The 45,709-nt window shown below is 68.6% G+C and carries 43 protein-coding genes; 16 read left to right on the top strand and 27 right to left on the bottom strand.

Annotation, left to right across the window (positions count from 1 at the left end; translation table 11 throughout):
- From ABZZ22_RS19825 to ABZZ22_RS19810, 4 genes are all read right to left on the bottom strand, one after another.
- Nucleotides 1-869, bottom strand: an 869-nt coding sequence (locus ABZZ22_RS19825) for an HNH endonuclease (RefSeq protein ID WP_354934657.1), incomplete at its 3' end; no start/stop codon positions are given.
- Nucleotides 870-1,420: 551 nt separating this feature from the next.
- A complete protein-coding gene (locus tag ABZZ22_RS19820; RefSeq protein WP_354934654.1) occupies nt 1,421-2,578 on the bottom strand; it encodes a hypothetical protein in 1,158 nt (385 codons plus the stop codon).
- Complete coding sequence (locus tag ABZZ22_RS19815; RefSeq protein WP_354934651.1) at nt 2,575-3,738, bottom strand: phosphotransferase family protein; 1,164 nt, start codon at nt 3,736-3,738, stop codon at nt 2,575-2,577. The genes ABZZ22_RS19820 and ABZZ22_RS19815 overlap by 4 nt, the downstream gene beginning before the upstream one ends.
- 85 nt (nt 3,739-3,823) lie before the next feature.
- Complete coding sequence (locus ABZZ22_RS19810; RefSeq protein WP_354934648.1) at nt 3,824-5,479, bottom strand: enoyl-CoA hydratase-related protein; 1,656 nt, start codon at nt 5,477-5,479, stop codon at nt 3,824-3,826.
- Between the two features lie 234 nt (nt 5,480-5,713).
- On the opposite strand from ABZZ22_RS19810, the gene ABZZ22_RS19805 reads away from it, so the two are divergent.
- Complete coding sequence (locus tag ABZZ22_RS19805; RefSeq protein WP_354934645.1) at nt 5,714-6,448, top strand: GTP pyrophosphokinase family protein; 735 nt, start codon at nt 5,714-5,716, stop codon at nt 6,446-6,448.
- Between the two features lie 48 nt (nt 6,449-6,496).
- On the opposite strand, the gene ABZZ22_RS19800 is transcribed toward ABZZ22_RS19805, so the two are convergent.
- From ABZZ22_RS19800 to ABZZ22_RS19770, 7 genes are all read right to left on the bottom strand, one after another.
- A complete protein-coding gene (locus tag ABZZ22_RS19800) occupies nt 6,497-8,809 on the bottom strand; it encodes a PQQ-dependent sugar dehydrogenase (protein ID WP_354934642.1) in 2,313 nt (770 codons plus the stop codon).
- A gap of 24 nt (nt 8,810-8,833) precedes the next feature.
- Nucleotides 8,834-9,544: a hypothetical protein gene (locus ABZZ22_RS19795; RefSeq protein WP_354934639.1), complete on the bottom strand. Its 711-nt coding sequence runs from the start codon at nt 9,542-9,544 to the stop codon at nt 8,834-8,836.
- Between the two features lie 15 nt (nt 9,545-9,559).
- Nucleotides 9,560-10,318 (bottom strand): ABC transporter ATP-binding protein, encoded by a 759-nt coding sequence (locus ABZZ22_RS19790; protein WP_354934636.1) that lies wholly within the window; start codon nt 10,316-10,318, stop codon nt 9,560-9,562.
- Nucleotides 10,311-11,042: an ABC transporter ATP-binding protein gene (locus ABZZ22_RS19785; protein WP_354934633.1), complete on the bottom strand. Its 732-nt coding sequence runs from the start codon at nt 11,040-11,042 to the stop codon at nt 10,311-10,313. Before ABZZ22_RS19785 ends, ABZZ22_RS19790 begins: the two co-directional genes overlap by 8 nt.
- Complete coding sequence (locus tag ABZZ22_RS19780; protein WP_354934630.1) at nt 11,039-12,058, bottom strand: branched-chain amino acid ABC transporter permease; 1,020 nt, start codon at nt 12,056-12,058, stop codon at nt 11,039-11,041. The genes ABZZ22_RS19785 and ABZZ22_RS19780 overlap by 4 nt, the downstream gene beginning before the upstream one ends.
- Nucleotides 12,059-12,128: 70 nt before the next feature.
- Nucleotides 12,129-13,013: a branched-chain amino acid ABC transporter permease gene (locus ABZZ22_RS19775; RefSeq protein ID WP_354934627.1), complete on the bottom strand. Its 885-nt coding sequence runs from the start codon at nt 13,011-13,013 to the stop codon at nt 12,129-12,131.
- 88 nt (nt 13,014-13,101) lie between these two features.
- Entirely contained in the window at nt 13,102-14,343 is a 1,242-nt protein-coding gene (locus ABZZ22_RS19770; protein ID WP_354934624.1) for an amino acid ABC transporter substrate-binding protein, read from the bottom strand.
- A gap of 104 nt (nt 14,344-14,447) precedes the next feature.
- Between ABZZ22_RS19770 and ABZZ22_RS19765 the strand changes: the two genes are divergently transcribed.
- Both ABZZ22_RS19765 and arfB read left to right on the top strand, forming a co-directional pair.
- Nucleotides 14,448-15,479 (top strand): LacI family DNA-binding transcriptional regulator, encoded by a 1,032-nt coding sequence (locus tag ABZZ22_RS19765; RefSeq protein WP_354934621.1) that lies wholly within the window; start codon nt 14,448-14,450, stop codon nt 15,477-15,479.
- A 38-nt stretch (nt 15,480-15,517) separates the two neighbouring features.
- A complete protein-coding gene (gene arfB, locus ABZZ22_RS19760) occupies nt 15,518-15,928 on the top strand; it encodes an alternative ribosome rescue aminoacyl-tRNA hydrolase ArfB (protein ID WP_354934618.1) in 411 nt (136 codons plus the stop codon).
- Nucleotides 15,929-16,067: 139 nt separating this feature from the next.
- Here arfB and ABZZ22_RS19755 read toward each other — a convergent pair whose 3' ends face one another.
- Together ABZZ22_RS19755 and ABZZ22_RS19750 are read right to left on the bottom strand one after the other, a co-directional pair.
- The gene (locus tag ABZZ22_RS19755; protein WP_354934615.1) at nt 16,068-16,589 is read right to left on the bottom strand and encodes a GNAT family N-acetyltransferase; all 522 of its coding nucleotides are present in this window, start codon (nt 16,587-16,589) and stop codon (nt 16,068-16,070) included.
- A gap of 91 nt (nt 16,590-16,680) precedes the next feature.
- Entirely contained in the window at nt 16,681-17,853 is a 1,173-nt protein-coding gene (locus ABZZ22_RS19750; RefSeq protein WP_354934612.1) for an acyl-CoA dehydrogenase family protein, read from the bottom strand.
- Nucleotides 17,854-17,936: 83 nt separating this feature from the next.
- Here ABZZ22_RS19750 and ABZZ22_RS19745 point away from each other — a divergent pair, with 83 nt between their 5' ends.
- Complete coding sequence (locus ABZZ22_RS19745) at nt 17,937-18,383, top strand: CoA-binding protein (protein ID WP_354934609.1); 447 nt, start codon at nt 17,937-17,939, stop codon at nt 18,381-18,383.
- 66 nt (nt 18,384-18,449) lie between these two features.
- Here ABZZ22_RS19745 and purE read toward each other — a convergent pair whose 3' ends face one another.
- Entirely contained in the window at nt 18,450-18,947 is a 498-nt protein-coding gene (purE, locus tag ABZZ22_RS19740; protein ID WP_354934606.1) for a 5-(carboxyamino)imidazole ribonucleotide mutase, read from the bottom strand.
- Nucleotides 18,948-19,080: 133 nt separating this feature from the next.
- Here purE and ABZZ22_RS19735 point away from each other — a divergent pair, with 133 nt between their 5' ends.
- Nucleotides 19,081-21,813: an SNF2-related protein gene (locus tag ABZZ22_RS19735; RefSeq protein WP_354934603.1), complete on the top strand. Its 2,733-nt coding sequence runs from the start codon at nt 19,081-19,083 to the stop codon at nt 21,811-21,813.
- Nucleotides 21,814-22,033: 220 nt separating this feature from the next.
- Here ABZZ22_RS19735 and ABZZ22_RS19730 read toward each other — a convergent pair whose 3' ends face one another.
- The 4 genes from ABZZ22_RS19730 to ABZZ22_RS19715 all read right to left on the bottom strand — a co-directional run bounded on the left by ABZZ22_RS19730 (nt 22,034) and on the right by ABZZ22_RS19715 (nt 25,654).
- On the bottom strand, nt 22,034-23,191 hold the full coding sequence (locus tag ABZZ22_RS19730) for a 5-(carboxyamino)imidazole ribonucleotide synthase (RefSeq protein WP_354934600.1): 1,158 nt from the start codon (nt 23,189-23,191) through the stop codon (nt 22,034-22,036).
- 94 nt (nt 23,192-23,285) lie between these two features.
- Nucleotides 23,286-23,585 (bottom strand): winged helix-turn-helix domain-containing protein, encoded by a 300-nt coding sequence (locus ABZZ22_RS19725; RefSeq protein ID WP_354934597.1) that lies wholly within the window; start codon nt 23,583-23,585, stop codon nt 23,286-23,288.
- Between the two features lie 249 nt (nt 23,586-23,834).
- Complete coding sequence (locus ABZZ22_RS19720; RefSeq protein WP_354934594.1) at nt 23,835-24,785, bottom strand: adenylate/guanylate cyclase domain-containing protein; 951 nt, start codon at nt 24,783-24,785, stop codon at nt 23,835-23,837.
- A gap of 68 nt (nt 24,786-24,853) precedes the next feature.
- Nucleotides 24,854-25,654 carry a biotin--[acetyl-CoA-carboxylase] ligase gene (locus tag ABZZ22_RS19715; protein WP_354934591.1) on the bottom strand — a complete coding sequence of 267 codons (801 nt, stop codon included), beginning with the start codon at nt 25,652-25,654 and terminating at the stop codon, nt 24,854-24,856.
- A 61-nt stretch (nt 25,655-25,715) separates the two neighbouring features.
- Here ABZZ22_RS19715 and ABZZ22_RS19710 point away from each other — a divergent pair, with 61 nt between their 5' ends.
- The 3 genes from ABZZ22_RS19710 to ABZZ22_RS19700 all read left to right on the top strand — a co-directional run bounded on the left by ABZZ22_RS19710 (nt 25,716) and on the right by ABZZ22_RS19700 (nt 29,109).
- The gene (locus ABZZ22_RS19710; protein ID WP_354934588.1) at nt 25,716-27,341 is read left to right on the top strand and encodes an acyl-CoA carboxylase subunit beta; all 1,626 of its coding nucleotides are present in this window, start codon (nt 25,716-25,718) and stop codon (nt 27,339-27,341) included.
- Between the two features lie 162 nt (nt 27,342-27,503).
- Nucleotides 27,504-27,719 (top strand): acyl-CoA carboxylase subunit epsilon, encoded by a 216-nt coding sequence (locus ABZZ22_RS19705; RefSeq protein ID WP_354934585.1) that lies wholly within the window; start codon nt 27,504-27,506, stop codon nt 27,717-27,719.
- Between the two features lie 43 nt (nt 27,720-27,762).
- On the top strand, nt 27,763-29,109 hold the full coding sequence (locus ABZZ22_RS19700) for a glycosyltransferase 87 family protein (protein WP_354934582.1): 1,347 nt from the start codon (nt 27,763-27,765) through the stop codon (nt 29,107-29,109).
- Here the strand turns inward: ABZZ22_RS19700 and ABZZ22_RS19695 are convergent.
- Together ABZZ22_RS19695 and ABZZ22_RS19690 are read right to left on the bottom strand one after the other, a co-directional pair.
- On the bottom strand, nt 29,076-30,368 hold the full coding sequence (locus tag ABZZ22_RS19695) for a hypothetical protein (RefSeq protein ID WP_354934579.1): 1,293 nt from the start codon (nt 30,366-30,368) through the stop codon (nt 29,076-29,078). The two genes, ABZZ22_RS19700 and ABZZ22_RS19695, sit on opposite strands and share 34 nt — an antisense overlap.
- Nucleotides 30,361-30,915 (bottom strand): SigE family RNA polymerase sigma factor, encoded by a 555-nt coding sequence (locus ABZZ22_RS19690; RefSeq protein ID WP_354934576.1) that lies wholly within the window; start codon nt 30,913-30,915, stop codon nt 30,361-30,363. Before ABZZ22_RS19690 ends, ABZZ22_RS19695 begins: the two co-directional genes overlap by 8 nt.
- Before the next feature lie 111 nt (nt 30,916-31,026).
- On the opposite strand from ABZZ22_RS19690, the gene ABZZ22_RS19685 reads away from it, so the two are divergent.
- A complete protein-coding gene (locus tag ABZZ22_RS19685; RefSeq protein ID WP_354934573.1) occupies nt 31,027-32,706 on the top strand; it encodes a DUF885 domain-containing protein in 1,680 nt (559 codons plus the stop codon).
- A 413-nt stretch (nt 32,707-33,119) separates the two neighbouring features.
- On the opposite strand, the gene yjfF is transcribed toward ABZZ22_RS19685, so the two are convergent.
- The 4 genes from yjfF to ABZZ22_RS19665 form a co-directional block, all read right to left on the bottom strand.
- Nucleotides 33,120-34,124 carry a galactofuranose ABC transporter, permease protein YjfF gene (gene yjfF, locus ABZZ22_RS19680; protein WP_354934570.1) on the bottom strand — a complete coding sequence of 335 codons (1,005 nt, stop codon included), beginning with the start codon at nt 34,122-34,124 and terminating at the stop codon, nt 33,120-33,122.
- Complete coding sequence (locus ABZZ22_RS19675; RefSeq protein WP_354934567.1) at nt 34,121-35,188, bottom strand: ABC transporter permease; 1,068 nt, start codon at nt 35,186-35,188, stop codon at nt 34,121-34,123. Before ABZZ22_RS19675 ends, yjfF begins: the two co-directional genes overlap by 4 nt.
- Entirely contained in the window at nt 35,181-36,761 is a 1,581-nt protein-coding gene (locus ABZZ22_RS19670) for a sugar ABC transporter ATP-binding protein (protein WP_354934564.1), read from the bottom strand. The genes ABZZ22_RS19675 and ABZZ22_RS19670 overlap by 8 nt, the downstream gene beginning before the upstream one ends.
- Nucleotides 36,762-36,900: 139 nt before the next feature.
- Nucleotides 36,901-37,881 (bottom strand): ABC transporter substrate-binding protein, encoded by a 981-nt coding sequence (locus tag ABZZ22_RS19665; protein ID WP_354934561.1) that lies wholly within the window; start codon nt 37,879-37,881, stop codon nt 36,901-36,903.
- Nucleotides 37,882-38,034: 153 nt separating this feature from the next.
- Between ABZZ22_RS19665 and ABZZ22_RS19660 the strand changes: the two genes are divergently transcribed.
- The 3 genes from ABZZ22_RS19660 (at nt 38,035) to ABZZ22_RS19650 (ending at nt 40,438) form a co-directional block, all read left to right on the top strand.
- Nucleotides 38,035-39,126, top strand: coding sequence for a crosslink repair DNA glycosylase YcaQ family protein (locus tag ABZZ22_RS19660; protein ID WP_354934558.1), 1,092 nt, complete (start codon nt 38,035-38,037; stop codon nt 39,124-39,126).
- Nucleotides 39,127-39,247: 121 nt separating this feature from the next.
- Nucleotides 39,248-39,691: a VOC family protein gene (locus ABZZ22_RS19655; protein ID WP_354934555.1), complete on the top strand. Its 444-nt coding sequence runs from the start codon at nt 39,248-39,250 to the stop codon at nt 39,689-39,691.
- An 81-nt stretch (nt 39,692-39,772) separates the two neighbouring features.
- Complete coding sequence (locus tag ABZZ22_RS19650; RefSeq protein WP_354934552.1) at nt 39,773-40,438, top strand: GPP34 family phosphoprotein; 666 nt, start codon at nt 39,773-39,775, stop codon at nt 40,436-40,438.
- Between the two features lie 74 nt (nt 40,439-40,512).
- Here the strand turns inward: ABZZ22_RS19650 and ABZZ22_RS19645 are convergent, their stop codons facing one another.
- Complete coding sequence (locus ABZZ22_RS19645) at nt 40,513-41,649, bottom strand: epoxide hydrolase family protein (RefSeq protein ID WP_354934549.1); 1,137 nt, start codon at nt 41,647-41,649, stop codon at nt 40,513-40,515.
- A gap of 113 nt (nt 41,650-41,762) precedes the next feature.
- On the opposite strand from ABZZ22_RS19645, the gene ABZZ22_RS19640 reads away from it, so the two are divergent.
- Together ABZZ22_RS19640 and ABZZ22_RS19635 are read left to right on the top strand one after the other, a co-directional pair.
- Nucleotides 41,763-42,734, top strand: a complete 972-nt coding sequence (locus ABZZ22_RS19640) for a WYL domain-containing protein (protein WP_354934546.1) — start codon at nt 41,763-41,765, stop codon at nt 42,732-42,734.
- 17 nt (nt 42,735-42,751) lie between these two features.
- Nucleotides 42,752-43,450 (top strand): GPP34 family phosphoprotein, encoded by a 699-nt coding sequence (locus tag ABZZ22_RS19635; RefSeq protein WP_354934543.1) that lies wholly within the window; start codon nt 42,752-42,754, stop codon nt 43,448-43,450.
- A gap of 13 nt (nt 43,451-43,463) precedes the next feature.
- Here the strand turns inward: ABZZ22_RS19635 and ABZZ22_RS19630 are convergent, their stop codons facing one another.
- Together ABZZ22_RS19630 and ABZZ22_RS19625 are read right to left on the bottom strand one after the other, a co-directional pair.
- The gene (locus ABZZ22_RS19630) at nt 43,464-44,207 is read right to left on the bottom strand and encodes a DUF3626 domain-containing protein (RefSeq protein WP_354934540.1); all 744 of its coding nucleotides are present in this window, start codon (nt 44,205-44,207) and stop codon (nt 43,464-43,466) included.
- Complete coding sequence (locus ABZZ22_RS19625) at nt 44,204-44,866, bottom strand: CTP synthase (RefSeq protein WP_354934537.1); 663 nt, start codon at nt 44,864-44,866, stop codon at nt 44,204-44,206. The genes ABZZ22_RS19630 and ABZZ22_RS19625 overlap by 4 nt, the downstream gene beginning before the upstream one ends.
- 85 nt (nt 44,867-44,951) lie before the next feature.
- Here ABZZ22_RS19625 and ABZZ22_RS19620 point away from each other — a divergent pair, with 85 nt between their 5' ends.
- Nucleotides 44,952-45,212, top strand: a complete 261-nt coding sequence (locus ABZZ22_RS19620; RefSeq protein ID WP_292650504.1) for a type II toxin-antitoxin system prevent-host-death family antitoxin — start codon at nt 44,952-44,954, stop codon at nt 45,210-45,212.
- A complete protein-coding gene (locus ABZZ22_RS19615) occupies nt 45,212-45,589 on the top strand; it encodes a type II toxin-antitoxin system VapC family toxin (protein ID WP_354934534.1) in 378 nt (125 codons plus the stop codon). The genes ABZZ22_RS19620 and ABZZ22_RS19615 overlap by 1 nt, the downstream gene beginning before the upstream one ends.
- The last annotated feature ends 120 nt before the right edge of the window (nt 45,590-45,709 follow it).

The following is a 45,709-nucleotide window of genomic DNA, read 5'->3' as shown; positions in this document are numbered from 1 at the left end:
TTGCGGAGCTCCTCGAGGCTGATCACCACGTTCACGACCGTGGCGTCGCCGCCGTGGCGGGGCAGCGCGGTCGGGTCGATGGTCTCGATCAGGCGCGCGAATCCCTGGCCCATCATCCGTTCCCACGGCGGCAGCGGGGCACCCTTCTCGACGAGCTGCTGTTTGCGGGGCTGGGCCCAGGCTTCGACCTGCTTCTTGAACCGCATCCCGATCGAGACCGGCAGGACCCCGTCGAACCCGACGGTTCCATCGCCGTTGTCCCACACCCGGAGTGCGGTCTTCTGCTGGGCACGTTCTTCCTCGGCGAGGAGGGCTTTGGCTTCGGCTTCCTCGAACCGGCCGGGGTCGACCTCGATCAGGATCCGCTTGCCGATGATCCGCAGTTCTTTGGTCGTCATCTGGGTGGCGTAGTCGACCAGCAGCTTCTCGGCCAGGACCAGACACTCGCCTGTGGCCACCGGGTCGGCATCGACCTTGTCGAGGGCCTTGGTGATCACCCGGGCCTTGGCCTCGGAGATGACACCGGCAGCGAGGCCGGCAGAGACCAGCTCGTACTTCGTCACAGCAGTGGCGAACTTGATCTGCGTCCGCGCGGCACCCTTGTCGACCAGCAACTCGGCGCGCATCCACGCGGACGCGTCCTTGTCGCCGGACTCGGCGGCGATGTCACCGGAGACAGCCAGCACCCGCAGCGTCAACGCGGCCTGCTGGGCTTGGAGCTTCTCCACCTTCGCGAGGAACTCCTTCTTCTGGCTGGTGCGCCAATAGGTCGGATCCATCGCAAGGAGCTGCTCAAGGGAGGTTTCGATGGCAGCAAGAGCCGACGAGACGAGGTCTCCAGGGGTGGTGCCCCAGTGGTCGATGCTCATTGCTGTCACCTCCCTTCGAAGGCGTGTCATAGTGTTTCCGATTCTACCCCGACCAAGCCGTCTTGAACACCTATCTGTGCAGGTCAAACGTACTTTTCGCGGTGAGTGAACGACGGCGAACCTGTGGATGGTAAGTGGCCCGAAGGGCCACCCTCCCACCCCACAAACATCACCGTTCCGAAGCATGAATCCGCTGCGCCGCACCCGGGCCGCCGCCCCGATAGCCAGCCAAATGTTTTCTCGAGATGGTCCGGTGTCCAGGACCGCGAAGCGGCCGGCGTAGCCGGCGGCCGCAGGCCGTCATCTCGACAAGCTCGATACATCGCCTTGACGCCGGGGCATGTCGAGAACACCCTCGAAGCCGGGTCGGCGGCCCCGATCAGCCCTCGAGCGGAACCTTCCGGCAGGGAGGTCTCGACAAGCTCGACCACCGGAAGACCGTGTTGGTCTCGACACGCCTCCGCCTAGCGGCTCCGGCGGCTCGACCAGCGGGGACGAGGCTCTCGACCAGCGGAGCGAGGTCTCGACAGATCGACCACCGAGCCACCCAATCAGACCCGGTCGAACCAGTCGGCAAACCCCGAAGGATCATGCCGCCCAAGAACACCGTGCTCAAAGAGCCCCCACCCAACAGCACCCCCAGGATCCCCAACCCCAGGCCCGCGCGCGACCGCGCGCCCGACATGGTCGATCACCCCGAACGGCACCCGCCCGACAACCTCAGGAGCGTTCATGTCGTAGGTCAGCCGCTCAGAGAACCCAGCGCCCTTCCAGACACCGTGAGACCAGTCGGAGTCGCCCCCGTAGCCCCCACCGACATGGATCGGCACACCGAGGAGCGAGGAGACCTCGAGCACCAGCGGCTCCCCCGACGGCGTGGTGCAGGTGATCGTCGCCCCCTCCGGAAGGCGCGTCCCGTCCCGATAGTGGACCCGGACGTGCGGCCAGCCGAGCTGCTCGACCCGACCGTCGGCGAACGTACGTGTGCAGTCGTTGAGGGTGCGGTAGCCGTCCGGGGTCTCCTGGATGATCAGGACGACGGCGAAGTCGTCGAACCGGAGTGGCACGTAGAGCCACCACATCCCCTCGAAACCCGGGTTGGCAGGCTTCCCTGGCGGCAACCCCTCCCCGGAGGGCCGGATTCCCCACGACCGGTCCCTGGTGCCGACCCACCGGCCAGGGGCGACCTCGATCCGATCCCCGTCGACCTCGATCACCCCCTCCCAGGTCCCGACCTGCGCGAACCGTTGGGCGTCGAGGACGGTGGCAGCCCCTTGGCGCATCACGTGCGGCTGCTCCTGGACCACGCCGAACGAACCTTCCCAGCGCAGATCGAGGGCGACCCCGTGGGTCTCCTCCATCACCACCCGGAGCTTCCGCAGCGGCTCCGAGACCTCGATCCGGTACGCCCCGACCCGCTGCTCCATCCGGTCACCGCCCCGCGGGTCGGCCCCGTCGCCGAGATGCACGGCGGTCTGCTCGTCGCCACGTCGGAGCAGGACGTACGCGTCCTTGGTCCCGAGGTTGGGATAGAACCCCATTCCAGTGATGAGGAAGATCTCGCCGGTCCGGTCGTGGGCATTGAGGTAGCAGCGGTCGTAGAAGTTGCGGTCGCTGCTCCCCGCCCATGCCACCGGCCGCGGAAGCTGATGGATCGGATACTCGTCGAGCGGGCCGACACCGACGTACTCCGAATGAGCCCCGCTCACGCGCCGACCTCGTCCAGCATGGCCTCGAACATCGCCCGGTGGTAGAGCACCGACTCCGGCTCCTCGGGCGCGTCGATCTCCCCGAAGTGGATCTGCCGAGCCGCGATCCGCAGATAGATGACTCCCCACATGACCGCCGCATGCACCTCGTGCCAGGTCAGGTCGCCGAGCTCGACACCGCTCGCGGCGGCGTACGCCTCACGGACCTCATCGACGGTGAGGAAGTCCGGCATCCCCGGCATGCCCAGCATCGCGGCCAGGTCCTCGAAGATGCGGTGGGCGAAGATCATCCAGGTCACGTCCATCTCGCGGGGCCCGAGGCTGACCATCTCCCAGTCGAGGACGGCGACCGGCGAGTAGTCGCGGTAGATGATGTTGCCGATCCGCGCGTCACCCCAGCACAGCACCGGCTCGCCACCGTCTTCGGAGAGGCCAGTGTCGGGCAGGTTGGCCTCGAGCCAGGCCAAGCCCCGCTCGACCAGCGGCGAACGGCCACCCGATTCCTCCGCAGTGGAGGCGAAGGCGTACCAGGCCCGGGTCTTGGCCAGGTTGCGGGCGACCAGGGTCTCCCCGGAGTGGCCGGCCACGGCCGGGTCGAGGAAGCCGAAGCGCGAGGCGGCGTCGGGGATCCCGTGCAGCCCGGCCAGCACCTCGATCGAGCGCCGCTGGAGCGCGGCCCGCTCCGCCGGCGAGGCGGCGAAGAGCCAGCTGTCGCCGAAGTTGTAGGGCATCACGTCCGGCGGGACCACCCCCTCGACCCGCTCCATCAGGAAGAACGGGGTCCCCAGGACCGAGCCGCTCATCTCGGCGAGCCCGACCTCCGGCACCGGCACAGAGCTCAGCGACCCGGCCAGGCGCATCGCGTCGTACTGCGCCTGCAGGTCATAGGTCGCGAAGACGGGGATGTCCTCCGGACGGGGTGCCACCCGCAGGACGTACGCCTTCGTCCCCCGGACCCCACCCTCGGTCGAGGTGACATCGAGCAGGACGGTCTCGCTGGAGAGCCCGTTGGCGTCGATGCCACCCAGGAGCGCGACCTCGGGATCGGCGCCGGGCGGAAGTGCCGTGGCCAGCCACTGCTCCAGCCTCGCGCCGAGCGCCGCAGGATCGCGGCCCGATCGCTGGAAGGTCATGTCGGGCGGTGGGGGCGCCTGGGTCACGTGCTCCTCCTAGAGGCGTGTGAGTCAGATCACACGCCTCTAGGTTGGTGGAACGCGTTCTAGTTTGTCAACGGTCAGAACGTGGTCAGAACGTGATCTTGGCCGGCGTCTCGGTGGGCGCAGCCTTGCTGACGAACGCCTTCCGCTTCGCGGCGAACCCGTACCTGTCGTCGAAGATGTCCCGCGCCATCTCGGCCAGCTCGATGCTCTGGTAGTAGGACATCGGCAGCGCCTCGGCACGACGTGCGTCCCGGGCCGCCAGGGCCGACTCGTACGCCTCCGGCTCGACAGAACGCTGCGCGAAGCCGCGCAGCCAGCCGTCGAACTCGGCCGCGTCGCGCGGGCCGAGATCGCTGACCATGCCGATGCGCGCCGCCTCGGTCGCCGAGATCGGCAGCTTCGCACCGAGCAACTGGTCGGCGAGCTCGTTGCCGACTCGGCTCGGCAGGCCCCAGGTGTGCAGCTCGGAACCGAAGATGCCCATGTCGTAGTAGGGGTTCAGCACGACGCCCGCGCGCGCCACCGTGATGTCTGCGCAGAGGCCAGCCATCACGCCGCCGGCGCCCGCGTTGGCGGTGAATGCGGCGATGGTCAGCTGCTCGGCCTCGGCGATCGTCAAGCAGAGCTCGTCGATGGCACGAATGTTGTCCCAAGCCTCGGCCGCCGGGTCCTGCGCCGCCTCGATCACGCCGAGGTGGATGCCGTTGGAGAAGGCGTGCTCCGTGCCGCGTACGACCAGGACCTTGGTGTCCTCGACGAGCGCCTTGCGGACCGCATCGGCCAGCCGTCGGCACTGCTGGGTGTGCATCGCGCCGCTGTAGGAGCGGATGGTGATGAAGCCGACGTCGCCGTCGCGCTCATAGGTCGCCTCGGCCAGCGCCTCCGGCATCTCCCGGAAGGGCGCGTGCTGGACATCGAGGACCCAGGCCGCCGGGAGCTTGGGGCCACGCTTCTTCCCGAGGGTCGCGGCGTAGCCGACCCACAAGGTGCCCGCACCGGTGGCGAACGCGACCGCATCGGTGTCGACACCGACCACGGTGCCGGGCTCCACGTCGCCGTGCTCGTCGGGAGTCGTGGCGGCGTCGAAGAGGCAGTACGTCCTACCATCGACGGTCGCGGGAGCACCCGGAGCACCGTCGGCCGCGGCGATCCGCCGGGCGATCTCGGTGGCCGACGCCGACCAGTCGATCTCGAAGGCCTTGCGGCGCAGCAGCGGCAGCTCGCCCGTGCCCTCGACCTCTGCCGGCCACTCCTCGGCCGGTTTCGGGGTCTCCCCCGCCGCGACCATCCGAAGGACCTCCGCGACGCAGTCCATCGCGGCGTCGGCCACCGGGCCGTTGTAGAGCGCGCTCTTCGCGATCGGGACCTCAGGCATCTCGAAGGTCCTGGTCACCCAGACCGGGCCGGCGTCCATCTCCTCGACCGCGGACAGCGCGGTCACGCCCCAGCGGTCGCGACCGTCGAGCGTCGCATGGTCGAGCGAGGACGGGCCGCGGTCGCCGAGCGGACCCGGGTGGATCACGACGGTCGGGTAGCGGTCCCAGACCTGCTCCGGCACCCGGTGCTTGAGGAACGGACACAGGATCAGGTCGGGCTCGATCGCATCGACCGCCGCCACCAGGGAAGGGTCGTCGTGGACCGGAGCCAGCAGGACACCGACGTCGTGGCCGGCCTCTTTCAGATCGCACCAGACCCGTTGGGTCAGGCCGTTGTACGCGGAGACGAGCAGCAGAATACGCATGTGGGGGAGTGTCCTTCTCGTAGGTAGCCCGAACAGACCTCTTATCCCCCGAGGGGTATTTATCCCCCGAGGGGTGTCACTGTATCGCAGCGCGCCCGGCCGAGTGCACGTCGACGTCAAGAAGAGGGACGGAAGACCCTGATGCACGTCGGACCGCTCGCCCGGCCCCGCGCCGGGGCACCGCGCCGGTGTCTTGCCGCCGCCTGCAAGGATGGCTCTGTCAGGAGGGGGAGCATGACAACAGTCGACCCGATCAGCGGGAGACACAGCACCATCGCGACCGTCCGGTCGGTGCCCGGCCCCGCCGGTGACCACAACTTGATCACCGGCCTGGTCGATCTCGTCGAGGCGAGCAGCGACGAGATGGCGCGTGAGCTGGCCAAGTTCCGGATGCGCTACAAGTTCGCGATCGACGAGGTCTCGACCAAGATCGCGATCTTGCGCGAGGAGTTCGAGCACGCCCACGACCACAGCCCCATCGAGCACGTACGCACCCGGCTCAAGTCGCCCGACAGCCTGCTCGCGAAGGCGCGCAAGATCGGCTGCCCGCTCACCCTCGACGCCGTCGAGCAGCACATCCGCGACATCGCCGGGATCCGGGTGGTGTGCCCGTTCGTCTCCGACGTCTACTGGATCATGGAGATGCTGAGCAGCCAGTCCGACGTCGACGTCGTCGAGGTCGAGGACTACATCGCCGAGCCCAAGGCCAACGGCTACCGCAGCCTCCACCTGATCATCAAGGTGCCGGTCTACCTCTCCGACCGCGCCGTGGATGTGCCGGTCGAGCTGCAGATCCGCACCATCGCGATGGACTTCTGGGCCAGCGTCGAGCACTCCATCTACTACAAGTACGACGGCACCGTCCCCACCTCGCTGCGCGACGAGCTCGGCGCCGCGGCCCGGACCGCGGCAGACCTCGACGCCACCATGGCCAGGCTCCGCAGCGAGGTCCACGGCCCGGTTCGATGAACCGGGCCGCGGGCCCTTCGACAGGCTCAGGACACCGCCTCGACGGGATCAGCGGCCGTTGACGAACCGCTGATACTGGGCTCGCGCCTCGTCCGGCGTGATCGCCCGGTCGAGGAACATCAGCGAGTCCATCCGGCAGTTGCACGGGTTCCGCTCGACGGTGTCCTGCGGGAAGGATCCGCCGACCTTGATGCCTCGCGGCAACGTCTCGGAGGTGCCGGTGCCGTCGACCTGCCACGGGTCGCCGGCGGAGGTGTAGAACCCCTCGACGGCCTTGCCGTTGCGGAAGAGCGCCATCTTGCCCGTGGTGTAGTCGAACGTCGCCGCCAGGTGCACCCACTGCCCTCGCGGCAGCAGGGTCTGCCAGTCCGCCGACGCGGCGAAGGTCTGCGAGGCCCCCTCATCGAGCCGGCGTCCGAGCGCGACCAGGCGCAACGTGCCGTTGACGTTGATGAGCTCGAGCAGGGCGCGTACGCCGTGACCGTCGGAGTTGCCCGAGAGCACCCCGGCCAGCCCGATGGCGTTGAACCGGTCATTCGGGTCGGCGGTCACCGAGTTGAGCGCGGGCCCGTCCATGTCGACCTTGAACCAGCCGGCCACGGTGATCTGCTCGGCTCCCGCGAACGGCGCCAACGATGCAACCCCGTTCTGATTCCATGACCCCGCCTTCCAGTCGTCGTTGCCGTTGACCTCCGGGGCGACCTGCTGGGTCTGCAGGGCGTTGTTGCTGGTCCGGTAGGCCGAGTCGGTGACCTGCATCGCGTTGCCGCCGTTGACCTGGTCGAGCAGCGTCCGCGAGAAACCCTGGTCCTCCTCACGTGACCCCGGGGCGAACGGGTGCTCGAAGTCGTAGTAGCTGACCAGGTTCTCGCGCATCGACGGCACGACCTCGCTCGGCCAGGGCCGATGCACCGTGTTGACGACCTTCCAGATCTTCCCGTTGGCCTTGGCCAGCAGGTAGAGGTTGCGGTGGGAGTCGGTGCCGAAGCGCAGGTCGACCCGCGGATGGTCGACGAAGTCCTGCATGGAGAGCCGCTTGCCGGAGGTGTCGAAGAGCTGCATCTGGTGCAGCGTCGCCTCCTTGCTGCTGCCGCGGCGCATCTGCCGGGAGTCGGTCCAGTAGACCTCGCCGTTGACCAGGTCGCCGAAGACGTACTTCCCCTTCAGATCGCCCAACCGGCCACGGTAGACGACACCGCCGCTGACCGCATGGCCGCTGTCGGACCGGCAGGAGTAGTTGGCCGGCGGGTCGTGGTCGAAGGAGGCCACCGGAAGGGTGAAGCCGGACATGTCGTAGTCGTCGGGGACCGTGTAGAGAGCGCACTCGTCGGCATTGTCGTAGAGCAGCCGGCCCTCGATCTCGCTCCAGCCGAGGTTGTCCCCGGCGCGTACGTCGTAGACGCCCTCGATCGCGTGCTGGCCGATGTGACCGAGCAGGAGCGTGCCCTTCTCGGCATCCCAGGAGAACCGGTGCGGGTCGCGCATGCCGTACGCCCAGATCTCGCCGATCGCGCCCTCGCGATCGACGAACGGGTTGCTGTCCGGGACCCCGTACGCCCCGTTGCGACCGTCGCGAGCGAGCGGGTCGATCCGCAGGATCTTGCCGAACGGGTTGGCGAGGTTCTGCGGGTCGTCGCTCCGGACGCCGTTGCCGCCGTCGCCCGAGGCGATGTAGAGCAGCCCGTAGTCCTCGTCGCCGGGCTCGGCGGTCGAGTTGAAGTCGATCTGCTGGATGGCGTGGATCTGGCCGGCGAAGTCGATCCGCATCACCTCCCGGCTGCTGCCCTCGAAGGTGTCGGCCGCAGGGTCGGTGGCATCCCACTCGGTGACGACGCTGACCGTGCGTCCGGAGCCGGGGTTGGTCTGCGACGGGAAGGTGGGCGTCTTGGCGAAGGCTCCGAAGCGCTCGGTGTGGGTGGTGTAGAAGAGTCCGTTCGTCTCGAACTCGGGGTGGAAGGTGATGAACCCGGCGCCGCTGCCGAGCCCGGCACCGGACCAGAAGTCGACGAAGTGGTCCTTGACGTCGAGGTACTCGTGCTGCTTCCCGTGGTCGAGCAGATACATCGGCCCGTTGAGGTCGGGGACGTACATCCGGCCGGAGCCGTCGGGGACCTCACCGATGAAGTTGATCCGGTTCTGGCGGACCAGGCGCTGGTCGGTGGGCGCGGGGTAGGGCTCGGTCTTGGGAAGCTGGGCGACCTCTTCGAGCACGAGGCCGAGGCTGCTGCGTACGGGCTGTTCGGGGATGGGGTCGGGGACGGGGTCGCTGCCGGGGATGGCAGCCGAGGAGGAGGCAGGGGTGAGCAGCGCGGCGAGCATGGCGGCAGCCGCGAGACTCACCCACGGACGTGGGGTTCCCATGGGTGATCTCCTTTGAGTTTCGCTCTAGCGGTGGCGGATTCCGGCGACGGTGACGTCGCGGATGCGCCCGAAGTTGTCGAAGGAGCCGAAGCCGACGCGGCCTCCGGCGAAGGTCGTGTCGGTGGCGGTCATCCGGGGCTCGTCGGCACCGTCGAGATAGACCGCGATCGCACCCGTGCGGGCGTTGTAGTCGAGACGTACGTCGTGCCACTCGGCGTCGGTGATCGACGGCGCGGCGCCGACGGTGCCGTTCCACTGGTGGTCGATCCGGAGCCGGTCGGCGTCGTTGACGACGAAGATGCCGTTGTGGGGGTAGATGGTGTTGTCGGTCGAGAGGTGGGCGTAGTAGAAGCGCGTCGGTGACTGGTAGTTCCAGACCAGGATCACGTCGCGGTTGGTGACCTCGACGGCCTCGTCGATGCGGACCTCGGCGCGGTAGGTCAGCGAGCCGAGCGCGGGACCCTTGGTCACCACGGCGTACTCGAAGGGGCGCCGCGGGCCCGAGGGCGCCGTCCCTGGCTCGGTGAGGATCACCGAGCCGTCCTCGAAGGCCCACTTCTCATCGGTCAGCGGATCCCAGTCGGCGAGGCTCGCCCTGGGTTTGACCACGGTCAGGCCGGGGCCGTCAGGCACCTGTGCCTGGGCTCCGGCAAGCGGAGCGGCCAGGACCACTGCGAGGGCGACCACACCGGCGCGTACGCCTCGCCCCACCATTCGGTTCAGCTTCCATCTCATGGTGCTTTCCTTCCCCTAATCGGGACCGTCGGTGGCCCCTGCTGAGGTTGTTGCGGCTCCCCCGAGATAGAGCTCCGCCATCCGCGGATCGGCGAGCAGGTCGGCAGCGGCGCCTGCGATGTGCACCTTCCCCAGATCGAGTACGCACCCCAGGTCTGCCGACTCCAGGGCCCGCCGGGCGTTCTGCTCGACGAGCAGGACCGCCAGACCGGCGTCCCGCATGCGTACGACCTGCTCGAACACGGTCGCGGTGGTCTTCGGGTCCAGGCCCATGCTGGGCTCGTCGAGCAGCACCACCTTCGGGCTCACCATCAGCGAGCGGGCGAACTCGACCTGCTTCTGCTGGCCGCCCGAGAGTGCACCGGCGAGGGTGTTCCAACGCTCGGCGACGACCGGGAAGAGGGTCTTCACGAAGTCGGTCCGCTCCTGGATCGCGGCCGCGTCGCGCACCGTGTAGGCGCCCAGCCCGACGTTCTCCGCGACAGTCATCTCCCTGAAGACGGAGTGGCCCTGGAGGACGTGGGCCATGCCCGCGCGGAGCATCTGCTGCGGCCCGTTGCGGGTGACGTCGACCCCGTCGACGGTGATGGTCCCCGAGCGTGGGGTCAGCATGCCGCTGGCGACCTTGAGCACGGTGGACTTGCCCGCTCCGTTCGGCCCCACCAGACAGACGATCTGACCTGCGGGAACGGTGACGGTGAGGCCTCGCAGGACCAGGGCCGCACGACCGTAGCCGGCCTCGATGTCGCGGAGCTCGAGAAGAGGTTCAGACACCAAGGTAGGCCTCCAGGACTCGTGGGTCGTTCTGCACGTCCGCCGGTGCACCGGAGGCGATCGGGCGGCCGCGGTCGAAGACCACGACATGGTCGGAGAGGCTCATCACCAGCTCCATGTTGTGCTCGACGATGACGAAGGTGCGCCCCTCCGCGTTGAGCTCGCGCACGAGCGTGGCGATCCGGCCGATCAGCGCCGGGTTCACGCCGCCTGCGGGCTCGTCGAGCATGATCGTGTCGGGCTCGGCCATCAGCACCCCGGCGAGCTCGAGCAGCTTCTGCTGCCCGTAGGAGATGTCGCGAGCCTCGCTGCGCTCGAGGTGCTCGATGCCGACCCGGGCCAGAAGCTCCCGCGCCCGGGCGATGTCGTCGGGGTTGTGCGCCCCTCGCAGCCGGTGGACCAGGCCCGTGGACCGGACTCCGGCCAGCACGTTGTCGAGGACCGTCATCCGCGGGAAGATCCGGCACAGCTGGAAGCTGCGACCGAGCCCGGCACGTGCGATCCGGTGAGGTGCGTGGCCGGTCACGTCGCGGTCCTGGTAGGTCACGGATCCCGAGTCGGGCCGGATCATCCCGGTCACGCAGTTGAAGAACGTGGTCTTGCCCGACCCGTTCGGGCCGATCAGGGCGTTGATCTTGCCCTCGTGGAAGCTGACCGTGGCCTCGTCCACGGCGCGCACGCCGCCGAAGGCCTTGGTCAGTCCCTCGGTCGTCAGGAACGTCATGACTTCGCCTCCTCGAGCGCCTTGCGCTCATCGGCCAGCTGGGCGGCATCGACCTCGCGGATCGAGGTGTCGCCGGGACGGAACCGGTCGAGCTGCGCGGTCACCCAGGGGATGACTCCGTCGGGCATGAAGAGCACGACCAGAGCGAGGAGCAGCCCGAGGGCGACCAGGTGCAGCTGGGTGTCGCCGTACTGCGTCTTGAAGAACTCGACCGCATACCCCACGATCACCGCTCCGACGACCGGACCGAGCAGGCTGCGTACGCCGCCGAGCAGCGACATCAGCACCAGATAGGAGCCGGTCAGGATCGAGAACTGGAAGATCGGGTCGAGCGAGCCGAACCAGAGGGCGTACATCCCTCCGGCCATCGCGGTCATGAACGCCGACACTATGAAGACGACCAGCTTGTAGAGATGAGTGGGCACGCCCAGCGCCTGCGCCTTGTCCTCGTCCTCCCGGATCGCCTTCAGCCCGGTGCCGAGCCGGGACCGGTCGATCACCCACCACAGCACGAGGGCGACCAGGGTCAGCGCGACGAACAGGTAGAAGAACCGCTCGTGCTGCTCGGGCCGGAGTACGTCGGTGCCGAACGGCCGCGGCACCCGGAGCCCGTTCGACCCGCCGGTCACGTCGGACCAGCTCTGCGCGACCAGCAGGAGGATGAGCACGAGCGCGATCGAGACGATCACGAACGAGGCGCCCCGGACCCGCAACGACGCGATCCCGATCGGCACCGCGGCCACGCCCACGAGCACGGCCGCGACGATCATCGACACCCACGGGTTCACGCCGGCCTCGGTCACCAGCAGCGCGGTGCCGTAGCCACCCAGCCCGGAGTAGGCGGCATGTCCCAGTGAGATGTAGCCGGTCATCCCGCCGACGAAGTTCCAGGCCACCGCGAGCGCGGCGTAGCTGGCGATCACCACCCCCACCGACAGGATGAACGGGTCCGGGGCGAGGGCCGGGAAGGCGAGCACGAGGCCCAGCGCGACAGCCGCCGCGACGAGCTTGGTCACCAGGACGGAGCGACCCGAGGACGTACGGCCTTCTCGGTCTGTCGCAGTCTTGTGTCTAGAAGCCTTGTGTCTAGAAGCGCTGAGCAAGGCGACCTCCGAAGAATCCCTGGGGGCGGAACATGAGGGTGGCGAAGAGGGCGAGGTAGAAGACCGTCTGTGCCCAGGTGGTGCCCATCGGGATCTGCAGCAGGCTCTGGGTCACCCCGAGGAGGATCGCCGCGATCGCGGCGCCTGGGATGCTGCCCAGGCCGCCGATCACGATGATCGCCATCAGCGGTCCGATCCAGTGCCAGTGCAGCGAGGGATAGATGGTGGCGTCGAGCGCTAGCGCGGTGCCACCGACCGCCGCGGTCGCCAGGCCGAGCCCGAAGCCGAAACCGGCGATCCGGTCGGTGTCGATGCCGAGCAGCTGGGCGGCCTCACGGTGCTGGATCGTCGCGCGCAGCGCCTGGCCGAAGCGGGTCTTCTTGAGCAGCAGGTAGAGCGCCAGGAGCGAGACCGCGGCCAGCCCGAAGGCGACCAGCTTGACCACCGCGATCCGCGCGCCCCACAGCTCCAGGCTCGCGCTCGAGTAGTCGAGCTGGATCCGCCGCTGGGTGCCGGAGAAGAGGTAGCCGAGGCCGCCCTCGATGACCAGTGCGATCGCGAAGGTCAGCAGCACCGACATCATCGTCAGCGTCGCCGGCCGCAGCCGGGAGAGCAGCGCACGCTGCATCGCGTAGCCGGCTGCGAAGAAGAGCGGCACGGTGATGACCAGCGAGAGCAGCGGGTCGAGCCCGGTCTGCGTGGTGAAGAACCAGGCCAGGTACGCAGCCAGGATCAGGAACGCGGAGTGGGCGATCATCACGACCCGCATGACGCCGAAGTAGAGCGTCAGGCCGGCGGCGAGCAGGGCGTAGAGGCCTCCGAGCAGCAGCCCCAGGATCAGGCTCTGCAGGAGAAGCGCCCCCGTCACGCGCCCACCTCCGTAGCGCAAGCGCCAGGATACGGACGCGGGCGCGTGATGATCCGATGGCTCGCTCGCTGACGCTCGCTCACGTGGCTCACCACGCCGGCTTCGGGAAGATGAACTCGGCCTCGGCCTGGTCCTCCGGCAGGACGATCTTGATCTCGCCGTCCACCCACTGCTGGACCATGTGGGCGCTCTGTGGGCGACCCTTGTCGTCCCAGCTCAGCGGCCCCACGACAGTCTCGACCTCGTTCTCGTGCAACCAGTCGATCAGCTTGGACTGGCAGTCGGGGTCGGGCTCGGCGCACTCGACCGCCTCGACCGCCGCCGCGACGACCTGACCGGTGGTCCAGGCGTTGGCCTCGTCCTCACCCGGTGCCTCGCCGTGCTTCTCCTCGTAGAACTTCACGAACTCCTGGTTCTCGGGGTAGGCCGCCTTCGTCGTGTAGCCGGTGGGCGCGATGATGCCCTGCGTCTTGTCGCCGATCGCCTTGGCGAACTCGGTCTCGGTCGGCGCGGTCGAGAACGCGGCCAGCTTGGGCTGATAGTTGAGCTGCTGCAGCGCGACGATCAGGTTGACGCCGTCCTGGTACTGGCTGCCGCCCACGACCATGTCGGCCTTGCTGTCGGCGATCTTGGCGGCGATGCCGCTGAAGTCGGTCGTGTTGGGCGGGTAGACCTCGTCCGCGACGGTCTTGACGCCACCCTCCTCCAGCGCGTCCTTGAGGCCGTAGGCGGTGCCCTGGGCGAACGGGTCGTCCATGGAGGCGTACGCCGCGGTCTTGGGCCGCTCGCTCTCCGGCATCGCCAGGATGTGCTCGGCGAGGAGCTTGTAGTGGTCGTTCGCGACGGCGGGGGCGGCGTAGAAGAGGTTGTCGAAGCCCTCCTCGAAGACCTCGGGCGCCGCACCGGCGGGCTCGACGAAGAGGTAACCGTAGTCCTGGGCTACCTGGGCGGCCGGGATCACCAGCCGGGTCGAGAACGGCCCGACGATCAGGTCGACCTGCTCCTGGTTGATCAGCTTCTCGTAGTCGGCGGCGACGCGCTCGGCGCTGGACTGGTCGTCGAGCATCTCCAGTCGTACGTCGCGGCCGAGCAGGCCGCCGTTGGCGTTGACGTATTCGGCCCAGGCCTCATATCCGCGCTGGATGCCCTTGCCGGGCTCGCTGAAGTCGCCGGTCAGGGGCAGCGAGATGCCGATCACGATCTCGTCGTCGCCGCCTCCTTCCTCGGCGCCGCCACAGGCGGCGAGGGTGGAGGCGAGAGTCACGGCCGCTGCTGCAGCCAGGGTTGCTCTGAACCGCTTGCTCGCGGTGGGGGTCTTCGTGAAGCGCATCTGCGGGTCTCCTCTACGAAAGCGCTTACGTAAGCGTTTACGATGACGTTACCGACTCTCGCTTAGTGTGGCAAGAGTCACATTCCTGACGACAAGGGGCATCGATGGTCCGAACCAACCGCTCCCCCCGCCTGATCGATGTCGCGCATGCATCCGGCGTCTCGATCGCAACCGCCTCCCGCGCGCTCTCGGGGACCCCGGGCGTGAGCGACTCGGTGGCTGAGAAGGTCCGCCAGGCGGCACGCGAGCTCGGCTACGTCGCCAACCTCCACGCCCGCTCGCTCGCCAGCGGGTCGACCGCGACCATCGGGCTCGTCGTGCACGAGATCGGCGACCCCTACTTCTCCGAGATCGCCAGCGGCGTGCTCAGCCTCGCCGCAGAGAACGGCCGCACCGTCCAGATCTGCCACACCGGCCGCGATCCCGAGGCCGAGGTCGAGCAGGTACGCAGTCTGGTGGCCAACCGCGTCGGCGCGATCCTGATCGCGGGGTCGGGCTTCGTGGACGCCTCGGTTGAGGCACCGATGCGGCTCGAGGTGCAGCGCTACGCGGAGGCGGGCGGCCGCGTCGCCGTCGTCGGCCGGCACCACCTCGGGGTCGACAGCGTGCTGCCGGACAACCGCCCCGGCGGCCGCGCCGTAGCCGAGCACATCCTGGGCCTGGGCCACCGTCGCATCGTCGTGGTCTCGGGCACGCTGGAGCTGACCACCGTCGCCGACCGCCTCGAAGGTGTGCGCGACGCACTCGAGGCGGCAGGACTCGACGCCGGCGACGTACCCGTTCTCCAAGGGCCGTTCACCCGCGAGGGCGGACGCGAGTGCATCCGCCGGATGCTCGCCGACCACCCGCGTACGACCGCAGTCATCGCCCTCAACGACGACATGGCCATCGGATGCCTCTCCCAGCTGCGCAGCTCCGGGGTCTCGGTGCCCGGCCAGGTCTCGGTCAGCGGCTTCGACGACGTCGCCGTCGCCCAAGACCTGTCCCCCGGACTCACCACCGTCCGCCTGCCGATGGCTGAGATGGGCGCCCGGGCGCTGGCGCTGGCGTTGAAGGAACCCGGCGCACGCGCCCGGCGGCAGCGGGTCCCCGCCGAGCTCGTGGTGCGCGACTCGACCGGGCCCGCCGCTCGGTAGCCCCGCGGACTAGGGTTCTTCGAGTGAAGGATCTTCGAGTGTCGCCGGGCCCTGGGCTGCCCGACGGTCTCGTCATTCCCGACGCCGAGCTGGTCGAACGCTTCTCCCGCTCTCCCGGCCCAGGCGGGCAGTCGGTCAACACCACCGACTCCCGCGTCGAGCTCTCCTGGGACCCGGCCGAGTCATCCGCCCTCGACGAGCGCCAGCGCGCCCGCCTCCTCGCCCGCTCCCCCGGCCCGATCCACGTCGTCTCCCACGAGCAGCGCTCCCAGCACCGCAACCGCATCACCGCGCGCGAGCGTCTGGCCGAGCGCGTACGCGAGCTTCTCGCCCCACCACCCCCGACCCGCCGCCCCACCAAGCCCACCCGCGGCTCCAAGGAGCGCCGCCTTGACGCCAAGCGTCAACGCGGCCAGACCAAACAGCTCCGCGGCCGCGTCCAGGACTGACCCGCCGAGGCGTCACCCCCGTCGGCCGAGACGTCACGTACGTCGGCCGACATGCCATCCACATGACATCTCGATTCGCCGGAGCGACGCTTCGGCCGACCGGGGCGACTTCTCGGCCGACGTACCCGCCCTCTCGCCGTCAGGCGGGATCGGGGTCGGTAGCCAGCCGGGCGTGGGTCTCGGTGTCGTAGCGGACGCCGTCGTACAACAGCTTCTGCCGCTCGCGGCCCTCGACGAGGAAGCCTGCCGAGGTCGCGACGCGGCACGAGCCGGGATTGTCGATACGGTGACCGGTCTCGAGGCGGAACAGACCGAGCTCATCGAAGCAGTGCTTCGCCAGCAGCTTCAGGCCGGTGCCGCCGACGCCCTTGCCGCGATGCTCCTCGAGGGTCCAGTAGGAGATCCAGCCGATGCCATGGACGCGCAGCTGGGTCGTGACCCGCATCTGACCGAGGACGTCGTCTCCGTCGACGACGGCGAAGGTGTAGGCACGATCGGCATCCGCCTCCTCCGCCCACCCCGCGATCAGTCGCTCGGCGTCCTCGACGGTGGCCACGTCGCCGGGCCTCTCCGTCGCCATCCCCGCCCCGCTGTACGCCGCGAGCAGAACCCCCGCGTCCGACGCCTGCCACTCCCGGAGCCGAAACCCGTCATCTCCCATGGCGCAGACGATAGCGCCGGCACCAGAACGCACCGATCGTGCACATGCACGATCGGTGCACTGCGCCTGGCCGGCGCAGTGCACCGATCGGTCACAGGGTCGACTGGATACCGGCGAGCAGCTGGCGGGCCATGACGATGCGCTGGACCTGGTTGGTGCCCTCGTAGATCTGGGTGATCTTGGCGTCGCGCATCATCCGCTCGACCGGGTAGTCACGCGTGAAGCCGTAGCCACCCAACAGCTGGACGGCGTCGGTGGTGACCTGCATCGCGACGTCGGAGGCGAAGGCCTTGGCCGCAGCACCGAAGAAGGTGAGGTCCTTGTCGCCGCGCTCGGAGCGACCCGCGGCGGCGTAGGTGAGCTGGCGAGCGGCCTCGATCTTCATGCCCATGTCGGCGATCATGAACTCCAGGCCCTGGAACTCCGCGATCGGCTTGCCGAACTGCTTGCGCTCCTTCATGTAGCCCAGCGCGTAGTCGAGCGCACCCTGGGCGACGCCGACGGCCTGCGCGGCGATGGTGATGCGGGTGTGGTCGAGAGTCTGCATGGCGTAGGCGAAACCCATGCCCTCCTCGCCGATGATTCGGTCGGCGGGGATGCGTACGTTGTCGAAGTAGACCTCGCGGGTGGGCGAGCCCTTGATACCCAGCTTCTTCTCCGGGGCACCGAACGAGACGCCCTCATCCGACTTCTCCACGACGAAGGCAGAGATGCCCTTCGAGCGCTTCTCCGGGTCGGTCACGGCCAGGACGGTGTAGTACTCCGAGACGCCCGCGTTGGTGATCCAGCGCTTGACGCCGTTGAGCACCCAGAAGTCACCATCGCGTACGGCCCGGGTCTTCTGGTTGGCGGCGTCCGAGCCCGCGTCGGGCTCGGAGAGGCAGTAGGAGAAGTTGCCCTCGCCGGCCGCGAGCTTGCCGAGGTACTTCTTCTTGAGCTCCTCGGAGCCACCGATCTGCACCGGCAGCGAGCCGAGCTTGTTGACCGCCGGGATCAACGAGGCCGAGACGTCCGCGCGGGCGATCTCCTCGATGACCAGGACGGTCGCGAGCGCGTCGGCACCGACACCGCCGTACGCCTCCGGCACGTGCGGCGCGAAGAACTCGGTCTCGACCAGCGCGTCGTGCGCCTCCTGCGGGTAGCGAGCCTCCTCATCGACCGCGGCTGCGGCCGGCGCGATCTTGGCGTCGCAGATCTCGCGGATGGCCTTGCGGATCTCCTGGTGCTCCTCGGAGAGGGCGAACAACGGGTAGTCAGCGCTCATGTGTCGCAGTTTATGACCATTAACTACTCACCGGTAATGCCGGCGCCCCGGAATCCTTCTGGCCGCCGTCTCGTTACCCCGACATGACTGCCGCCTGGCTCGACTCCGACACCATCGACAACCTCCTCGACGACAGCGAGACGTGGGCCGTGGTCGGCCTCTCCGGCGACCCCTACCGGACCGCATACTCGATCGCGCAGGAGCTCCAGCAGCACGGCAAGCGGATCATCCCGATCCACCCCGGCGCCGCAGCCGAGGGCAAGGAGGTGCTCGGCGAGAAGGTCTACGCGTCCCTGGCCGAGGCCGCCGCAGCCGTCGGGAAGATCGACGTCGTCGACGTCTTCCGCCGCTCCGAGGCCGCCGGGCAGTTCGCTGATGAGGCCGTGGCCATCGGTGCGGGCGGCGTCTGGTTCCAGATGGGCGTGGTCGACGAGGCCGCCTTCGAGCGCACCGCCGCTGCCGGCGTACCGATGGTCATGGACACCTGCCCCAGCAAGATCTGGTTCGAACGGCAGCGCGCTCAGGCCTGACCTGACCGGGACGAACCGAGGTTGTGAAGCTCAAAGTGACCTATAGACCACGCTGAGTTTCACAACTCACGATCGGGTGGCGTTGCGGACGACCTCGCCCTTGGCCGCTGCCAGCTCGGCCAGGGACTTCTCGTACGCCACCAGCTTCTGCTGCAGCTCGGGGTCGGAGACACCGAGGATGCGGGCGGCGAGGATGCCGGCGTTCTTCGAGTTGCCGATGGCGACGGTGGCGACCGGGATGCCACCGGGCATCTGGACGATCGACATCAGCGAGTCCATGCCGTCGAGGTACTTGAGCGGCACGGGGACCCCGATGACGGGCAGCGGAGTGACCGAGGCGAGCATGCCCGGGAGCGCGGCGGCACCGCCCGCGCCGGCGATGATCACCGAGAGGCCGCGACCGGCGGCCTCGCGGCCGTAGTCGAGCATCTCCTGCGGCATCCGGTGGGCCGACTTCACGTCGGCCTCCCACTCGATGCCGAACTCGTCGAGAAGCTCGGCTGCCGCCTTCATCGTCGGCCAGTCGGAGTCGGACCCCATCACGATTCCCACGCGTGCACTCATAGGGACAGGCTATGTGGCGTCCCACGTCGCGGGCGTCATCGGTCCGACCTTCGCCCGTCATCTCGATGTCGGTGCAGCCCGCTAGGGTCATCCGACGCCGTCCCGCAGTCCCCCGCGACCCCCACAAAGGCAGATGGATCCAGCTACGAGCACCGACGTCGTCCTCAGCGCGCCACCGACCCGAGCCACGGTCGAGCGGTTCGCCGGTCTGAGCAAGGCGGAGCGCAAGGCGCTCCCGGCCCGGCTGCGGCAGGTCTCGTCCTGGTCCAGGCAGGCGGCGTCGGCGACCGGGGCGCGGGCCGAGATCGAGCGGGACGCGGCTGCGGCGGTCGACCACTATCGAGCGAGCGCGGCCGAGCTGAAGCGGGCGGCGCAGGTGGCCTGGCGCAGCATCGCGCTCGACCGGAGCGATGGCCCGCGACTGGCCGCGATCGCGCGACGTCACGCGCTCGACCCCGTCGACGAGGCCACCCAGGAGCTCGTCGACGCGCTGGCCGATGTCGCCGGCGATGCCGCGCAGGCGAAGAAGGCCTACGGCGCGCGGCGCCTGCTGTCGCGCGCGAGCCGCCGCGAGGAAGCGGAGCTAGCCGGGAAGCGTGTTCTCGACCTTCACCGATGGGCGAATGAGGCGGAGGCCACCCGGCTGCTCGGTGAGCTGGCCAGAATTCCCGACCGGCGCCGGGTCCGGATCCGCGAGGCGCTGCTGCCGAGCGTCGGCCTCCTGCCGGCGCTCGCGAGCCTCGGCTCGGACGCGGTCCTCTCCCACCGCAAGGGCATCTTGGTCCTGCGCAACGAGGGCGAGGCGCTCAACGAGGCCAGGCGCTCCGAGGAGCCCGCTCGCCGGGCCGCGACCGAGGCCGGCAACGCGGTCAGGAGCGCTGACACCGACACCGCGGTCAGGTCACTGCCGGTGGAGGAGCTGGCCGATCTCGTACGCATCGAGCCCCTCCTCGAGGCCGGGATCCGCACCGTCCACGAGGTGATCCGGCCCACCTCAGACCTGCGCGAGCTGCCGGGCGTGGGACCCGCCACCGCGATGCGGATGCAGGAGGCGGCACAGGCCCTGTGGCAGCGCACCTACGACGAGATGCCGCTCGCCATCGACAACGAGGCCCGCACCCCGGCAGCCACCAGGCTGCTCGCGCGTCTGGCGGAGTGGGAGGCTGGGCGGCGTACGAAGGATGCGGGGGCGGAGCTGGCGCTGGTCCAGTCGCTGCGGCCGCTGACCCGGCCCCTCGCTCAGTCGTCCAACGGCGGCGCGAAGTTCTACCTGATCCTGGCCGGCGCGGCCAGCCTCGACGACTTCCAGGGCGCGCTGCGCGCGATCGCGCATCGGGCCGAGATGGCGCGCCGGGTGCGTCCGGGAAACCGGCCCGCCGACCCGTGGGACGATTTCGAGAAGCGACCGGCCGACTACTACGCGATGCTCTCCGAGCTCGGCTTCCTCACCGAGGACGAGGACAAGATCCACGGCGACCTGTCGGCCGAGATCGTCGAGGCGGTGCGCGCGCAGGAGTTGCGCACCAACAACCTGACCGCCTCGCTGCGCGGCTACCAGCACTTCGGCGTCCGCTTCGCACTCGTGCAGATGAAGGTGATCATCGGGGACGAGATGGGCCTCGGCAAGACCCTCCAGTCGCTGGCGGTGCTCGCCCACCTGCACGACATGGGCGCGTCGCACACGTTGGTGGTCTGCCCGGCCGCCGTGGTCACCAACTGGGTGCGCGAGACCGACTCGAAGACGACCCTGATCCCCCACCGGCTCCACGGCAACCGGCGGCTGAAGGCCGCCAAGGTCTGGGTCGAGCAGGGTGGCGTCGCGGTCACCACCTACGAGACCCTCAACGCGATCCAGCCGCTCCTCGATCAGGTCGAGGTCGCCTGCGTCGTGGTCGATGAGGCACACATGATCAAGTCGCCCCGGACCCAGCGCACCGAACGCGTACGCCGGGTGCTGGACTCCTCCGAGCGCGCCATCCTGCTCACCGGGACCCCGATGGAGAATCGCATCGAGGAGTTCCGCAACCTGGTCTCCTACCTCCGCCCCGACCTGCTGCTCTCCGCGGACGAGTTCAACCCGCATCGGTTCCGCAAGCAGGTCGCGCCCGTCTACCTGCGCCGCAACCAGGAGGACGTGCTCACCGAGCTGCCCGGCCTCGTCGAGGTCGAGGACTGGCTGCCTCTGTCTACGGCCGACGAGAGGGCGTACGCCGAGAGCGTCCGCGACGGCAACTTCATGGCCATGCGCCAGGCCGCGATGCTCCACGGCACCTCGTCGGCGAAGGTCGAGCGGCTGATCGAGATCGTCGGCGAGGCCGAGGAGAACGGCCGCCGCGTGATCGTGTTCTCCCACTTCAGGAAGGTCCTCGACGACCTGGTCACGCTGCTCCCGGGCGACGTCTTCGGCCCGCTCACCGGGTCGGTGCCGGCCGAGGAGCGCCAGCGGATGGTCGACGAGTTCTCCGCAGCCGGCCACGGCGCGGTCCTGGTCAGCCAGATCCTCGCGGGTGGCGTGGGCCTCAACATCCAGTCGGCCAGCGTCGTCGTCATCTGCGAGCCCCAGCTCAAGCCGACCATCGAGTGGCAGGCGATCGCGCGCGCCCGCCGGATGGGTCAGCTCCAGTCGGTCCAGGTCCACCGCCTGCTCTCCGAGGTCGGCGTCGACCAGCGCATCCACGACATCCTCGCCGCCAAGGCCGAGCTCTTCGACGACTTCGCCCGGGTCAGCGCCACCGCGGCCAGCAGCCCCGAGGCGTACGAGACCTCCCACCCCGACGCCGCGGTCACCGCCCTCGCGGCCGAGGCCTCCGACGCCGAGATCGCCCGCGACGTCGTCGCCACCGAGCGCCATCGCCTAGGCATCTGAAGCCTCGCCGAAACTGCACTTGTGGCGGGCCGAATCTGCACCTTTGGCGAACCGAAACCACACTTCTGGCGGGCCGAGACTGCACTCGTGCAGCGGCCGCCAAAAGTGCGGTTTCGGCCCCCACAACTACAGACTCGACGCCCACAACTGCAGTTTCACCTCGCCATAACTGCAGACTCGGCCCGCCACAAGTGCGGACTCGGCGGGCGGGGCGGGTGAGCTAGTCGGAGTCGTTGCCGAGATCGCCCTGGAACCAGTCGGCGGCGTGGCGGGCGCGCTCGAGGCAGTCGTCGAGGTCGTCGCCGTAGACGTTGACGTGGCCGACCTTGCGCCCCGGGCGCATCTCCTTGCCGTAGAGGTGGACGCGGAGGTGGGGGTCGCGGGCCATGGCATGCGGGAAGCCGTCGTAGAGGCGGCCGACGTTCTCCCTGGTCGAGCCGAGGATGTTGACCATCACCGACCACTTCGCGCGCGGCGCGGGAGAGCCCAGCGGAAGGTCCATCACCGCACGCAGATGGTTCTCGAACTGCGAGGTGACGGCACCGTCCTGGGTCCAGTGGCCGGTGTTGTGGGGACGCATGGCGAGCTCGTTGACCAGCAGCCGGCCGTCGACGGTCTCGAACATCTCGACCGCCAGGATGCCGACGACGCCGAGCTCGCCCGCGATGCGCAGCGCGATCTGCTCACCCTCGACAGCGAGCTCGGGCGAGAGGTCGGGCGCCGGGGCGATGACCTCCTTGCAGACGCCGTTCTCCTGGTAGGTGTGCACGACCGGGTACGCAGCGGCCTGGCCGCTCGGCGAACGGGCGACGATCGCGGAGAGCTCCCGGCGGAAGTCGACCAGCTCCTCGGCCAGGACCTGGACGCCAGCCTCCTCCGCGATGCGGAGCGGCTCGGCGACGTCGTCGACGCCGCGTACGACCCAGACGCCCTTGCCGTCGTAGCCGCCGCGAGTGGTCTTGAGCACGCACGGGAAACCGAAGGACTCGATCTCGGCGACGGAGGAGACGATGGCGTTGCGCGGGCACGGGATGCCGAGCTCGGTCAGTCGGGCGCGCATGACGCCCTTGTCCTGGGCGTGCACGAGCGCGTCGGGCCCCGGTCGGACCGCGACGCCGGCGGCCGAGAGCGCGTGCAGGTGCTCGGTCGGGACGTGCTCGTGGTCGAAGGTGACCACCTCGCAACCCTCGGTGATCTTCTTCAACGTGTCCAGGTCACGGTAGTCGCCGACCATCTGGTCGGGGATGACCTGAGCGGCCGACACACCCTCACCCTCGGCGAGGAGCCGGAGCGGGAGGCCGAGCGCGATTGCAGGCTGAGCCATCATGCGGGCCAGCTGGCCACCGCCGATGATCGCAAGTGTCGGTGCGAGGGTCACGACGACAGGGTAATGAGCCTGCCCTGCCGGGGCCGATTTCACGGATCCCCCTCACGCAATCCGCGAGATCCGGCCCCGGCAGGTTCAGCGAAGGTCAGGCCTTCTCGAAGCGCAGGCCCTTGCCGCGCAGCGTGGTGATCAGATGGGGCTTCCGAGGGTCGTCGCCCAACTTCCGACGCACCCATCCCAGGTGGACGTCGATGGTCTTCGACGAGGTGTAGAAGGTCGCGTTCCACACGTCCCTCATCAACTCGTCGCGGGAGACGACACTGCCAGCCCTCTTGATCAGGGCATGGACCAGGTCGAACTCCTTGCGAGAGAGCGTCAGCTCCTCATCGTTCCGCCATGCTCGCCGCGTCTCGGGGTCGAGCTTGATCTCCTGTACCTCGATCATGAGATCGACATTAGGGAGGTAAAGAGCCCTTGGCAAAGGATTGCACGATATTGCCAGTGACATTTTCATGCCACAGTGCAACGAATTGGGCATGACAAACGTGCACCCCCGAATGGCGCTCTCCACCATGCCCATGAAGGCACCGTCAGGTAAAGCAGTGAGGGCGTGCCGTTGATCTACTGTTAACTAGAACGGAACGTGAACAGATCCGCGAAATCGCAGGTCAGAAGGGTTCTCGACGGTAACGATTCAGACACGACGGACAGCGACGGGCTCCACGATCCCGAAGCCCCGAACCGGTCGAGCGGCCAGTCGCCGGGTCTCGAACTCGTCCTCGGGCATGGACCCGGAGGTCGCCTCGTCGACGATGATCCGGTTGCGGCGAGCGACAGCAGTCAGCCGCGCGGCCATGTTCACCGGCGGCCCGAAGACGTCCCCCAAGCGCGAGACGACGTTGCCGGATGCGAGCCCGACGCGTACGTCCGGCATCCGCGGGTCGCGGCCGATCACGTTGATGATCCCCTCGGCGGTGCCGTAGGCCTGCAGCGGGTCGTCGTTGACGAAGAGGACCGAGTCACCCAGCGACTTGATGATCCGACCGCCCCAGGTCGCGACCACGTCGGCGCACCGCGATTCGAAGAGCTCGACCAGGTCGCCGATCTTCTCCTCGGTCAGCGTGTTCGACAGCGCGGTGAACGAGACGATGTCGGCGAACCCGACGGTCTGCCAGACCGTGCCGAGCTGCTCCTCCGGTCCGGCGATCGACGCCTCGGCCCGGGCCAGCGCGGCGCGCATGTGCCGGCGCCAGGCGAAGATCATCATCTCCTCGAAAGCGCTCTCGAACTGCTCCGAGACCGAGACGGTCGCCTTCAGCATCTCGGCAGGCGTACGGTCGTCCTCGTCCTGCGTCTCGACGTGGTGCAGCAGCGCGGAGACCTCGTAGTCGGAGAGTCGCGCCATCGACTGTCCGATACCGCGGGTCAGGTTGACGACCAGGTCAAAGCTCACCAGCCCGTTGCCCGCGATCTCGTTGGCCTTGGCGAGGGCGTTCACGTCGGCCTCGTCGAAGAACGCCTCGTCGTCCCCGATCTCCGGGAACCCCAGAGCGCGCCACAGACGTTTCGCCTGTTCCAGGCTCACGCCTGCCTTCTCAGCGACCTCCGCCGAGGTCAGGTTGACGGGCTGCTTCGATTTCGCCACGACCCGATCATGCCATCCGGCTCGTCACGACCGCCGGTCACGAGCCCGGTCGAGCGCCCCGGTCACGGCTACGGACGGAGCCGAGCGTGGATCACGTCGCCCGCGCCGACCACCCGCGGCCCCTCGCCGGTCGCGATGACCAGCCGGCCGAAGTCGTCGATCGCGGTGGCCACGCCCTCCCACACCTCGCCACCCGGCAGCTCGGCCCGGACCTGCTCGCCCACGGTCACCGACAGCTCTCGGTAGCGACTGGCGAGCTCGTCGGGCGCCGACCCCCAGATCTCGTACGCCGCCCCCAGCTCCGCCAGCAACGCGGCCAGCACCTCGGTGCGATCGACGGGTGCACCGCTCTCCAGCTCCAACGAGGTGGCGTTCTCGATCGGCAGCTCCTCGCGGGTCTGCGAGGTGTTGAGCCCGAACCCGATCACGGCCGCCGCACCCGTCTCGGTGGTCGAGCTTGTCGAGACCTCGATCCGCTCGATCAGGATCCCGCACACCTTGCGACCCTCGATGAGCACGTCGTTGGGCCACTTCAGCCCCGCTGCGTACCCCATCTGCCGCAGCGCGGAGGCGACGGCGACGCCGGTCATCAGCGGCAGCCACGGCCACCGCTCCACCGGGATCGACGGGGAGGGCCGCAGCAGTGCGGAGACGGCCAGCGCCGAGCGCGCCGGGGTCGTCCAGCCTCTGTCGAGCCGCCCTCGGCCCGCGGTCTGGTGCTCGGTGGTGATCACCAGACCCGGCGCCTCGGCCGAACGCGCCCGCGCAGCCAGGGCCGCGTTCGTCGAGGGCGTCTCGTCGAGGATCTCGACCCGCCAGCCGCCTCGTAGCGCACGGAGCCGGGCGTGGTCAAGTGACGGGCGTCGCATCGCAGATGGTGGCACGGGCATTAGATTGGCCCTCGCACCGCCCGAAGTCCAAAGGAGCACCGTGAGCGCCGAACCCACCAACGAGCCAGTCATCGACCTGCACACGACCGCCGGGAAACTGGCCGAGCTGGAGCGTCGTCTCGACGAGGCCGTCCACGCCGGCTCCGCCAAGGCTGTCGAGAAGCAGCACGCGAAAGGACGCCAGACCGCCCGCGAGCGCATCGAGATGCTGCTCGACGAGGGCTCCTTCCAGGAGGTCGACGAGCTGGCCCGTCACCGCAGCACCGCGTTCGGTCTGGAGAAGAACCGCCCCTTCGGCGACGGCGTGGTCACCGGCTACGGCACCATCGACGGCCGCCAGGTCTGCGTCTTCTCCCAGGACTTCACCGTCTTCGGCGGGTCGCTGGGTGAGGTCTACGGCGAGAAGATCACCAAGATCATGGACCTCGCCATCAAGACCGGCTCCCCGCTGATCGGGATCAACGAGGGTGCCGGCGCGCGCATCCAGGAGGGCGTGGTCTCCCTGGGGCTCTACGGCGAGATCTTCAAGCGCAACGTCCACGCGAGCGGCGTGATCCCGCAGATCAGCCTCATCATGGGCAACTGCGCCGGCGGCCACGTCTACTCCCCGGCCGTCACCGACTTCACGATCATGGTCGACAAGACCTCCGGCATGTTCATCACCGGCCCCGACGTCATCAAGACGGTCACCGGCGAGGACATCACCATGGAGGAGCTCGGCGGCGCGCTCGCCCACAACTCCAAGTCGGGCGTGGCCCACTACATGGGCTCCGACGAGGAGGACGCGATCGAGTACGTCAAGGCGCTGCTCTCCCACCTCCCCTCCAACAACATGGAGGAGCCGCCGGCCTACGAGGTCTCGACAGGCTCGACCACCGGAGCCGACCTGGAGATCTCCGACCTCGACCGCGAGCTCGACACCTTCATCCCTGACGGTGGCAACCAGCCCTACGACATGCACGAGGTCATCTCGCACATCGTCGACGACGAGGAGTTCCTCGAGGTGCAGGCGCTGTGGGCGCCCAACATCATCATCGGCTACGCCCGCATCGAGGGCCGACCGGTCGGCATCGTGGCCAACCAGCCGATGCAGTTCGCCGGCTGCCTCGACATCGACGCCTCCGAGAAGGCCGCCCGCTTCGTCCGCACCTGCGACGCCTTCAACGTCCCCGTCATCACCTTCGTCGACGTGCCCGGTTTCCTGCCCGGCACCGACCAGGAGCACAACGGCATCATCCGCCGCGGCGCCAAGCTGATCTACGCCTACGCCGAGGCCACCGTCCCGCTGGTCACGATCATCACCCGCAAGGCCTACGGCGGCGCGTACGACGTGATGGGCTCCAAGCACCTCGGCGCCGACATCAACCTCGCCTGGCCGACCGCCCAGATCGCGGTCATGGGCGCCCAGGGCGCGGCCAACATCGTCCACCGCCGCACCCTGGCCGAGATCGAAGCCGCCGGCGGCGACGTCGAGGCCAAGCGTGCCGAGCTGATCGACGAGTACGAGACCACGCTGGCCAACCCCTACATCGCCGCCGAGCGCGGCTATGTCGACGCGGTCATCCCGCCGCACGAGACCCGCGCCGAGGTCACCCGCGCGCTCCGTCTCCTGCGCACCAAGCGCGAGACCTTGCCCGCGAAGAAGCATGGCAATATCCCGCTCTGATGCGAGCGCAGCGAGCGAGGAGCGGGATATTGCCTGCTTCTTCGCAAGCGCGCCGAGTCGGCGCAAACTGCCCGCAGCGAAGCGAAGCGAGCGAGGACAGTTTGCGCCGACTCGGCGAAAGCCCGACGTAAGGCAGACCGAGAACCGAAAGGTGGTCACGGAATGACCAACCCCGAAGAGCAGAAGCCCCTGCTCAAGGTCATCGACCAGAACGCCACCCCCGAGGACGTAGCCGCGATCGTCGCCGTCTTCTCGGCCCTGGGATCGGCGGGCGAGCCCCCGAAGAAGAAGCCGCGCTCCCTCTGGGCCACCCCCCAGCTGCGTGCCCCTCTCCACCCCAGCCCCAACGCCTGGCGCGCCAGCGGTCTGCCTCGCTGAGGAGGGCCGCGATCGACTACGGAGCTCCTGAGAAGATGGCTCCGTGATCACGTTCTCTCGGCGATATCTCCTGGTCACCCTGGCATGGCTGGTGACCCGGGGATGGCTGGTGGTCCTCTACGGCTTCCCGGCCGCGGCGGAGAGCTGGTTCGACTGGTGGGGCGCCGAGTGGGGCGTGGTGGGCGACGTCAACTACTACCGTGAGAGCCTCGACGCGCTGGCCGCTGACGGGACAGCACAGACGCTGATCGAGTATCCGGTGCCGGCGCTGCTGCTGCTCTGGTTTCCGTACGCGGCGATCGGCCTGTTCGGCCTGGGTGGCGATGCCTACATCGTGACGGTGCTGGCGACGGCGGCGCTGACCGATCTGCTCTTCATGGTGCTGCTCGTCCGAAACCGGCGTGGCGACCACCCGCGAACAGGGGTCTCCGGCGCGGAGGCGCTGTGGCTGGCCGCGATCCCGGCTCTGGGGGCGACGGCGTACGCCCGCTTCGACCTCTTTCCGGGGATCATGGTCGGTCTGGCGGTGCTCTACGCGGTCAGGAGGCCAGGGGTGGCGGCGGCGTTCGCGGCCTTCGCGACCGGCGCGAAGTACTGGCCGATCCTGGTCATCCCGGCCCTGGCGGCCAATCGCGCCACGCGCCGGCTGGTCGTCCTGACGGTCGCCGGCACCGGACTCGCACTGGCCGGGATGAGTCTGGTCCTCGGCGGCTGGGACCGGCTCTGGACGCCGCTGAGCTATCAGGGCGAGCGGGGGCTTCAGATCGAGTCGGTCTTCGCGACTCCGGCGATGGTCGCCTGGGGACACGACGGCCCCGCGAGCGGCCATGCCATCGACTACACCCAGTGGAAGGCCTACGACATCAGCGGGCCGATGGTCGAGCCGCTGCTCCTCGCCGCGACGGTCGCCTCCGTGGTCGCTGGGGCGCTCGTCATCGTCTGGTGGGTCCTCGCATGGCGTCGGCTCCCCAACGGCGCGCGGACCGAGGAGACGATCGTGTGGCTGGTGCTCGCGACGGTGGCCGCCTTCCTGGTGACCAACAAGGTGCTCAGCCCGCAGTACATGCTCTGGCTGCTCCCCGCCGCCTCCGCCGGGCTGGTCCTGCTCCGCGGCAGCGCCCGCGGGCGGCTCGGGGTCTGGTCGGTGGTGCTGGTCGCGGTGACGCTGCTGACCCACGAGATCTTCCCGCGGATGTACGGCTACATGCTCACCTTCGACGACATCGGCTCACCGTGGATCACCGAGGTCCTGGCCTGGCGCAACGGCCTCCTCGTGCTCCTCTTCCTCTACGCCGCCTGGCGCACTACTCGGTTGCTGGCCGCCCTTCCCGAGCGAGGGCGGCCAGCAACCGAGGGTCAGGAGAGGCAGACCTTGGCCACGTCGTCCTGAACCGAGTAGATCGTGACCGGCGCCTCGGCGAACACCGGACGACAGGCCGCCGCGGTGAGCTCGTGCACGGTGATGCCGTCGTAGAACCCGTGGTCGGCGCAGTTCTCGTAGTTCACGTAGACGTCCTTCGGAGTGTCCCCGTCCCGGAAGATCCGCAGGATGACGTAGGCCGTGACCGGCTGCCCCGGCGCACAGTTCTGTGGCGTGTTGGGGCCGGAGCGGCGTGGCGCGCTCCGGATCGCCTTCACGAGGCCGGCTGCGTCGGTGTCGGTGATCTCGCGCGAACCGGTCAGCGATGCAGATGACGGCTCGTACCGGCAGAGCGCGATCGACTCCGGCGCATCGCCCTCCAGCGGCGAGGTCGACGGCTCGGTCTTCGGGCGGACCGGGTCACCCTCTGCCAGCGGCGAGGCGGTCTCACAACCGTAGGGGTCCTTCGGTGTCGTCCTCAGCGAGCCCTTGACCTGGTTGTTGATCTCGTCGTCACCGGGACCGGTGAGGATCGTGGCGTACGCGTCCTCGATCTGGACCCGGGTCAGCAGCCAGCCCTCGTGCTCCCAGGAACCGGTCTGGAGACTGGCTCCCTTGCCCGGCTTCTCGATCAGGACGTAGGGCTGCCACAGCGCGAACGGCACCTTGCCGAACTGCGGCGGGAAGTCACGGTCGCTGGTCTCGTTGCAGGCGATCCTCGGCACCGGCCGGTTGGTGATGTTCGCGACGTAGGGCGTCCGCGGCACGGTGTCCCACTGGTCACCCGGCTCCGCGATGCACTCCGGCAGCGCCGGCGCCGTCGCGTCGGCCCACTCCTCCGGCACCTGGAAGGCGATGTTGTAGCGGACCGCCCAGCGATTGCCCTCGGCGGGTGCGGGCAGGTCGGTGCGGCCGGGCTCGCGGTAGGTGCCTTCGGGGGCGGCCCCGTCCTGATCGGCGAGTGCCTTGGGTGCGCCGCCGGAATCCTCGACACCGGAGGCGTCGCTCGCGGCCGTGCTCTCGCCGCCGCTGCTGCCGTCGGTCTGCAGGTTGGCCACCACCCCACCCAGGCCGACCACGGCCAGCACCGCGGCGGCAGCAGCCAGGATCCAAGGCGCCTTCCGGCGTACGGGTGCCTTCTCTTCGGCCTTCTCGGTCTCGTCGGACAGGTCAGCCGGCCCAGACTCTTCAGAGACCCCGGGGATCGCGAGCTCCCGCGGCTCGAAACCGTCGGCCGCACGGGCCAGGGCGGCCCGGAAGGCCCGCTCCTCGCGCTCGAAGTCACTCATTGTCAACCCCCTCGTTCATTCCCTGCTTGTTCGATCCCTGCTCTTCCAGACCCTGCTCTTCCAGACGCCGTCGCAGCTTGGCCAGCGCCCGGTGCACATGCGACCGGGCGGTCGCCTCGGCACAGTCGAGCACTGTGGCTATCTGCGCGAACGACAGGTCCTCGTAGAACCGGAGCACCACCGCCGCTCGCTGGTTGGACGGCAGCGTCTGCACCAGTGCCCACGCCTCGTCCGCGTCGCGCTCCTCGGGGCCGGGCTCGTGGCTGGTGGCCATGGGCTCGACGTCCTCGACCAGCACGAGCCGGCGGCGCTTGCGCCAGCCGCTGATCGACCCGTTGACGATGCTCCTCTTCACGTACGCCTCCGCCGTCCCGGACGCCGCCAGCGAATCCCACCGCGGCAGCGCACGGGCGAGGGCGTCCTGCACCAGGTCGGGGGCGTCGGAGTTGTTGCCGGTCACCAGGTAGGCGAACCGCTGCAGCGCGGGCCCCCTCGAGGCCACCCAGGCCCCGAAGTCTGGCTCTCTCTCCTGCTCATCGGCATCCACGGACACCTCCTCTGGCACGTTCACACACCTCCTACGCGAAGTCTGACGTGTTCGTTGCGTATGGCCCGGAATTGAGTTGCCCCGAGACGTCGCGGTCCTAAGGTTGGCCGGGTGACCCGTGACGTAGACGCCCGCACCGACCGCTATGTCGAGGAGCTCTGCGCCCTCGACCCACTGACCGCGACGTACGTCGGTGTCGCCGGCCACGACGCCGAGCTCCCCGACCTGTCCCCCGACGGGATGCAGGCGGTGGAGGAGCTCAACCGGGCAGCCTACGCCGACGTGGCCGCGATCGAGCCTTTCGACGAGCGTGAGCAGGTCGCCAAGGAAGCGTTCCTGGAGCGGACCGGCCTCGACATCGAGTTCGCCGACGCTCAGCTGGATCGGAAGTTCGTCTCGGTCATCTCCAGTGGCATCCACAACCTGCGTGAGGTCTTCGACCTGATGCCGACCGACACCGAGGACGACTGGGCCGCGATCGGGGCGCGGCTGGCGGGGATGCCGGAGGCGGTCGCGGGATACACCGCGACGCTGCGCGAGGAGGCCTCGGCCGGGCGGGTCTCCGCGGCGGCTCAGTACGCGAAGGTCACCGACCAGATCCTGGGCTGGACCGGACAGAAGGGAGCCGGAGCCTTCTTCACCGGTCTGGTCTCCCGGGCCCCGGACGGCACGCCGCCCTCCCTGCGCGCGGAGCTCGAGGCCTCGGCGGCGAAGGCCAACGAGGCGTTCGCCGAGTTCGGGCGCTTCATGGCCGACGAGCTCGTTCCCGTCGGGCTGCCGAAGGAGGCCGTCGGACGCGAGCACTACCAGCTCGCCTCGCGGCGCTATCTGGGCGCCGAGATCGATCTCGAGGAGACGTACGCCTGGGGCTGGCAGGAGCTCGAACGGCTCTCCGCCGATATGGACGCCACGGCCGACCGGATCCTGCCGGGTGCGAGCCTCGCCGAGGCCGCGGCCCATCTCGACAAGGACCCCGCGCGCCAGCTGACCTCGACCGACGCGCTCAAGGAGTGGATGCAGGCCACCGCCGACCGGGCGATCGCGGAGCTGGCGGAGGTGCACTTCGACATCCCCGAGCCGGTCCGACGGATCGAGTGCATGATCGCGCCCACCGCCGATGGCGGGATCTACTACACCGGCCCCTCCGAGAACTTCTCCCGCCCCGGCCGGATGTGGTGGTCGGTGCCCGAGTCGGTCACCTCCTTCGGCACCTGGCGTGAGCTGACGACCGTCTACCACGAGGGCGTACCGGGTCATCACCTCCAGGTCGCCCAGACCGCCTACCGCGCCGAGCTGCTCAACCGCTGGCAGCGGCTGATGTGCTGGGTCTCGGGCCACGGCGAGGGCTGGGCCCTCTACGCCGAGCGCCTCATGGACGATCTCGGCTACCTCGACGACCCCGGCGACCGCCTCGGCATGCTCGACGGCCAGTCCTTCCGGGCTGCCCGGGTGATCATCGACATCGGCATGCACCTGGAGCTGACGATCCCGAAGGACAACCCCTTCGGCTTCCACCCGGGCGAGGTCTGGACCCCCGACCTCGGCCGCGAGTTCATCGGGCAGCACTGCCTGATGGAGGACGCCTTCTTGGACTTCGAGGTCGCTCGCTACCTCGGCTGGCCGGGCCAGGCGCCGTCCTACAAGGTCGGTGAGCGGATCTGGCTCCAGGCCCGCGACGACGCCCGGGCTCGTGCGGGTGATGCCTTCGACCTCAAGGCCTTCCACCGCGCCGCACTCGACCTCGGCTCGCTCGGCCTCGACCCGTTCCGGGCGGCGCTCGGGAGGTTGTAGGGGGCTGGTCAGAGGCTTTTGGTCGTACGTCCCGGGTTCACACTTCGTTGGGTTGCTGTGTTTTCGGGGTTGGGGTGGGCCGCGGAGCACTGCCCCACGGAAGGTAGCTGTTATGTCGCTACGCCAGAAAAACCCGCTGACCACAAGGCGCCCTTCTGCGCGAACGAAAATTCGTTCGCCCCGGCGACAGGGGCGCGCGCTGGTGAAAGAAAAATGTCTTTCACCAGCCCACCAACCCCTCCAACCAGAGCGCCGTTCCCACCAGGCCCAAGCCTCTGCCCAACCCAAACCGCTGCGCCAAACCCCTGCCGCCGACCCGATAGCCAGCCAAAATTCTCGGCGGCAAACACCAACCACAAAACACACCGGCCCGACAGCATCAGGAAGCCAGACCAAGCCAGGCCCCCGATCCCCTACCGACGCCGCGTCAAAACCCTCTGCGCAACCACGAACACCAACACCAACACCCCGATAGAGATCCGAGTCCACCAAGACGACAGCGTCCCGTCGAAGGAGATGAAGGTCTGGATCGTCCCGAGCACGAGCACCCCGAGCAGCGACCCGATCACGAGCCCACGACCACCGGTGAGCAGCGTGCCGCCGATGACCACGGCAGCGATCGCGTCCAGCTCCATCCCGACGGCGTGGAGCGAGTAGCCCGAGAGCGTGTAGAGGGCGAACAGCAACCCGCCGAGCGCCGCGCACAGACCGCTGATCGCGTAGACCCCGACCTTGGTCGCAGCCACCGGCAACCCCATCAGCAGCGCCGACGGCTCACTGCCACCGAGCGCGTAGACGGTGCGCCCGAAGCGTGTCGAGGAGAGGACGTACGCGGCAGCTGCGACGACCATGAGCGCGAAGACCGCCGTCCAGCCGAGGTAGTAGCCACCTGGCAAGGTGATCGAGCCGTACGCGATGGCCGAGAAGGTCTCGTTCTTGATCGGGATCGACTCGACACTGATCAGGTAGCAGAGTCCGCGAGCCAGGAACATGCCTGCCAAGGTCGCGATGAACGGCTGGATGTCGAAATAGTGGATCAGCAGCCCCATCGCCGCGCCGAGGAGCGTGCCGGACAGGAGCACGACGCCGAGGACGGCGGCCACCGGCCAGCCGAGCTCGAGCGTCCTGGCCGCGATGAGAGTCGAGAGCGCGACGTTGGAGCCGACCGATAGGTCGATCCCACCGGTGAGGATCACGAACGTCATCCCCACCGCGAGCACGATCAGGAAGCCGTTGTCGAGCAGCAGCGTGAGAAAGACCTGCGGGTCAGCGAATCCGTCGTAGCGGATCCCGCCGACGCCGAACATGCCGATGAACAGGGCGAACGTGCCAAGCACGGGCAGGTAGCGCCGTGGCGGGCTGAATCGGCCGACCCGGGCTAGAAGCCCTCCGTCGGTCGTGGCGACCTGGGCGCTCATACGACTGCCTCCTCGCGGCTCGTCGGGATGGGTTCGCGGCGTCGTTGCAGCACCGCCCGCGCCTTCGGCGACTGCAGCAGGCACACGATCACCACCACGAGCGCCTTGAACAGATAGTTGGCCTCGGCGGGGATCCCGATGTTGGGAATGGTCCGGGTGAGGGTGGCGATCAGCATCGCCCCGACCAGCGTTCCGGTCAGCGAGAACCGGCCGCCGGCAAGTGAGGTGCCTCCGATGACGACTGCCAGGATCGCGTCCAGCTCGATCCACAACCCGAGGCTGTTGGCGTTCACCGAGTGGGTGTTGGCGGCGATGATCAGACCGGCCGCCCCTGCACACAGCGCCGCGAAGACGTAGACCGTCCAGATGATCGTGCGGGAGCGTACGCCGGCCAGCCGGCTCGCCTCCGGGTTGATCCCGACCGACTCGATGAGCAGACCGAGCGCGGTGCGGCGTACGACGATCTGGGTGGCCGCGAAGACGCCGAGCGCGATCAGCGCCGCCACCGGCAGCGTGAGCAGATGGCCTGAGGCCAGCGCGGCGAAGGCGTCGTTGTTGACCGTGGTGATCTGGCCGCCGGTCACCAGCATCGCGATCCCGCGGCCGGCGACCATCAGCACCAGCGTGGCGATGATCGGCTGGATGCCGACCACAGCAACCAGGAAGCCGTTCCACAGGCCCAGCGCGACGCAGACCGCGAGCGCCATCGAGATCGCCACGATGGCCGTGCCGACGGCCCCGTCGGCCGGGCTCTTGACGATGTAGACGCAGGCGACCGCGCCCGCGATCGCCGCCACGGCACCCACCGAGAGGTCGATCCCGCGGGTCGCGATGACCAGGGTCATCCCGATCGCCACCAGCAGCACCGGGGCGCCGTTGCGCACGATGTCGACCAGGCTGCCGTAGAGGTGACCGTCCTGGATGCGTACGTTGAAGAACGTCGGCGTCGCGATCAGGTTGATCGCCAGCAGCGTGCCGAGCGCCGCCAGCGGCCAGAAGAGACGGTGGCTCACCGCGCGGGCGCCGACCTCCTTGACCGCCCTCGTCCTGGTGGGCTCAGGCATCGGCCCGCTCCTTTCCGATGAGGCTTCCGGGCTCGCCGGTGATGATCTCGAGTACGTCGTTGACGTCGATCTCCCGGTTGGGCCGCTCGGCGATCTTGCGGCGGTCCTTGAGCACCACCAGCCGGTGGCTCAGCCGCAGCACCTCCTCGAGCTCGGCGGAGATGAACACGACGCTCATCCCCTTCCCGGCGAGATCGGCGACGAGCTGCTGGATCTGGGTCTTGGCACCGATGTCGATGCCGCGGGTCGGCTCGTCTAGAAGGAGCACGTCGGGCTCGGTGATCAACCAGCGCGCCAGCAGGACCTTCTGCTGGTTGCCACCGGACAGGCTTCGTATCGGCAGGCTCGGATCGGCGGGCCGGATGTCGAGAGCGGTCATGTACTCAGCGACCAGCTTGTCCCTGGTGGCCGTCGGGATCGGCCGCAGCCAGCCGCGGCTGGCCTGGAGGCCGAGCATCATGTTGTCGGCCACGGAGAGCTCCTCGAAGACTCCTTCGGCCTTGCGGTCCTCGCTGCAGAAGGCGAGGTTGCGGTCGATCGCATGCCGGGGGCTGCGCAGCCGACGCCCGCTGGAGCCGTTCACCGTCAGGTCGCCGGTGTCGGCGGCATCGGCCCCGAAGAGCAGCCGGGCGAGCTCGGTGCGCCCTGAGCCGAGCAGACCGGCGATGCCGACGACCTCCCCGGCGTACAGGGTCAGGTCGATGGCCTCCAGGCTCCCCTTCCGACCCAGGCCGACGGCGCTCAATACCGGGAGACGGCGCTCGGCGGCCTCTTCGGCGGTCTCGTGCGCGGCCCGGTCGATTCGCTCGAGGGCCTGGAGGTCGCGGCCGATCATCAGCTGGACCAGCTCCAGCTGAGTGGTCTCCTCGGTCAGCCGTTCGCCTACCACGCGGCCGTTGCGCAGGATCGTCAACCGGTCGGAGATCTCGAAGATCTGGTCGAGGAAGTGGGAGACGAAGACGATCGCGGTGCCCTGCTCGCGCAGCCTGCGCATCACCTCGAAGAGCCGGGCCACCTCATCGGCGTCGAGGCTCGAGGTCGGCTCGTCAAGGATCAGCACTCGGGCGTCGGTGTCGACGGCCCGCGCGATCGCGACGAGCTGCTGGACGGCGATCGGATGGCTGCCGAGCTCTGAACCGGGGTCGACCTCGATGCCGAGGCTCTGCAGCGACGCTGACGCGCGACGGTTCATCTCGCGGCGATCGATCGGGCCGAACCGCGAGAAGCGGCGCGGCTCTCGGCCGAGGAGCATGTTCTCGGCCACGGTGAGGTTTGGCACCAGGTTGACCTCCTGGTAGACCGTGCTGATCCCCGCCTGCTGCGCCGCGGCCGGGGTGGCGAACTGGGTCTCAACGCCGTCGATCCGCACGCGTCCGGCGTCGATCGTGTAGACCCCGGTCAGCGCCTTGATCAGCGTCGACTTCCCGGCCCCGTTCTCCCCCATGAGCGCGTGCACCTCCCCGGGTAAGAGGCGGAGCGAGACGCCGTCGAGCGCCCGCACTGCTCCGAACGTGATCGAGACGTCGAGCATCTCCACCACGGGCAGGGGCTGTTTCACATCTGCCTGGCTCATGTCGTACTGACTCCTGCGGGGTCGGGTGGCACGGAGGGGGCGGCGGACCGTTCACCGAGTGACCTCGGCGAGCGCGCACTTCCTTCGGGGAGTTCCACGAAGGAAGCGACGCCTCGCCGAGGTACCTCGGTCGACGGGCTCAGTACTTCCGGTCGGGCAGCGCCTCGGCGGCCTGCTCCGGCGTGAAGGTGGTCTCCTCGGTGACGATGCGCTCGGGGACCTCATCGCCGGCGACGACCTTCTCGGCGACGTCCATCAGCTGGTCGCCCAGCAGCGGGCTGCACTCGACGATGAAGTTGATCTCGCCCGCGGCCAGCGCGGTCATCCCGTCCTTGACCGCGTCGACGGTGATGATCTTGATGTCGGTGCCGGGCTTCTTTCCGGCCGCCTTGATCGCCTCGATCGCGCCCAGGCCCATGTCGTCGTTGTGGGCGTAGACGACGTCGATCTTCGGGGTCGACTGCAAGAAGGCCTCCATGACCTGCTTGCCGCCGTCACGGGTGAAGTCGCCGGTCTGGGAGGCGGTGACCTTGATCTTGGAATCCGAGGAGATGACGTCTTCGAACCCCTTCTTGCGGTCGAGCGCCGGGGCAGATCCGGTGGTCCCCTGCAACTCGACGACGTTGACCGTGCCGTCCTTGTCGACGTCGGAGGCCTCGGCGTTGTCGACCAGCCACTGCCCGGCCTTCTCGCCCTCTTCGACGAAGTCGGAGCCGATGAATGTGACGTAGAGCGAGGGGTCCTCGGTGTCCACCGCCCGGTCGGTCAGTACGACGGGGATATTGGCACGCTTGGCCTCTTTGAGCACCGCGTCCCAGCCCGTCTCGACCACGGGGCTGAAGGCGATCACGTCGACCTTCTGCTGGATGTAGGACCGGATCGACTTGATCTGGTTCTCCTGCTTCTGCTGCGCGTCGGAGAACTTGAGATCGATCCCGGCCTCCTTGGCCGACTCCTGGATCGAGGTGGTGTTGGCGGTACGCCAGCCGCTCTCGGCCCCGACCTGGGCGAAGCCCATGGTGATCGAGCCGTCGTCGGCGCCTTCTTCGCTGCTACCGCACGCGCTGAGCGACATCCCGCCCAAGGCGAGCGCACACAGAGCGATGAGGGTCTTCTTCACTGTCGTCCTCCAGTGTTTCACTGCGGCGGCCCAGTGTGACCGTCGTCACGATGCGACTTAGTGTGAGCGTTAACATCCGCCGGGTCAAGCGGAATCGGAAGATCGGTTCGAATCGGCAGCAGGTCGTCCGGAACTCCCCATACTGTGTCGACCATGACGCTCACCTTGTCCCCGGAGCAGGCTCGCCGGATCGCCGTTCGCGCGCAGCTCCTCGACGCGCGGCGGCCCGTGTCACTGGTGGAGACCGTCGACCAGCTGACCCTGCTGCAGATCGATCCGACCAAGGCGATCGCACCGAGCGCGGATCTGGTGGCGTGGTCGAGGTTGGGCGATGCGTACGATCACTCGGATCTCACCTTCGCCCTGGAGCAGGAGCGTTCGCTGGTGGAATTCTCCAGCTTCATCGTGCCGATGGACGAGATCGAGACCGTCCTCGCCCTCTCTCCTGGCCGGATCCACCCGACCGCCATCGAATGGGTCGAGGCCAACAAGCGCTTCCGTACGCAGATCCTGGATCGCCTGCGAGCCGACGGTCCGCTCGTGGCCGGCGAGATCGAGGACACCGCCGAGGTGCCCTGGGCCTCGTCCGGCTGGACCAACGACAAGAACGCCCTGCGGATGATCGAGCTGCTCAACCGGATGGGCGAGGTAGCCGTCGCGGGCCGACGCGGCAAGCTGCGCACCTGGGACCTGGCCGAGCGGGTCTACCCCGCCGACCTGCGCCTCCCCTCACCCGAGGAGGCACTGAGGATCGAGACGGTGCGCCGGCTGGCCTCGCTCGGGATCGCCCGTCCGGGGCGGAAGGAGTCGTCCGGCGGCGAGATGCTCGGCGGCGGGGAGGCCGGCGTCCCGTGCACCGTGGCCGACGTCGACGGCGAGTGGCGGGTCGACCCGGAGGCGCTGGCCGCCCTCGAGGACGGGTTCGCGCCGCGTACGGCCCTGCTCTCCCCCTTCGACCGCCTGGTCTACGACCGCGATCGGGCGCTGGACCTGTTCGGGTTCGAGTACGTCCTGGAGATGTACAAGCCGGCCGCCAAGCGACGCTGGGGCTACTTCGCCCTCCCGATCCTGTACGGCGAGCGGCTGATCGGGAAGCTCGACGCGAAGGTGGACCGCAAGAAGGAACGGCTGAACGTCTTCGCCGTCCACGAGGACTTCGGCTGGACCGCCGAGATGGGGGACGCGGTGCGGGCCGAGCTCGAGGCCTTGGCCGCCTGGCTGGGCGTCGAGGTCGCCCACCCGTGACAGCCCGCCGAAGTGAATACGCACATCTGGGCAAACCGACGCAAGTTCCCCTTCTCAGCACTCTCCGACGAGCCTACTGTGAGCGAACGGGGTCGGAAATCGATCAAAGGAGACGATCCGAATGGCAACGCTCAACCCGTACATCAGCTTCAAGTCCGAGGCCGCCGAGGCTCTCGAGTTCTACCGGTCGGTGCTCGGCGGCACCGTCGAGACGATGACTCTCGGGTCGATGGGTGACGCGATGGGTCCGGTGCCTCCGGAGGCGAAGGACCTGATCATGCACGGGTCGCTCACCCTCGACGACGGTCTCGTCCTGATGGCCGCGGACACACCTCCAGGGATGGACCACGTCGCCCCGACGTCGGGAGTGACCGTCGCGATGACCAGCGCCGACCCCGACGACCAGCCGCGCTTCGCCGACTACTTCGCCAAGCTCTCCGAGGGCGGCGCGCCCGCGATGCCGTTCGAGCAGGCTCCGTGGGGCGACTACTTCGGCCAGTTCGAGGACAAGTTTGGCGTGACCTGGATGTTCGACGTCGGCGGCCCGGAATCCGCCGCTTCCTGACAGCGGACCAGACGAAGGTCCTAGGCAAGTTCCTCCTTTCGTAGGAGGTGCGCGGGGCCGCATCGCCGTAACGTCTGGGGCATGCTCATTGCCGAAGATCTGTTGCTTCTCGTGCTCGACGACGAGAAGGGCACCCTTGCCTCGTCCTGGGTCCAGCAGGCGCTGGGCGGAGCGATCCTGACCGAGCTCGCGATGGCGGGCTCGGTCCAGGTGCTGCCGAAGTCAGGGTTCACCCCGGCCAAGGCCTTGGCCGTGCCGGGACGAAGGCCCGACGAGCCGATCCTGGCCGCTGCGTACGACTCGTTGGCGGCCAAACCGCTCTCGGGCAAGAACGCGGTCAACAACCTCGGCAAGGGCCTGCACGAGGCACTTGCCGCACGACTGTGCGACCGCAACATCCTCAAGCGTCGCGACGAGAAGATCCTCGGCCTCTTCCCACGCACCACCTGGCCGGCCGCGGACTCGACCCACGAGAACGCCGTGCGCGGTCAGCTGTACGCCGTCCTCGTCCAGGGTGCCACACCGGACCCGCGGACCGGACCACTCATCGCGCTCCTCTCCTCCATCGACTTCGCCCACAAGGTCATCGACACGAGGCCGGTGGGCGCGGGAGCGGTCAAGAGGCGGGCGAAGGAGATCGCCCGCGGCGACTGGGCCGCCAAGGGCGTCAAGGACGCGATCGACGAGGTGGTCGCGGTCATGACCGCGACGATGGTCGCCGGCACTGCGGCCACGACATCCTCCTGAGGACAGCCCGCCGGCACATGACGAAGCGGGGGTCGCAGTCACCTGGTGACTGCGACCCCCGCACGCACGAGCCGTCAGGCGAAGAAGGCCTTGAGGTCGGCGGCGACGACGTCGGGACGCTCCAGGGCGGCGAAGTGACCGCCCTCGGGAAACTCCGACCAGTGCTGGATGTTGGCGTTGTCCCGCTCGGCCAGTGACCTGATCGTCTGGAAGTCGTCCTTGAAGACGGCGACCCCGATCCGGCCCTGGGTGATCTCCGGCTCACGCTCGGCGTGCGCCTCCTCGTAGTGGTAGCGCGCGGCCGAGGCGTAGGTGTTGGTGAGCCAGTAGTAGGTCGCCTGCTCGATGACCTGCTCAGGGGTGACCAGCGAGGTGCCGTTTCCGAACGACTCGAAGAGCTCGCTGTAGGCCAGCGTCCCGACGGGTGAGTCGGCCAGCGCCGCACCGATCGTCTGCGGACGAGAGCCGTTCATGGCGTTGTAGCCACCGACCGACTGGAACCACTGCATGTGCTCCAGCGCCGCGTACTCCTTCGGCCCGAAGCCCTCGAACTCGCTCGGGTCGCCCGACGGGAAGGAGAATAGCTGCAGGACGTGCGCGCCGAGAAAGCCCTCCGGGTTCAGCAGGGCCAGCTCGCGACCGACCATCGCGCCGCCGTCGCTGCCGTGCACGCCGTAGGAGTTGTAGCCCAGCCGCCGCATGAGCACGTCGTACGCCGCGGCCACCCGCTTCATCGTCCAGCCGGTGTCGACCACCGGCGTCGAGAGGCCGAAGCCCGGCATCTCCGGGATCACCAGGTGGAACTCGTCCGTCAAGGAGTCGACCATCGGCAGGAACTCCAGGAACGAGCCGGGGTAGGTGTGGGCGAGCAGGAGCGCCTTGGCGTCCGGGTTGGAGGAGGGTACGTGGACGAAGTGGATGACCTGGCCGTCGATCTCGGTCAGGTGGTTGGGCACGGCGTTGATGCGCGCCTCGACCGCCCGCCAGTCGAAGCCCCGCCCGTCCGAGCCCAGCCAGCGCTCGACCATGTCGGCGAGGTAGGCCGTCGGGGTGCCGTAGTCCCAGGAGTCGCCGGGCACGCTGGGCGCGAACCGGGTGCGCTCCAGGCGGGCGCGGAGGTCGTCGAGGTCCGCCTGCGGGAACTCGACGGTGACGGTGCTGATCTCGTCGTTGGACTTGGCGCTGATTCCGGTGCTGACCTGCGTGTTCATGACTTCTCCTTGGTGGTTTCCGACCTTGTGAGACCCACGTTATGAAGGGTTCCGGCAAGCCTGATTCCGGAATTCCACTGGCCCGTGAATCTTTTTTGCCGCACTCTGAGCCCGTGCTGGAAACCTCTGCGCGACTGCTCGCGCTCCTCGGTCTGCTGCAGTCCTCATCCGGCTGGACCGGCGCCGACCTGGCCACCCGGCTCGACGTCTCTGAGCGGACCGTGCGCAACGACATGACCAAGCTCCGCGACCTCGGCTACCCGGTGGAGTCGGTGCGCGGACCCGGTGGGCGCTACCGGCTCGGCGCCGGCGGCAAGCTCCCGCCGCTGCTGCTGGACGACGAGGAGGCGCTCGCGGTCGCCGTCGGGCTGCGCGCCGCGACGGGCATCACCGGTGTCGCGGAGACCAGTGCCCGCGCGCTGGCCAAGCTCGAGCAGGTGCTGCCCGACCATCTACGCCGCAAGCTGGCCGCGGTGGTCGACGCCATGGAGGCCGGCCCGGTCAACACCGACAGCAACGTCCCCGACCCTGACGTCGACGCCGGCACCCTGCAGGCGCTTGCGACCGCGATCCGAGACCACAGCGGCGTACGCGCCGACTACCGCGGCGAGCCGATCGAGGTCGAGCCCTACCGGCTGATCGCCTGGCAGCGCCGCTGGTATCTCGTCGCCCGCGACCCCCGCGCCGACGCCTGGCTGCCGCTGCGTGTCGACTGGCTGCGCCTGAAGGTGCCCGGCGGCCGCGCGTTCCGTCCGGCCGACCCGCCCGCTTCCAATGGGCAGAGCGACCTCACCGAGTTCGTCGTCCGCGAGGTCGCCCGCACCGGCTGGGCCGTCCACGCCCGCCTGATCATCGCCGCCTCCGCCGAGGAGGTCATCTCCCGGATCAACCCCGCTGTCGGCACCGTCGAGCCGATCGCCCCCGACCGCAGCGTCCTGGTCACCGGCGGCGACAGCCTCGAGGTCGTCGCCGTCTGGATCGGCATGCTCGGCCTCGACTTCACCGTCGAGTCACCCCCGGAGCTCCGCGACCACCTCCGCGTCCTCGCGACCCGCTACGCCGCCGCCGTGGACCAGCCGGAGTGACCAGGAACGGCAGTGACATGTTGATCGCAGAAGACCTGGTGCTGCTGGTCATGGAGGACATCAGCGGCCGCCCCGCCAGCGGGCTCAGAGCGTCGACGCTCGACCTTCTGGTCGGTGGCGCACTGGTGTCCGAGCTCGCGCTCTCCGGGGCGGTCCACCTGCAGCGGAACCCTGGGACAGACCTGCTGGAAGTGCACCCGACCGGGGTCGGCTTGCCTCACGATCCGTGCCTCCAGCGCTGCCTCACCTTCGCCGGCGGCAGACCACGGCCGGCGCCGCTGATCACGAACTGCGGCACCCAGATGTTCGACCACCTCATCGAACGCCTCGTCCATCGCGGCATGCTTCGCCGAGAGCAGCAGAAGCGATTCCTCATCACCACCACGACCTGGCCGGCGGATGAGATCAGCTACAAGCAGGACGTTCGCGGCCACCTCGCCGCCGCCCTGTTCGACACCCGCGCCCATCCAACTCGGCGTACAGCGACCTTGATCGGCCTTCTCGCGGCCGTCGACCAGGCCCACCGACTCTTCGTCTCTCCCGGCGTACCCCCGGCGTACGTGATGCAGCGTGCCGATCGCGTCTCCAGAGGTGATTGGGTCGCGGCCACCGTGCGCGGCATCTTCCGGGCTTCTCGTTCCGGCTGGGGCGGCGGCGGTGGGGGCGGCGGTGGCGGCGACATCGGCGGAGGAGGCGACGGAGGCGGCGGCGAATAATGTCCCGGACTGCTCAGTCGACTCGGCCGAACCTTGCCAGGTAGTGCCAGACTCGTTTCACCGACTGCGGGTCATGGTCACCCGATCGCGCAGCCTCCCCGAGAAGATCAGGGGTGAGTACGTCACCGAGTGACCGAGCCAGGTCGACGTACTCCTGTCCGCGGTAGCCCGGATCGAGACCATCGGTGGCGACCCGGAACCCAGGATGCCACTCCACAGCGCAGTTCAGCTCGGCGGCCGCGCTCTCGACCTTCGTCCCGCGGAAACATGGGTCGAGGACGACCGCCTCCACGTCCAGCGCGATCACGACGCCACCATGCACGTGCGCCTCGACGCACTCGTCGAGATCGTCGAACCCCGAGGCATCGGCCATCGCCGACAGGTGCGGCAGCATCTCCGGGCCGCCGTGATCGGTCGGCTCGAAGACCGAGTCGGGAAAGCAGAACATGCACCGCTCCGCCACGTCGCCCCGCAGCCGCAGATGGGCCGACCCGAACCGGATCGCACCACCGTACGGGTCATCGCGACGATTCCAGGCACCGTAGACCGGCCGCTCGGCGGCCGGCGCGTTGTCGTAGCGCCCACCGAACAGCCGACTCTCCCAGCGCCACCGGTCTCCGCCCGGATGCGCCGTCAGCCCGCCGTTCGACGTCCCGGTCTCGAATTGCGACCGATAGACCCCGTCGCGCGCCATCGACTCGATCACCAGCCCACCTGCGTGCGACCAGTCGGGGTGGAACTGGAGCGTGACGCTCATCCTCGCGCCCCGACCGCGCTCACGAACGCGCGCACGAGCGGATGGACCGGCGCGCCGGCGAGGGCGCCGATGTGGGGCTGGAACATGCTGGTCACGTAGAACGAGTGGTCCGGGAACTCCAGCACCTCTGCGCCGGCGTCGTTCGCGGTGGCGCCGACCACGACACCGGCCTTCTCCAGGGCGACCACGGCTTCGGCCGTCGGCGCGTAGTTGCAGAAGTGCATGCCGACGAACGGCTCGGGCTGCCAGTCCGCGAAGCGCGTGCCGGGGACCGGAGTCACCAGCCGCTTCTCGCCGTAGAGCGAGCAGGCCAGCGCGGCGACCGCGTTGTCGTCGCCCTCCCCGTCTGACTCGGCGTGGGTCGCCGTCGATCCGACGACGTTGCGGGTCCACTCCAGCACGGCGTACTGCATCCCACCGCACACCCCGAGAAACGGAATCCCCCGCTCCCGGACGACCTCGAGGGCCGCGATCACCGCGGCGTCATCGGCATAGGGCGACCCAGGAACGAGCCACACCCCGTCATAGGCGGCGATATCGAACCCGGAGTCGGTCGGCACCCACTCCGTCTCGGCCCCGAGCTCGGCCAGCTGCGGCCGAAGGGCGTTGAGCTCCTGGTGGCTAGGGTGTCCGCGGTCATCGCCGAGCAGTGCGATCATGCGCCGAATCCTCGCAGTCACGCACCGGCTTGATCCAACGATTTCCACCCTGGCGGACTAAGTCGGACTAACCTAGACTGGTCTCATGACGACGCAGGTCAACATTCACGAGGCGAAGACGCATCTGTCTCGCTTGGTCGATCAGGTTGAGCACGGCGAGACGGTGATCATCGCGCGGGCAGGCAAGCCAGTCGTCCAGATCACGGCCCTTCCGCAGTCCAAGGTCCGGCTCGGTGGCCTCCGCGGTATGTTCTCGCTGCCGAGCGACGACGAGTGGGAAGCGATGGACGAGGAGATCAGGGGCATGTTCGACCCGGAGCTCGAGATCCAGGCGAACCGCGACTGATGCTGCTCGACACCAACGTCCTGATTCGGATGACAGCCTTCCCGGACACGTTGGGGTCCGTGGCGTGGGACCTCATCGAAGGCGGTCCGGTCTATGCATCATCGATCTCCCACTTCGAGATCACGATGAAGAGGATGCTCGGCAAGCTGGATGCCCCCGACGATCTCGTCCGGCTCTTCGGCGATCAGGGAATCACCCCGCTTCCGTTCACGGAACGGCACGCGGCACGCGTGGCCAAGTTCGAGGCGTTGAGCAAGCACGACCCGTTCGACCGCATCCTGGTTGCTCAGGCCGCAGCGGAGGGCCTCGAGTTCATGACGTCCGATCGGATCTTGCTCGGGCTCGGCTACGACTGGATCGTGGACGCACGTAAATAGGTCGAAGTTCGCAGCCACTGGGTGACTGCGTACAAGGATCTCTTCGTCGCCCCAGGTGCGGCGACGTCGACGCCGGGGATGGCGTTCCTGCTGGCGACCGTCGCCGAGTACGGCAAGGAC

The organism is Nocardioides sp. NPDC006273, assembly GCF_040613495.1.
Taxonomy (GTDB): Bacteria; Actinomycetota; Actinomycetes; order Propionibacteriales; family Nocardioidaceae; genus Nocardioides.
The sequence above is the reverse complement of the archived record's forward strand: the minus strand, read 5'-3'. Positions and strand labels throughout refer to the sequence as shown.

Coding starts and splice junctions, on each gene's coding strand:
- ABZZ22_RS19810 (WP_354934648.1), bottom strand. CDS start 5,479: ATGCGTATTCTGCTGCTCGTCTCCGCGTACAACGGCCTGACCCAACGG.
- ABZZ22_RS19805 (WP_354934645.1), top strand. CDS start 5,714: ATGACAACAGTCGACCCGATCAGCGGGAGACACAGCACCATCGCGACC.
- ABZZ22_RS19800 (WP_354934642.1), bottom strand. CDS start 8,809: ATGGGAACCCCACGTCCGTGGGTGAGTCTCGCGGCTGCCGCCATGCTC.
- ABZZ22_RS19795 (WP_354934639.1), bottom strand. CDS start 9,544: ATGAGATGGAAGCTGAACCGAATGGTGGGGCGAGGCGTACGCGCCGGT.
- ABZZ22_RS19785 (WP_354934633.1), bottom strand. CDS start 11,042: ATGACGTTCCTGACGACCGAGGGACTGACCAAGGCCTTCGGCGGCGTG.
- ABZZ22_RS19770 (WP_354934624.1), bottom strand. CDS start 14,343: ATGCGCTTCACGAAGACCCCCACCGCGAGCAAGCGGTTCAGAGCAACC.
- ABZZ22_RS19765 (WP_354934621.1), top strand. CDS start 14,448: ATGGTCCGAACCAACCGCTCCCCCCGCCTGATCGATGTCGCGCATGCA.
- ABZZ22_RS19755 (WP_354934615.1), bottom strand. CDS start 16,589: ATGGGAGATGACGGGTTTCGGCTCCGGGAGTGGCAGGCGTCGGACGCG.
- ABZZ22_RS19750 (WP_354934612.1), bottom strand. CDS start 17,853: ATGAGCGCTGACTACCCGTTGTTCGCCCTCTCCGAGGAGCACCAGGAG.
- ABZZ22_RS19745 (WP_354934609.1), top strand. CDS start 17,937: ATGACTGCCGCCTGGCTCGACTCCGACACCATCGACAACCTCCTCGAC.
- purE (WP_354934606.1), bottom strand. CDS start 18,947: ATGAGTGCACGCGTGGGAATCGTGATGGGGTCCGACTCCGACTGGCCG.
- ABZZ22_RS19735 (WP_354934603.1), top strand. CDS start 19,081: ATGGATCCAGCTACGAGCACCGACGTCGTCCTCAGCGCGCCACCGACC.
- ABZZ22_RS19725 (WP_354934597.1), bottom strand. CDS start 23,585: ATGATCGAGGTACAGGAGATCAAGCTCGACCCCGAGACGCGGCGAGCA.
- ABZZ22_RS19715 (WP_354934591.1), bottom strand. CDS start 25,654: ATGCGACGCCCGTCACTTGACCACGCCCGGCTCCGTGCGCTACGAGGC.
- ABZZ22_RS19705 (WP_354934585.1), top strand. CDS start 27,504: ATGACCAACCCCGAAGAGCAGAAGCCCCTGCTCAAGGTCATCGACCAG.
- ABZZ22_RS19695 (WP_354934579.1), bottom strand. CDS start 30,368: ATGAGTGACTTCGAGCGCGAGGAGCGGGCCTTCCGGGCCGCCCTGGCC.
- yjfF (WP_354934570.1), bottom strand. CDS start 34,124: ATGAGCGCCCAGGTCGCCACGACCGACGGAGGGCTTCTAGCCCGGGTC.
- ABZZ22_RS19675 (WP_354934567.1), bottom strand. CDS start 35,188: ATGCCTGAGCCCACCAGGACGAGGGCGGTCAAGGAGGTCGGCGCCCGC.
- ABZZ22_RS19670 (WP_354934564.1), bottom strand. CDS start 36,761: ATGAGCCAGGCAGATGTGAAACAGCCCCTGCCCGTGGTGGAGATGCTC.
- ABZZ22_RS19660 (WP_354934558.1), top strand. CDS start 38,035: ATGACGCTCACCTTGTCCCCGGAGCAGGCTCGCCGGATCGCCGTTCGC.
- ABZZ22_RS19655 (WP_354934555.1), top strand. CDS start 39,248: ATGGCAACGCTCAACCCGTACATCAGCTTCAAGTCCGAGGCCGCCGAG.
- ABZZ22_RS19650 (WP_354934552.1), top strand. CDS start 39,773: ATGCTCATTGCCGAAGATCTGTTGCTTCTCGTGCTCGACGACGAGAAG.
- ABZZ22_RS19645 (WP_354934549.1), bottom strand. CDS start 41,649: ATGAACACGCAGGTCAGCACCGGAATCAGCGCCAAGTCCAACGACGAG.
- ABZZ22_RS19635 (WP_354934543.1), top strand. CDS start 42,752: ATGTTGATCGCAGAAGACCTGGTGCTGCTGGTCATGGAGGACATCAGC.
- ABZZ22_RS19630 (WP_354934540.1), bottom strand. CDS start 44,207: ATGAGCGTCACGCTCCAGTTCCACCCCGACTGGTCGCACGCAGGTGGG.
- ABZZ22_RS19625 (WP_354934537.1), bottom strand. CDS start 44,866: ATGATCGCACTGCTCGGCGATGACCGCGGACACCCTAGCCACCAGGAG.
- ABZZ22_RS19620 (WP_292650504.1), top strand. CDS start 44,952: ATGACGACGCAGGTCAACATTCACGAGGCGAAGACGCATCTGTCTCGC.
- ABZZ22_RS19615 (WP_354934534.1), top strand. CDS start 45,212: ATGCTGCTCGACACCAACGTCCTGATTCGGATGACAGCCTTCCCGGAC.